This is a genomic window from Schaalia sp. 19OD2882, assembly GCF_018986735.1.
GTDB lineage: Bacteria > Actinomycetota > Actinomycetes > Actinomycetales > Actinomycetaceae > Pauljensenia.
In genome coordinates this window covers 1263313-1320983 of sequence record NZ_CP065521.1, presented here as the reverse complement: position 1 = coordinate 1320983, position 57671 = coordinate 1263313, and the positions used below count along the sequence as shown (strand labels likewise).

The window sequence follows — 57671 nt, the reverse complement described above, 5'->3', positions numbered from 1 at the left end:
GTCGAAGCATGGCGACTGCCCTCACCGGGCGCAGTCGCCGTGCGGGGTGTCGACTTGTTGTCCCAGGCATGGATGTGGCAACGCATCGGAGTGACCGCAGGGGAGGCCCTACTCGGGTGCATCCTCGGCGTCGCCGCCGCACTGCCACTGAGCTGGCTGATCCATCGCTCCCGTGTGGTGGCTGCCGCAGTCGAGCCCTTCCTCGGCGCGACGCAGGCGCTGCCCGCCATCGCCCTGGCCCCACTGCTGGTCCTGTGGATCGGCTACGGGACATGGGCAATCGCCGCCCTGTGCGCCCTCATGGTCTTCTTCCCGATCCTCGTGTCCACGGTCCTCGGACTGCGGCACCTGGATCCTGAGGTCATGGAGGCCGCCGAATTGGACGGCGCCCAGGGATGGACCCTCGTGTGGCGGATGGAGGCACCCCTGGCGGCGCCCTCCATTCTGGCCGGTCTTCGCACAGGTTTCACCCTGTCGGTGACCGGTGCGGTGGTCGGGGAGATGGTGATGGGCGGCGAAGGACTGGGACAGGTCCTGGTCCAGGCCCGGACAAGCGTCGACACCGCGTCCATGTTCGTGACGATCCTGGTCCTGTGTGCGATGGCGACAAGCGTGTTCGTCATGGTCAGGCAGGTCGAACGCCGAGCACGCACCGACCTGCGCCCCAGCAAGAACAGGAGTTGATCGTGTCTCCACGACCTCGCCCCCACGTCCTCGTCCTCCTCGCGTCCACCCTCGCTCTGCTTCTGAGTGCCTGCACCGCTTCGGCCCCCACCGGGCAGCAGTCGGCTTCCCCCTCCGCAGGCGAAGCCGCTCCGAGCGGTGGCGGAGCCCAGGGGTCGGTGACACTTGGCCTGACCTACGTGCCCAATGTGCAATTCGCACCCGTGTACCTCGCGGAGGACAGGGGCCTGTACGCATCGACAGGGACGCAGGTCAGGGTCAGGCACCACGGGGCCGACGAAGGCCTGTTCACCGCCTTGGTCTCCGGCCAGGAGGACCTCGTCCTGGCCTCGGGCGACGAGGTCCTGCAGGCCCGGGACTCCGAGCTTGACCTGGTCTCGGTGGGCGCCTACTACCACTCCCACCCGGCCCGCGTCATCGTCAAGGCGGACTCGGCCATCAAGGAATTGAGCGACCTCAAGGGCAAACGCATCGGCGTACCGGGGGAGTACGGTTCCAACTGGTACTACTTGCTGGCCGTCCTCAAGAGTCTCGACCTTGATTCCAGCGACGTCCAGGTGGTCTCCATCGGGTACACCCAACAGGCGGCCCTCACCCAGGGTCAGGTGGACGCCGTCATCGGCTTCGTCAACAATGACCTCGTCCAACTCGAACGTTCCGGAATGACCGTACGGACTCTCGGTCCCGACCAGAACACCGTGCCTCTGGTCTCCGCATCCCTGGTCACCACTCGCTCCTTCGCCGAGGCTCACCCGGACCTGGTCCGATCGGTCGTGTCGGCCACCCGTGGCGGCGTCGAGGTGGCGCTCGCCGACCCCGAGGCGGTCCTGGCGGCCACGACCACACGTGACCCGTCGCTGACGGGCGCGGCAGCGCAGTCGGCTGCCGCCGTGTGGGAGGCCACGGCGAAGCTCCTCGTCACCGCCGACGGTGCAGTGAGCGCCACCCAGGACCTGGACACGTGGAAGGCCATGGCCGTCTTCTTCGGCACGGTCCCCGACATGCTCCATTCAGGACCGGATCTCAAGGCGTCCGTGACCAACGAGTACGCGACCGAGTGAAGCGCCACGTCCGCGAGACGGGCGAGGGCGGGTGGTGGCCGTGACGCGCGCTAGTGTGAAGCGCGTGAGCAGATTCGAAGAACTCTTCCAGGAACTGTCCGAGAAGGCCGTCACCCGCCCCGAAGGCTCGGGCACGGTGGCCGAACTCGACAAGGGCGTCCACTTCATCGGCAAGAAGATCGTCGAAGAGGCCGCAGAAGTGTGGATGGCCGCCCGCTACGAGAGCGAGGACGACCTGGCGCTGGAGATCTCCCAACTGCTCTACCACGCGCAGGTGATGATGGTGGCCAAGGGCCTCACCCTGGACGACGTCTACCGGAAACTCTGAAGGGGTCGTGATGGAGGACATGCTGCGCCTTGCACTGCCCAACAAGGGCTCTCTGTCGGAACCGGCCATCGACCTTCTGACCGAAGCCGGCTACCGGACCCGACGTCGGGGCCGCGAACTGGTGCTCACCGACCACGAGAACCACGTCGAACTCTTCTTCCTGCGGCCCCGCGACATCGCCGTGTACGTGGGACGTGGGTCGATCCACGCCGGCATCACCGGCCGCGACCTGCTGCTCGACTCCGGTGCGGGGGCCGTCGAGCACAAGGCCCTGGGCTTTGCCCGATCGACCTTCCGTTTCGCGGCGCCCATCGGCACGATCTCGAGCATCGAGCAGATCGCCGGCAAGCGTGTCGCCGCCTCCTACGACCACCTCGTTCGCGAGTACCTCACCTCCCGTGGCATCGAGGCCGAGGTCGTCCACCTGGACGGGGCAGTGGAGTCCTCGGTGCGCCTGGGGGTTGCCGACCTCATTGCCGATGTGGTCGAAACCGGCTCCACCTTGAAGGCGGCCGGCCTGGAGGTGTTCGGCGAAGCGATCCTGAGCTCCGAGGCGGTTCTCATCACGCGTGAGGAACTGCGCGAGGACCCTCGACTGGCGACCTTGGACCGCCGGCTCGAAGGAGTTCGTGTGGCGCGCTCCTATGTGCTCGTCGACTACAACGTGCGTGAGGTCGACCTGGAGGCGACCGTGGCCATCACCCCCGGATTCGATTCCCCGACGATCTCGCCGCTTTTGAACACGGAGTGGATCGCCGTGCGCGCCATGGTCCCGGCCGAGGGCGTCAACGGCGTCATGGATCGGCTCCACGACCAGGGCGCCCGAGGGATCATCGTCACGCATCTTGCCGCCTCAAGACTCTGAACGGCCACAGCGCCGCGTCCGGCCGGGTGTCGCCGGAGCAGCCCGGAGCCCCCTTCGTTAGAGTGGGGCGCGTGGCCAAGGACATTCCGACCAGTACGCGCGTCCTGGAGCTCTTCTTCGAGCTCCTCGCACATCCGCGAGGGTCGACCCGCAACCGCGTGAGGGCACTGCGCGGCTACGCGACCATGTCCGAGGACAACTTCGAGGCCCATTTCGAACGTGACAAGTCGCATTTGCGGGAGGCCGGTGTCCTCGTCGAGGTCCTGACCACCCGCTCCGGCCAGGCGCGCTACCGGATCGCCGAGTCCTCGTTCGCGGCCCCCGTGGAGGCACTGTCGGAGCAGGACGTGCGCTTGGTCAGCTCCGCGATCCACACGTGGAAGGGCTCTGATCGGACCAGCGGCCTCGTGGCCCCCAAGGTGCTGGCCTCCACCGACTCCGACGCCTGGCGATCCTTGGCGACCCCGCGCCTGGAACTGTCGGGGGCGCAGACCGTTGCCGAGCTCGCCGACCACATCCGCCGGCGCAATGTCGTGTGCTTCGACTACCCCTCCAGCCAAGGCGTGTGGGAACGCAGCGTTGAACCGTGGAGGATCGTCCTGCGTGGGGCGGCGCTGTACCTGTGGGGCAAAGACCTGGACCGACAGGCCCCGAGACTGTTCCGCCTGGATCGCATCCGCTCGCGCGTCACCGTCATCGGCCAACCCGGGGATGCCGGGCCCGTGCCCGCCGACCTGCCCGAGCCCTTCGACAACTTCCTCCTGCGCCCGTTGCTGGCCATCCGGCAAGGGGCGGCGGTGCCGCTCGACGTGGTCGACGAGGGTGATGCGCAAGCCGAGTGCGCATGCGCGCTGCCTTCCGGCTGGGTCCTGCGACGCGGGATCGAGGCCGAGGTCGGGGCGTGGATGGAGTGGATCCTCACCCACGGCGAGGACGTCGTCCCCATTGAACCCCTCTTCCTGCGCGAGGGCCTTGTCCACCGTCTTGAGGCGGCATCGGCCAGAGCGGAGGCGCTCAATGCCTGAGTCGACCGCACAGGCCCTTGCGCGCCACCTGTCGATGGTGCCATGGCTGCTCACCCATCCGGGTATTTCACTGGGGGAGGCAGCCGCCCACTTCGGACGCACCCGCAGACAGATGGAACGTGACGTCCTGGCCATTGCCGAGGTCGGCGACTCCCGCACTGGCGAGACGGTCGAATTCGACTGGGACCTGTGGGAGGAGGAACGCCGGATACTCGTGCGTCGAAGTTACGGACTCGATCTGCCTCCCCGCCTCACCGATGCCGAGGCAAGTGCGATCCTCGTCGGCCTCGCTGCCATCGCACCCGGACTGGACGACAGGCTCCGCGCCCGCATACCTCAAGTCGCACTGGCCGTGCGCGCACTGGCAGGTGGCACCCAGGAGGATCCCTTGGTGGTCTCCGGACAGAAGGCGGCCCCCGGCCTCGCCGCCATTGGAGCCGCCCTGGAGGCAGGCGAGTCCGTGTCCTTCGAGTACGTGAACGCCGCGGGCAAGCGCTCCACACGCCATGTCGACCCCGAAGGGGTCCGCCTGACCCCCAGCGGGTGGATGCTGCACGGCTGGTGTCGCGCGGCGGCGGGCCTTCGTCGATTCCGGCTGGATCGTGTCGAGAACCTCCGGCGGGACGGACCTGCCGAGTCCCACGAAGCCCTGCAGGAGACGCAGGGGAGCGGACCGGAGATGCTCCGCCTCACCGTTGACCTCGGCGCACGTTGGCTCGCCGACGTCTTCGATGCGACGCTGGTGGCCGAGGACCACGAGTCGGTGACGGTCGAACTGCCTGTGTGGGACGAGGCCTGGGTCAGCGCTCTCGTCATCGACCTCGTCCCCCACCTTCGTCATTGCGAGGACAGGTGGCATCGGGTCGCCGCACGCAGGGCCGCCGTCATCCGTGACGCGTGGGCGCCCGTCCTGGAGGCAGTGCGATGACCCCTGCACACAAGCGCCGCCGCGCGGCCACCGACGCGCCCCTGGACCCCACGGACATGGGCTCGTTGTCGGCCTCCCAGAGAATGCGGGCTTTCAAGGAGGACCAGCGAATCCAACGCTCCGAGCGTCAACGGTGGGTCGACTCCCTGCCGTGGCTGCCCGACGACTTCCAGATCGAAGCGATGGACGCTCTGGAGGCCGGCACTTCGCTTCTGGTGGCAGCCCCCACGGGAGCCGGCAAGACCGTGGTGGGGGAATTCGCCACCCACCTGGCCCTGTCCCGGGGTGGCCGCGCCTTCTACACCACTCCGATCAAGGCCCTGTCGAATCAGAAGTTCGCCGACCTGCGAAAGCGCTTCGGAGAGAACTCCGTGGGGTTGCTCACCGGTGACACGGCCATCAATGCCGACGCCCCGGTGGTGGTGATGACCACCGAGGTCCTGCGCAACATGATCTACGCGGGCGCTGACCTGACGGCCCTGACCCACGTGGTCCTGGACGAGGTCCACTACCTGGCGGACCGTTTCCGTGGCCCGGTGTGGGAGGAAGTCATCATCCACCTGCCCGCCCACGTGGACGTGGTCGCCCTGTCGGCCACCGTGTCCAATGCCGAGGAGTTCGGGGCGTGGATCGACGAGGTTCGCGGCTCTTGTTCGATCATCGTGTCCGAGAAGCGACCGGTTCCCCTCTACCAGCACATGATGGTGGGGGACAGGCTCTTCGACCTCTACGCACCCTCTCGCACGGATCAGGGGCCCAGTTCCCGCCTGAACCCGCACCTGTTGGCCGCAGTGTCGACAGTGGGCAGGGCAAGAGGGGCGCGCAACGCCGTGCGGGAGACGAGGGCCACGACCTTGCTCACCCTGGATCGGGCCGGCCTGCTTCCGGCCATTGTGTTCATCTTCTCGCGGCAGGGCTGCGAGGACGCCGTCCGGCAGGTGCTCGCCTCGGGAACGGTCCTCACCTCGCGCGCCGAGGGCGCCCGGATCCGCGCCATCGTCGACGAGGTCATCGCTTCCATCGACCCCCATGACCATGCGGCATTGAATCTGTCGACGTGGGCGCGCGCCCTCGAACGCGGCATCGCCGCCCACCACGCGGGGCTGCTGCCGGCGATGAAGGAGGCCGTCGAGCAGCTCTTCACTCGGGGGTTGGTCAAGGTCGTCTTCGCCACCGAGACCTTGGCACTGGGCATCAACATGCCGGCACGCACGGTGGTCATCGAAGCGCTGCGCAAGTGGAACGGAGCCACCCACGCGCCCTTGAGCGCGGGGGAGTACACGCAACTCTCGGGCCGGGCGGGGCGCCGGGGCATTGACGTCGAGGGTCATGCGGTGGTTCTCCACAAGGGAAGCGTCGCCCCCGAAGAGGTGGCGGCCCTCGCCTCCAGACGCACGTATCCGCTGGTCAGTGCATTTCGCCCCACCTACAACATGGTCGTGAACCTGCTTTCGCACTCCTCGCGGGCGGCCACCCGTGAGGTGCTCGAGACCTCCTTCGCCCAGTTCCAGGCCGATGGTGCCGTGGTCCACCTGGCCCGTCAGGCCCGCGAGGCCCAGGCCCGTCTGGCGGATCTCGACTCGCGTCTGGAGTGTGAGGCGGGGGATGCGCGGGAGTACTTCTGGCTGCGTGAAGAGCTTGCCCGTCTCCAGAAGGAGTCCCAACGTCAACGCCGCTTCGCCGGACGCGAAGAGGCGCGCCGCGCTCTGGCTTCGGTGCGTCCGGGTGACGTCGTTCGTTACCGAAGTGGACGGCGCATCAACCACGCCCTCGTCTGCGAGGTCGGCCGCACCGCACAGGACCGGGTGTCCGTACGCATTCTGGGCACGGACGGGCGATGGCACCATCTGGGCGCCGAGGACATCACGGGGTGGATGGGTGTCGTCGGTCGGATCCGCCTTCCCGGAGCGGCCGCAATTCGGCGTTCCCGGGAGCGGGCTGCCCTCGGTGACGAGCTGCGGATGCTCGTACGCTCCGGCACACTTGCGCCTTCCACGTCACCCGAGAGCGGCAGCGATGCGGAGGTTGAACTGCTCGCCACCCGGTTGCGCAACCATCCGGTGCACCGGTGTCCGGAAAGGGAGTCCCACGCGGGTGCGGGTCATGCCTGGGCGCGTCAGAAGCGCGAACTCGAGCACCTGCTCGGGGCCATTGACGGGCGGACGAACTCCGTGGCCAAGGAGTTCGACCGGGTGTGCGCAGTGCTCGATTCGCTGGGTTTCCTCGACGGAGAAGACGTCACCGACGCCGGAGAGATTCTCACCCATGTCTTCGGCGAACGGGACCTGGTCGTCGTCGAGGCACTGCGTGGCGGCGCCTTCGACGGGCTCGAGGCGGCGGACCTGGCGGCTCTGGCCTCCTGCTTCGTCCATGAGTCCCGTGGCGAGGTCGACCAGTCGGCGAGCGCTCCGAAGGGACTGAACCCGGCCCTTCGTCAGGCGTGGAGGCAGGCCCGGGCGGCATGGTCCCGCGTCACTGCTGCAGAGGCCGAAGCTCACTCCCAGCTTTCACCTCCACCGGAACACGGGCTCATGAATGCCACGGCCGCATGGGCCAGGGGTGCCTCCCTGACGACTGCGCTGGACGAGTGTGAGCTCCAAGGCGGCGACTTCGTCCGCTGGATGCGGCAGGTCATGGACCTGTTGGACCAACTTCGTCGCGTCGGGGACCCGGTACTGGCCGCCAGGACGCGCCAGGCGCGTGATCTTCTTGCCCGCGGGGTGGTGTCATGGTCGAAACTGTGAGTGTTCTCGGAAGCAGGGCCGGGGGAGGGGAGGGACCACGGCGAGGGGCGATGTCGCGCTTGCTCGTCGATGTCGTGCTGGTTGTCCTGGCCGGTGTCGGACTGTGGCTGTCGTTCCCCGCGTGGGACCTGTGGTGGCTGCTCGTGCCGTCGATGGCGCTGGTCATTTCCCGGGTGGACTGTTCCTCGCCTTCTCGCGCAGCGTTCCTTGCGATGGTCTTCGGCTGCGCGTTCTGGCTGCCGCACACCGACTGGTCGCTGCCGGCAACTGGGGGCTGGTTGCCGTGGGTGGCGCTTGCCGGAAGCCAAGTGGTGTTCCTGGCGCTGTGGGGAGCCGCGACGGCGTTGACCCGCGTGTGGCAGTGGAGTCGACATCCTCTGGGCGAGGCACTTGCGGTGGCCACCACGTGGGTGGCCGTCGAACAGGTGCGCTCGCACTTCCCGTGGTCGGGATTTCCGTGGGGCAACCTCGCCTACCCGCAGGTGGACGCGCCGATCGGTCGTCTGGCCGTTGTCGGTGGGGAAGTCTTGGTCTCCTTCCTCGTCGTCGTCGTGGCGGTGTTGGCGCGGCGGGCCTTGGCCATGCACGTCGGTTTGGAGCGGCCGGGCTGGTGGTCCCGGCCGTTGTGCCTGGTCGGCGCACTGGCCCTGTTCGTCACCCCGATCCTCATCCCGTTGTCCCAGTCCCAGGAGTCGGGCGCGTTGCGTGTGGGCATCGCCCAGGGCAACATCGAGTTGCCCGCCCTGCAGACCTACTCGGAGGAAGGCCGGGTCACCCGAAATCACGCCGACCAGATGCAGTCCCTCATCGACGAGGGCGCGCCGGTGGACCTGTACGTGTGGGGCGAAGCCTCTTTGGACCGCGACCCCAGGCGCAGCGCCGTCGTCGCGCACACGGTCAGTGACGTGGTGAATCGGGCCCAGGCCCCCACGATCGTCGGCTTCCCGGAGTACGGCGAGGACTTCCGCTACAACTGGATCGGCCTCTGGTATCCGGGCACGGGTCTGGACCCGACCTTCTACGGCAAGCAGATTCCGGTGCCCTTCGGTGAATTCATCCCTTTGCGTGACATCATTTCGCTTCTGGCCACTGAGGCCGCCCAGGTGTCGGTGGATCTTGCCCCGGTGGACAACATTGCGTTCATGCGGGTGCGTCTGGCAGATGGCCGTGATGTGCCTTTGGCCGTCGGCATCTGTTTCGAGGTGGCCTACGAGGACCTTCTGGCCGAGGGGGTCATGGCGGGCGGCCAGATGATCGTGGTGCCCACGAACAACTACCACTTCAGGGATCGCGCCGAGTCCGTCCAGCAGGCCCAGATCCTGCGTTTCAGGGCCATGGAGTTCTCCCGTTCGGCCGTCCAGGCCTCCACGACGGGGGTGTCGATGCTCGTACGCCCGGACGGGTCCGTCCAGGCGGTCAGCGGCACGATGCAGGCCGCGCATCTGGCGGGGGAGTTGCCCCTGCGCACGTCACTGACTCCGGCGGCGGTCCTCGGCCCCTGGCCGTCGTGGCTCGTCATGTGCGCCGGTGCTGTGCTTGTCCTTGCCTCGATGGCCCGTCTGGTCCAGGTGCGCTTCGAGGATCGCGCAGCGCGTGGGAGACGCTTTGCCGGGGCTGCGGGATCTGCGGGGCGTGGCGACAGAGGTTCCTCCCGGCGTTCCTCCGCTTCGACAGGGCGAGGATCGGTGCGCAGCGGGCAGTGAGCGGTGTCGAGGGTCAGTCGAAGAGGAAGGCCCTGCACCCGCACATTATGTCAGAACCCAGTGCCACCTCAGCAGCAGGGGGGGCGCAGAGGGGCGTTTCAGCCGCGACGGTAGGCGCCTTCGGGGCGCAGACGACCTTCGCGCAGCAGGGTGAGCTGCTCGGTGAGAACCTGGTCGAGTTCCTCCAGGGAGCGGCGTTCGCGCAGCATGTCCCAGTGGGTGCGCTGAGGCTTGACCGCCTTGGGTTCTTCCTCTTCAGGCGCATCACCGATGAGTTCGGCAGTCAGACCGCACTGGCATTCCCACGTGGCCGGCGCAACCGCCTCCGTGGACAGGGTGACCTCGAACTCGGTGCCATTCGGGCACAGGTACTTCACGGTGTAGCGCTCGGCAAAGACGACGCCTTCCTCGGACTCCATCGACTTCGCGCCGATCTGCATTCCTCGAAGTGCGCGATCCGCCATGGTTCCTCCTGGTCAGTCCTTCAGTGCAAGGCCCGGACAGTCTAGCTCAGTGTGAGCGCCCGGCGCGCGGCCACTCGCCTGTGAAGACGACGACCATCCAGTGGCGCTGGAACCGGCGTCATTCCGACCTCGACCCTTGTGTCCGATAATGCACATTATGTCATCTCCTGCTCCGGGGCGTGGAGCCGACCCAGACCCGCCATCCCCCCATTAGGGTGGATGCATGAGAATCGGAGTCGACTTCGGAACCACACGCACCACGATCGCCTGCGTCGACAGGGGCAACTATCCCATGGTCTCCTTCGAGGACGAATCCGGCGACCTCCACGACTACATTCCCTCCGTGGCCGCCCTGGACGGCAACCACCTGGTCTTCGGTCACGAGGCCGAACGCCTGGCCTCGGACGGCGCTGCGCACCTGCGTTCCTTCAAGCGTCTTCTCGCCGACGCCGGCGTGACCCCGTCGACCACTGTGCGCCTGGCCCGCAGGGACATCGGACTGGTCGACCTGCTCACCCGATTCCTCGCCCACGTGGCCCAACTTGTCCGCGAATCCTCCTCCGTGGCCACCGTGCCGGCCGACGAGCCCCTCGAAGCCGTTGTCGGTGTTCCGGCACACGCCCACTCCGGCCAGCGTTTCCTGACCATGGAGGCCTTCCGCGCCGCCGGATGGAACGTCTTGTCCATGGTCAACGAACCCTCGGCCGCCGGCTTCGAGTACACCCACCGCCACTCGGGCACGCTGAACTCCAGGCGCACCAAGGTCCTCGTGTACGACCTGGGTGGCGGCACCTTCGACGCCTCTCTTGTCGTGGCTGACGGAGTCGATCACGAGGTCCTGGCCTCACGCGGAAACAACCTGCTCGGCGGAGACGACTTCGACCTGGTCCTGGCTCGCTTGGCGCTCCGATCCGCAGGCCTTTCCCCCGCAGACCTCGGGGACGAGGGGTGGGACACCTTGGTCCACCAGTGCCGCCTGGTCAAGGAGTCCCTCACTCCACAGTCCCGTTTCGCCACCATCGATGTGCAGGGATCCCCTGTGATCCTTCCGGTGCGTGACTACTACGAAGAGGTGCGGCCCCTCGTCGACTCGACCCTGGAGACCATGACTCCCCTGTTGGATCTGGATGCGCAGGGTGCCAGCAAGCTCGCAGCGGATGTGGCCGGCCTGTACGTGGTCGGTGGCGGTGCCGAGCTGCCCGCGGTGGCGCGGATCCTGCGCGATGCGCACGGGCGCCGGGTCCACCGCTCACCTCACCCTGCCGCCTCCACCGCCATTGGCCTTGCCATCGCCGCTGACCCGGCGGCCGCCTACACCTTGCGCGACACGCTCTCGCGGGGAGTCGGTGTCTTCCGAGAGGCCGAATCCGGCGACCTCGTCTCCTTCGACCCCTTGCTCGAACCCGACCTGGTCCTCGCCCGGGGCGAGGACGTGCACGTGGTGCGCCGCTACAGGGCGGCCCACAATGTCGGCTGGTTCCGCTTCGTCGAATACTCGCGCACCGACAGTGACGGCGTGCCGCGCGGGGACGTCATCCCCTGCGGCGAGGTCTTCATGCCCTTCGACCGACAATTGCAGGGCGCGCAGGTCGACCTGTCCCGGGTCGAGGTCGTGCGCACCGAGGACGGACCACTGGTCGAGGAGCGCTACACCGTGGATCGGAATGGAATCGTCACCGTCGAGATCGTCGACGTCGAAACCGGGTGGAGCGTCGGCCGGAACCTCGGGAAACTCTGAGCCGCGAAGGGGTCCTCTCCCCCGCGGCGCGAATCGCCGCACCGAACCGCGGTGCGGCGGGCCGCTGTGTTGTGTCAGGAGGCGTTGCGCTTGCGACGCCGACGCTCGGCCAAGTCGTCCACCACGGGAAGATCCGCCTGTTCGACCGGCAGATCGGCCAAGGAACCTTCGACCTCGCGCCACACGCGTCCCACGGCGATCCCGAAGACTCCCTGCCCGCCCTGGAGCAGGTCGATGACCTCCTCGGTGGAGGTGCACTCGTAGACGGAGGCTCCGTCGCTCATGAGGGTGACGGAGGCCAGGTCCTCCACTCCCCTGTCGAGCAACTGCCCGACAGCTCGGCGGACCTGCTGCAATGAGACTCCCGCGTCCAGAAGCTTCTTCACGAGTTTGAGGACGAGGATGTCCTTGAAGGAGTACAGGCGCTGGGTGCCCGATCCCTTTGCGGGGCGTACGGAGGGCTGCAGCAGACCGGTGCGCGCCCAGTAGTCCAACTGTCGGTAGGTGATGCCCGCCGCAGTGCAGGCGGCAGGTCCGCGGTAGCCGAGGTCGTCCCCCTGGTCGGCCACGGAGTCACCGAAGAGGACGCCCTGACGTGCCGAATCGGCACTGGGCGCAGAACTCGTGTTCACAGCATGTCCTCCACGTTGACTGGGGGTCGCGGGATCTCCTCACCCAAAGCTAGGCGGGCGAACCCACAATTTCAACGACACTCCCGGCGCGTCTCACCCTCAAGCTGAAGGTGAATGTTGCCGCGCCCACTCGACAATCCCGGTCGCCGGGCGATTCGCCACCGCTCAGCGTCGATTTAGGTTGTGCAGGGACACACGGAGCATCTCCCGGTGCAGGTCGGCGAAGAGTTCACCGAGCTCTGCCGAGCGGGCCGCCGCGCGCTCCGCATCACCCGCCCGTCGCCTCGAATGCTGGGAGGTCACCGTCTGGTCGATGATGTCCGCACTGCGCTCGGCGCCCGTGCGCACCGCTCGCAAGGTCCGCACGTCGATTCCGCAGCCCTCCAGCTGGAGCAGCAGTGACACGACTTGGATGCACCTGGAGGGGAAGTAGCCGGCCAGGTCCGGGGTCACCAGCCCCAGGCGCGTGAAGCGTTCCAAGGTCTCCAGATCCGCCCCGGTGAGGTCGCACAGGTCGGAGGCGGGCACTGCCGGACGATTGCCCACATCGACCACCCGACCTTCGGAGGCCACCACGCGGGCGCTGCGCGAGGGAGCGGGTTCGTGCCCGGCGTCCAGAGCCCGCAGCTCGTCACCGATCACACGCAAAGGGGCGAATGTGTCCCGTTGACGCTGGAGGACGAAACGCAGCCTGGCCACATCTGCCGGCGAGTACTTCCGATAGCCGGAGGCCGTCCTCGTCGGGGACACCAACTCCTGGTCCTCCAGGTAACGCACCTTGGAGACGGTGATGGCGGGGAACTCCTTGGCCAAGGTCTCGACGACTTGACCGATGGTCAAGCTGGCCTTGCGGGAGACTCCCCTGGGCCACGGCACGAGCGCAACGTCCTCCTGCGCCCCGGCAAGCTCACGGGCGGCTGCGTCCCTCGTCGTCATGCGTTGCGCGGTGAGGGCTGGTAGGTCAGGCGGTACTTGCCGATCTGGACCTCGTCGCCGGCCTTGAGCACCGCCTGGTCGACGCGTTCACGGTTGACATAGGTGCCGTTGAGGCTTCCGGAGTCGCGGACCATGTGCACCCCGCCCTCGTGAGGAAGGAACTGGCAGTGCTTGCGCGAGACGGTGACGTCATCGAGGAAGATGTCCGAACGCGGCGAGCGGCCGGCATTGGTCACCTCGGCGTCCAGAAGGAAGCGGGCACCGGTGTTCGGTCCACGCTGGACGATGAGCAGCGCCGAACCGGCCGGCAGCGCCTCCACGGCGTCGCGGTCGCGCGGCGAAAGGGCCACAGGTCCCTCCGGCGCCTCGCCAGCCATCGGGAGACCGAAGACCGAGGTGGTCGTCGGGTCGAACTCCTGCTGCTGGTCCACGTCGAACCTCCCTGGTCTCGTCAGCTGAATGTCCCCATCCTAAGCGGACACCCAGCCCTTTCGCTTCTTGAGAACAATGACTCATAGCGCGAGCAACCCTCAGTTGTTGCTCGGCACCGCCCAAGCGGGGGGTTGTGCGGTGGCGACGGAGTCGATCTTGATCCTTTCACTCTCCAGGATGTCGACTTGTGCGCCTTTGGCACGCATCTGCGCAGCTGAGCCGGCTTGGATCTCCAAAGCCGCAGCGATCGTCTTCGCCGGGCCGATGATCTTCCACACATACGGTGACGAGATCCGCTGCCCGTTGACGAGGACGCCGCGTGCGTCCGAACTGAAGTAGGCACGAGACGTCAGGCGCACGCCGTTGAGTTCGACCGCCTCGGCCCCCGCATTGCGCAATTCGCCCAGGGCCATGACGAACTGGGTGGCCCCAAGGGCGTTGTCCTTGTCGATGACCGTGACCTGGACGCCCTGGCCCGTGACAGGAACCGTACCGGCGTTGACGCGTGCCAGTTCCGTCGTCTTGCGCACGGCTTCGTCGGCGGCGCTGCGTTGGTCGGCCGCCCGACGCAATTGGTCGAGCCGGGTCTGCAATTCAGCGCGCTCGGCACGCAGCACCTTTTCGCGTTCGTCCAATTCTCCGAGGAGGATCACCAGGTCCTCCTGTTTGAGGGTCTCCAGCGGGTCGTGACGTTGGGAACGCACCTGTGTGACCAAGGCCGTGCCGAGGAAGAGGCAGATGACGAGCAGCAGGACGTGCATGGCCCGTGGAGCGGCCACCGAGGCGCGGCCGATGCGGGTCCACAAGCGTCGCCTGCGGCCAGGAGCCGGTTCACTCTCCGGCTCGGGCACTTGAGGATCCGTCTCGGGCGCTTGGGGAGTCGGCGGCTCGTGGGTCTCCACCCCATCGGAGTGTTCCTCGGGGGAGGTCGTCATGTCGATCGTGTCTGCCATGTCACGCCTTGAGGAGCAGACGTCGGATGGACGCGGTGTTGGAGAAGATGCGGATGCCCAGGACCACCACCACCGCCGTGGTCATCGCCGAGCCGACCCCCAACTGGGTGCCCAGCCACACGAGCAGGCACGCCACCACGACGTTCCAGAAGAAGGAGGTGACGAAGACCCGGTCGTGGAAGTGTCCTTCCAACCAGGCACGGCCGGCGCCGAAAAGGGCGTCCAGGCCCGCGACGACGGCCACCGGCAGGAATGGCTGCAGCCATACGGGCACCGTCGGGTCGATGAAGAACCCGATGAGGATGCCCAGTGCGAGACCGATGATGGCGATCATGTCACTGTCCTCCTGTGGACTCAGTGGCGTGGCGGAGTGTGCGCACATCCAGCGCGGGCATGGAGATCGAGGTCTGGGCACTGGCGGCCACCGAGATGCCGTTGACGGACTCGACACTGGAAAGGTAGTCCCCTGTGGACCCGCGCACCAGTGCCGTCGACATGGTGTTCGCATCCCCGATGGCTCGGATCTCGTAAGGGGAACTGATGGGGGTCACGTTGACGAGGACGCTTGCTCCGGCGGTCCTGATGAATGTGGCCGGACCCACGCGGATGCCGTTGACTGTCACGGCCTCAGCGCCTGCGGACCACAGGGCGTTGACGACCATGCGGATGTCCTGGTCGCGCACCAGGCCCCCGGAGGGGGTGGAGGTGTCGGCGGAGTTCTTCAGTGTGACCAGCAGCCCGGGGCCTGTGACGTCCTGGGCGGCGACGGCCAGAGCCAGGGCCGGGTCCAGGCGCGCCCCGGCCGCAGTGGAGCCTCCCGCCGCTTCGACCTCCTGGGCCAGGGACTGGACGGAGTCCTCCAGGGCGGCGACGGCCGACTGCTGGGTGAGCGCCCGGTCGAGCAGTTCGTCGTGGATGTCGATCCGCTCCGGCACGCGAAGGGCGCGTACCGCCCACGTGCAGGCCACTCCCAAGGCGACGGCCAGGAGGACGGTCAACATCCGCTCCCACCAGCGGGGCTTGTGGGTTCCGCCGTTCTCCCAGGCGGCGTAGCCGGCATCGAGAGGATTGCGCAGCAGCCCGGTGAGCAGGGACATGGAGGCTGCCGGGTCGGGGCGGGCCTCGGGGTTGTGGTGGGGTTCCGGGTGGCTCATGGGCGACCTCGTTCCCGCACCGAGCGCACCCGTTCCAGGTCGTCGGCCACCTCACTCAGGAGACGCACCAGCTGGTCGGGCAGGGGCTGGTGGTCCTCCAGCCACCGGCGGAGCCTCTCGGGCGGGCAGGTGTCGGGGTCCGAGGGCGCCGCGCCTGCCACGAAACGCAGACTCATGCCGATGGAGTGGCTGCGCCAGAACGGGAGGACCTCGCCGAGGAAGAGATCGACGAGCTCGCTCCCCTTCCAGGTCGAGCGTGACAGACCTTCCAGGGTGGCGCTGAGATGCTCATTCGACAGGTCAGCGCGTGTGACCGCCTCCCAGGCGGCCGCCCGTACATCCGGGTCCGGTCGAGCACTCATCGCACACAGGTGGCGCACGACGTCCTCGCCGGAGGCAGAGGTCCCCAGCCACGCCGCCAGGCGCACTTCGTCGGCAAGGCCGTGCGCGGCCACACCGCTTCGGGCGGACCACGCGGTCACCGCGTCCACCCCTGCGCCGTCGAAGGTGCCTTCGACCAGTTGGGCAGTCACCGGGCAGGCGGCGACGTGGTCGGCGGGCATGTGGGCAATGGTCCGTGCGAAGGCCTCCAACCATGCGCGTCCTGCACCGTCTGCGGCTCCTCCGGCGTGGCGCGCAGCCTTGACGCAGGCCCCCGCGAAGGCCAGCGCCAAGTCCTGGCGCCGCTCCGGCAGGACGTAGGAATCCAGGCATGTGCCCACACAGCGCAAAAGCCGTCGCAGAACCGCTTCCTGGCTCTCTCCCAATCCTTGGGAGGCCACGGCGTGGATGAAGTCCTCGGGCGCCAGCTCGGCGTCACGCACCGCATTCCACAGGGCGGACCAGACCACTGCCCTGGTCAGGTCGTCCGGGCAGGCGGCGATGTGGCTCAGGGCGATTGTCGTCGAGGCGGGGTCCAGGCGGGTGATGGCGTAGGTGAGGTCCTCGTCGTTGACGAGAACCATGTCGAGGTCCCCCACCGCACCGGGCCTTGCCAGCAGGCCTTCCGGGTCGATCCTTGCGCAGGCGCCGTCGATGTCGACCTCGAAGCGGTGGGTGCGCCGCAGGGTGGCGCCCTCGACCCGCCATGTGCTCACCACGAGGTGATGCGGTCTGAGAACCAGCGCCTGCTGGGCCGCGCACTCCTGGTGGAGGAGGAAATCCTGGACGGCGCCATCCTCCTCCACCCTCCAGGAGGCCCGCAGGACGGAAGGACCGGTGGTGTGCAGCCACGCCTGCTCCCAGGCCTCCAGGTCCCTGTCCGAAACCGCCGCCAGGGCGTGCAAGAGGTCGGACAGACGGGTGACTCCGTGGGCGTGGTCGCGGAAGTAGCGGCGCACGGCCGAGAAGAACACGTCCTCGCCCACCCAGGCGACCAGCTGTTTGAGAACGGAGGCCCCCTTGGCGTAGGTGATGCCGTCGAAGTTCGTCGTGGCGGCCTCCACGTCGGGGATGTCCGCGACGATCGGATGGGTGGTCGAGCGCAGGTCCTGCTCGTAGGCCCATCCCTTTCGTGCCAGGGCAAAAGCCGCCCACTCCCCCGTGTAGCGGGTGCCTGTGGCCGCCGCAAGGGTCCCTTGGTGGTCGGCGAAGGATTCCTTGAGCCACAGGTCGTCCCACCAGGCGGGGGCGGCCAGGTCGCCGAACCACATGTGGCTCATCTCGTGGAGGATCGTGTTGGCGCGCGCCTGGCGTTGGGCGTGGGACAGGGGGTCGCGGCCGAGGTGGTGTTCGGTGAAGGTCACGCACCCGGGGTTCTCCATGGCGCCGAGGTTGTACTCGGGCACGAAGACCTGGTCGTAGCCGCCCCACGGGTAGGTGATGCCGTAGCGGGTGTGGAAGAAGTCCAGGCCCGCCCTGGTCACCTCGATGATGTCCTCGACATCCATGTACGGGGCCAGAGCCTGTCGGCACGCCAGACGCAGCGGGATCTCGAGGTGGCCGCCGTCGGCCTCGTCCCCGGTGGCTCCCCCACTCCACGATCCCGCATCGACCACCGCGTAGTGTCCGGCCACGACGGCGGTGATGTAGCTCGACAGAGGCGGGGTCGTCCCGAAATGGTGGCGACGCAGGTCGGGTGCGACCTGCTCGCAGTGGGTCGTCGCCCCGTTGGACAGGACCTCCCACCCAGCGGGGGCCAGGACGTGGAAAGTCCATGTCGGTTTGACGTCGGGCTGGTCCAGGCACGGCCACGCGCGGTGGGCGTCCGCAGGTTCGAATTGCGTGTACAGGTACACGCGTGAGTCCTCCGGGTCGACGTAGCGATGCAACCCCTCCCCCGTTCGCGAGTAGCGACACCGGGCTCGCACGACCACCTCGGTCTCGACCGAGGTGGGCACCGCCCGCACGTGGAGGGTCTGCCCCTCATGGACCCACTCGGCCGCCCGTCCATCCACCAGGACCTCGAGAACCTCCCCGTCGACGTCGACCGTGAGCCCGGGCCGATCGGTGACCAGGGTCAGGCTCGAGGTCACCGGGAAGGTGGCGATCTCGACGTCGGCGCCCTCGGACAGGTCCAGGTCGACGTCCACATGGCGCAGGTCCACATGCGCCCTGCGGTCACGGGCGCTTTCGCGCGAGAGTGAGGTCATGGGCGCAATGGTAGTTCGGGAGCGCACCCCGACCATGGGGACACCCGGCACCATGGCAGACCGGTCTAGAGTTGCCCCCATGAGTTCCGTCCTCGACATCCGTCCCCGCGTCCGGCCCATGTCCCTTCGTGAAGCCCTCTCCCGCGTGCCGGGAGCCGCCCTCGCCGACGGCGACGAGGCCCAGTGGGAGACCCCTGTGAGTGGGGTGAGCGTCTCCTCCGTCGACATCGACCAGGGGTGGATCTTCGTGGCCGTTCCGGGGCTGGTCAAGCACGGGGCTCGTTTCGCGGCCGCCGCCGTGCGCGCCGGCGCGGTGGCAGTCGTCACCGACGCCGAGGGCGCCTCCCAGGTTCGCGAGGCCGGGGTCTGTGTTCCCGTCGTCCTCGTCGACAATCCGCGTTCGGCCGCCGCCCTCGTCGCGGTCGCCGTTCACCGGGACCCCGCCACCCGCCTGCTGACCATCGGCATCACGGGCACGAACGGCAAGACCACGACCTCATACCTCACGCGGGCTGCGCTCAGCGTCGCACATCCGGATCCGGCCATCTGCGGAACCGTGGAGTCGCGGGTGGGGGCCGTGCGCTTCGACTCCGACCAGACCACCGCAGAGGCGCCGGTCATTCAGCGCCTCTTGGACCTGGCGGGACAGTCCGGTCAGGGCGCTGCTGTCGTGGAGACCTCCTCGCACGCACTGAGCCTGAACCGCGTCGACGGCATTGTCTACGACGTCGCCGTCTTCACGAATCTGCAGCACGACCACCTCGACTACTACGGTGACATGGAGTCCTACTTCAGGGCCAAGGCGATGCTCTTCACCCCCGAGCACTGCTCGCGCGGCGTGGTGTGCGTGGACGATGAATGGGGCCGGCGCCTGGCCCGTGAGGCCACCGTTCCCGTCGTCACCGTCGCCGCATTCACGGACACTCCAGCCCACTGGCAGGTGCGAGACATCACCGCCGACAGACAGACCTTCTCCACGGTCTTCACGCTGGTCGACCCGCAGGGGCGGACCCACCGCGTGAGAATGCCGATCCTGGGCCGGGTCAACGTCCAGAACACGGCGGTGGCCTTGGCCGCTGCGGTCAGTGCCGGAATCTCCGTCGAGGACGCGATCACCGGGATCGAGGCGGCCGAGCAGATCCCCGGGCGGATGGAGAAGGTGAATCCTGAGCCCGGGAACCTGCCCCTTGTGATCGTCGACATGGCCCACACCCCTGAGGGCTTCCGGTGGACCATCGAGGCATGCAAGGAGCTGGTCCAACGCAAGTTCGTCATGGTTTTCGGCACCGATGGGGACCGTGACGCCTCCAAGCGTGAGGAGCTGGGTGAGATGGCGGCCCGCGAGGCCGACATCCTGTGGGTGACAGATGAGAACCCCCGCACCGAGGACCCGCAGGCAGTGCGCGACTACCTGTTGCGCGGCATTGCACGGGTGCGCCCGGACATGCACGACGTCACTGAAATCACCACCTGTCGTCGCGACGCGGTGCGCAAGGCGATTCTTGCCGCCCAGGCCGGGGACGTCATCCTCATCCCCGGCAAGGGCGCAGAGTGGTACCAGGACATCGACGGGATCAAGCACCCCTACAACGACGTGCCGGTGGCTCGGGAGGTGCTCACGCAGGATCCTCGCGCGCGCATGTGACCGGCAGGCGCCCTGGCTTCCGTGAGGTCGTCCGTGTTCAGGACGCGCACGGATTTGGTTGCGCACCTGCCGGTGGCCTCAGGCACAATGGTCGTCAGACAGATGTCAATCGATGGTGAGACCGCGCTGCGTGGCGACGCTGCATGCGGGTGCGTCCGCCAGCGCCGTGCCCGATGCACGGGCGCGCCTCGACCCAGTGGAGGTCACCGGTGAACCCTCGTTCCGAGCCCACGTTGGCGGATGTCGCCGCCCTTGCCGGAGTGTCCCTGACCACGGTCTCGCGTGTCCTCAACAGTCGCGGCTACCTGTCCCAGGAGACGAAGGACAAGGTGGCCTCCGCGATCGCGAGCCTGGGTTATCGGCCCAACCAGGTCGCTCGCGCCCTGCACGGAATGCGCACGCAGACGATCGGGTTGATCGTGCCGACCGTGGCCCTTCCCTTCTTCGGGGAACTTGCGGTCGAGGTGGAAAACGCATTGGCCGAACACGGTTACCGGATCCTCATCTGCAATTCCCTGGGCAAGGCGGAACGTGAACGCGAGTACTTGAACCTACTGGTCGGCAACAGGGTTGACGGCATCATCTCAGGGGCCCACAACGAGGACCTCGAGGAGTACCACGACATCCGCATGCCCTTGGTGACCATTGACAGGGCCCTGTCCCCTGCTGTCCCCAATGTGCGCTGCGACAACCATGCTGCGGGGCGTGAGGCCACCGAACGTCTGTTGACCGGTGGCGCCAGGCGCCCGGCCCTGCTCACTTCCAGTTCGGGTCCGCAGAATCTTCGCGAGACGGGCTACCGGGAAGCGTTGTCGGCCAAGAAGATCACCCCGGTGGTGCTCACCGTCCCTTTCCACACCCCGGTCGAGCAGCGCCAGGCGATGGTCGACGAGCGGCTCGACTCGGTGGCGGAGCTCATTGACGCCGTCTTCGCCACCGATGACCTGGCGGCGGCGGAGGTCCTGGAGTGGGCGCGCACACGCGGATTGTCGGTGCCCGAACATCTTCGGGTTATCGGCTTTGACGGGACCTCGGCGATTCGTCGCGCCCTGCCCGGGTTGACCACTGTGCGCCAGCCCATCGAGGCGATTGCGCGTGAGGCCGTGCGGATCCTTCTCGGCCAGATCGAAACCGCCCGGCGCCAGCGGCGCCGCAGTGCCGGCGGTGGCCAGGACGGGGCCTTGGGCAACGAGGTGCGCCCCGTCTACGGTCCCGTGGAGTTCCCGGCGACCATCGTCGAAGGATGGACTGCCTGAGCGCCCCTTTGGAGCCGCCCGGGTCGGGCACTGCGAGTGGCCGTCCGGTGACGAGGGCGGGGCAGCGCTTTCACCGCCGACGGTTCGCACACCGGTCGAGGCATGCAAAGGGGGCGGGTCCGTGTCGGACCCGCCCCCTTCCACCTCATGACGTGCTTCAGACAGTGACATCCTTGGGGGTCAGTTCGAGCAGCGCGTCTCCCCGCTCGACCAAGTGGTCAGCCACAGGGGTGACGTCGGAGAACTTCTTCTTGTTGGAGATCACCACCGGGGTCACTGTGGAGTAGCCGGCGGCTTTGATGCCGTCCCAGTCGACCTCGGCCAGGACGTCTCCGCGGCGCACGACGTCGCCCTTCTTCACACGCGGGGTGAAGCAGCGTCCCTCGAGTTTGACGGTGTCCATGCCGACGTGGATGAGGATCTGTGCGCCGGAGGCGGACTTGAGGGCGTAGGCGTGGCCCGTGTCGAAGGCGACGATGACTTCACCGTCGACCGGAGCGACCACGGGGCCGCCCTCGGGATCGATGGCCACGCCCGGGCCGAGCAGTCCACGGGAGAAGGATTCGTCGGCCACCTGGTCCAGCGGGAGGACGGTTCCCGCCAGGGGTGCGGTCACGGTGAAGTCCTGCGCGGCCTCATCCGGAAGAACCGCGGCGGGCGCGGCGCCACCTGCCGTGGTGGAGTCCGCCGCGGGCTCAGCAAGCTCTGCCGCAGGTGCTGCTGCGCCGGGGGCGAGCATGTCGGCCTTGCCCCGGGTCATTGCGTAGAAGAAGGTGACGCCGAAGGCCAGGGCGAAGACGAGCAGTTCCAGTGCGATGTAGGCGGGGATGGACTGCGGGATGATCGAGACGAATCCGACGAATCCTGCGGCGCCCAGAGCCTGTCCGCGCACGTTGAGCAGGGCCACACCCGCCGAACCGATGGCCGCCGCGCCCATGGCGATGAAGAAGGGCCAGCGCAGACGCAGGTTCACACCGAAGATGGCGGGCTCGGTGATGCCGAAGACGGCGGAGGCACCGCCCGCGCCTGCCAGACCCTTCATCTTGGCGTCTCGGGTCTTGGCGAAGACCGCCAGCGCAGCGGCGCCCTGGGCGACATTGGCCATGGAGGCGATGGGGAAGATGAAGTCGCCGATGCCGCCATTGACCGGGAGCAGGGGGATCTCGACCGCGGGGAAGGACTGGTGCAGGCCGGTGACGACGATCGGACTGTAGACGAAGCCGAAGAGCAGACCGCCGAAGACACCGAGTGTGGTGTACACCCAGTTGATGCCGAAGGTCAGCCCCTCAGCGACGATACGGGTGACGGGGCCGATGGCGATGAACGCGAGGAAGCCGGTGACCAGCAGGGTGACGAGCGGCGTGAGCAGGAAGTCGACGGTGCCCGAGAGGCGCTTGTGCAGCCACTTCTCGATGAGGCACATGACCCAGGTGACCGCCAATGTGGGGATGACCTGCGCCTGGTAGCCGATCTTCGCGACATCCATGCCGAAGAGGTGCCAGTACTCCACCTCGACCTTGCCCGCCAGGGCGTCACCGGTGCTCCACGCGTTGAGCAGATCACCGGAGATCATGGCCGCGCCCAGGGCGGCGCCGAGGTAGACATTGCCTCCGAAACGCTTGGCCGCCGAGAAGCCGACCAACACGGGCAGCGCGGCGAAGGCTGCCGAGGAGATCATGTTGATGAGGTTGGCGTAGTCGGAGATCCACGGCCACATGTCCGTCAGCGCCTTCGGGCCGAAGAGGCCCTCAGCGGTGAGGACGTTGTTGATGGCCATCATCAGACCGCCGGCGACCAGCGCCGGGAGGATCGGCACGAAGATGTCGGCGATCATCTTGATGAAGCGGGAGAAGATGTTTCCGCCCTGGGCCGCCTCTTCCTTGGCTTCGTCCTTGGAGACCTCACGCACTCCGTGATCGGAGACCATGTGCCGGTAGACGATGTCGACGTCTCCGGGGCCGACGATGATCTGGAACATGCCGCCTGCGGCGAAGGTCCCCTTGAGGTCCTCCTGAGCGTCCAGGGCGGCCTGGTCGATCTTCGTCGAGTCGGCGATGACCAATCGGAGTCTGGTCGCGCAGTGGGCGGCTGCGCTGATGTTCGATGCCCCTCCGACGGCTCTGACGACGTCCGCCGCGACCTTCGCGTGATCCATTGCCATCCACGCCCCTTCCTGGGTGCCCGCCCGGTTCCTCGTCCTCGAGAAGTTGTCACGCAGGCCATGTAGCAATCGATTGACATGCTACGGGCCCCCGCCTGTTCGCCGCAAGGGTTTGCCGCGAAATTCTCCCGTCTTTCGCCGGCCCGGCTCAGTCGAGTCGGGCCACCTCCACCCGGTCGACACCCACCGCGCCGAAGGAGCGCAGGTCAATCCCACTTCCAGTCCCTTCCAGGAAGGAGCGTAGGGTGAACACGCGGCGACCGTTGCCCAGGAAGACCTCGGTGATGGAGCGGTCGTGGACGATCTCGACCCACTCGGCCTCACCCGGATCCAGGCTGACCGTACGGACGCCCCCATGCGGATAGCGGGTGCCCGAACGGTCCACCTGCAGCCGATCGGCGCTCAGGCGGATCTCAAGGCCGCTGTCGCCTCCCACACCCATGACCAGCTCGGCGGCCCCCTCGAAGCGACAATGCAGACGCACGCGCCACGCCCTCGCCCCCTCCAGGGCGCGCACCGGCATCGAGGCCCCCTCGCCACCGAGGGCTTCGGGCCCTTCGACGGCCGCACCCTGAAGCGGAAGACCGGGCAGATGCGGGCGCTGATGAAGGACGCCCCCGACCACGTGCAGTTCCCGGGGGGTGGTCAGTGCATGGACCCAACCTCCCGATGCCATCGACGGCTGGTCGTCTTCGCCGGCATTGCCCGCCCATCCGATGAGCAGCGGCGCCGGGGCACCGTCCACGTCCCCCCAAGAGTGAGCGCGGTGGGCGAAGACCTGCGGCGCATAGAACTCGAAGCCGCGGTCCAGCTCCTCGTAGGTCCCGTCGGCGCCGAGGAACCGAGTGCCCTCCAAGTGCCCGACGACGTACACGCAGGGGAAGACGTTCTCGAAGCCTTCCCGCTGCGGCGCAATGCCCTGGGGACAGAAGATGAGGACGTCCACCGTCCGCCCGGTGGCCTCGTCGCGCATGCGAACCAGGTTCGGGCACTCCCACATGTATCCGAAGGAGTCGAATGCTCCCCCGGCGTCAGGGAAGGTGAGTTCCCCCTCCAGGCGCCAGCTCCGGCGGTCTTCGGATCGGTAGAGCAGTGCGGCCCCGGTGAGGTCCTCGCGCTGTGCGCCCAGCAGCATCCTCCACGACGGTGCGTCCACCGGCGAGTCGGGATCGAGCCACACCTGGGGGTCACGGAAGTGGGCCGTGTAGCCCTCGGGTTGTGCGGTGACGACGGGCGTCCTCAGTTTGTCGAAGTGGACGAGGTCGCGGGTGGTGACGACACACTGGGTCGCTTCCCGCTGACCGGTGTCGGGATCCTTGTAGTTGCCCGTGTACCACAGCTCGACGCCGTCCTCGGTGGCCAATGCGGTGCCCGAGTACGCGCCATTTCGGTCCTGGTGGCAGTCCGGCAGGATCGCCGGGTCGTGATGGTTCCAGTGGACCAGGTCGGTGGAGGTGGCGTGCCCCCAGTAGACGAGTTTACGGGGATGTTCGGGCGTGTACTGGTAGAAGACGTGGAAGGTGTCGCCATCGACCAGGAGCCCGTTCGGGTCGTTGAGGCGTCCCACGGGAGGGGCGACGTGGAAGACGGGCCAGTCCGGGTCCGTCGGGGCGGTCGATCGGGCGGCAGCCTCGCGCGCCCGGGACAGGAGATCCTCGTTCATGTGTCGAGGGTAACAGGTGTGACACTCGATTGACAGAGCCTTGTGTCATCGTTGTGCACCAGAAGGCACTCTCAGCCCTGTCCCCCGTCGTCCCTCGCACTGGTCACCCGCGCCTTGAGGGCCGTGACCCGGCGCAGGGACTCGATCTTCGCAAAACGCGCCTCGGCATAGGGCAAGGAGACCTCACGCATGAAGGCCGCGAGCTCCGACAGGCCGACCTGCTCGAAGTGCGCGATGACGCTGCGCACGTCGTCGGGGTGCCGATTCTGGCTCATCTTCGCCTTGCCGACCACCTGGTCGACATGCACCTCCACCGCCACGATCGCACGCGCCATCTTCGCCAGCTTGTCCTCACCCACGGCCTCCAGAACCTCCGGGTCCTCGAAACGGTCGGTCAGTGCGCGGGCCGCCCGAAGAGCCGCCTGCGGACTCGCGTCCACGTGCACCCGACCACGCACCTGCAAGGTGACGTAGTCCCAAGTGGGGACGTTGGGCACCGCGTCATTGGTTGCGTACCAGCGGGGCGACACGTAGGCGTCGCCCCGATCCACCAGCACAAGGCCCTCTCCGACCACGGGTGTGCTGGCCTGCGGGTTGATGCGCTGCAGGTGGGTGACCAGGACCTTGCGTTCCGCCTCGTGGTGGAAGGGGACGGGGGTCGCCTGGAGACCGTCCTCGTGAGGGGTGACCAGGGTGGCGAAGAAGGGGGCGGACAACAAGGCGTCGATGTGGTCCTGAGGCAGGACGAAATGGTCGGGGACGTGCATGCCGCACAGCGTATCGGCACCCGCTCCCCGGCGGCGAGGGCGAGGACAAACGCCGAGCCGCACGCACCGGACTCACGGGAGCCCTCAGCTGAGCGCAGACGCACGCCCCGTACAATCGTCGGGTGAACGACTTCGACGAGACTGCCCAGGACCTGACCCTTGCCCCGGGCGAGGACTTCGCAGACCCGGGTGAGCGCCCCGACCTCGACCCCGCGCCCGGCGACGAGGAGGCCCAGCTGCAGGCACGCGCCATGCGGGCCTCCTTGGACCAGTTCGACCTTGACGAGGACGACCTGGCTCTGCTCTCGGGCGATGTCGAGGACCAGGACGAAGCCGGTCCTGCAGCAGGTCTTCCCGTCCTGGCGATCGTCGGGCGCCCGAATGTCGGCAAGTCGACTCTGGTCAACCGGATCATCGGAAGGCGCGAGGCCGTCGTCCAGGACACTCCGGGGGTCACTCGCGACCGTGTGTCCTACCCGGCGGAGTGGAGCGGTCGGGACTTCACAGTGGTCGACACCGGCGGCTGGGAGGTCGATGTCGCGGGACTGGACAGATCGGTGGCAGAGCAGGCCGAGGTCGCCGTGGACCTGGCAGACGCCGTCGTCCTCGTCCTCGACGCCACTGTCGGCGTGACCGACACCGACGAGCGGGTCGTGCGCATGTTGCGCGCCAAGGGCAAGCCCGTCGTCCTTGCCGCCAACAAGGTGGACTCCCCCCTGCAGGAGGCCGACGCCGCCTACCTGTGGTCGCTCGGCATGGGAGAACCCTGGCCCGTCTCCGCACTGCACGGACGCGGCACGGGCGACCTCTTGGACGCCGTCATGGAAGTGTTGCCCGCCGAGTCGGCCGTCGCCACGGCCCTGCCCGCAGGTGGTCCGCGCCGCGTGGCCCTGGTCGGCCGCCCCAATGTCGGCAAGTCCTCGCTGCTCAATGCGCTTGCGGGGGCCGAGCGGGCCGTCGTCAATGAACTGGCGGGCACCACCCGAGATCCGGTGGACGAGTTGGTCAGCCTCGACGGGCGCGACTGGTGGTTCGTCGACACCGCGGGCATCCGACGCAAGATGCACCGTACGACCGGCGCGGACTACTACGCGTCGATCCGCACCCAGGCGGCCCTGGAGAAGGCCGAGGTCGCCCTGGTGCTCTTCGACGGGTCCGAGCCGCTCACCGAGCAGGATGTCCGGGTCGTCCAGCAGGTGGTGGACGCCGGACGCGCCCTGGTCATCGTCAACAACAAGTGGGACCTGGTCGACGAGGACCGGCAGGCGCAGCTGCGCACCGAACTGGAACGCGAGTTGGTCCAGGTCCAGTGGGCGCCGCGCATCAACTTGTCGGCGAAGACCCGCTGGCACACGAATCGCATCACCCGTGCTCTGGACGCCGCTCTGGAGGGGTGGCAGACGCGGATCCCCACGGGCAGACTCAACGCCTTCCTCGGGCAGCTGGTGGCCGCCCACCCGCACCCGCTGCGTGGCGGCAAGCAGCCGCGCATCCTTTTCGGCACCCAGGTCTCCTCCAAGCCTCCACGTATCGTCCTTTTCACCACCGGCTTCCTGGATCCGGGGTATCGCCGCTTCATCGAGCGGCGCCTGCGTGAGGACTTCGGCTTCGTCGGATCGCCGATCCAGATCGGCGTGCGCGTACGCGAACGCAAGCGTCGCTGACCTGTTTCCCGGTCCCGTCAGGTGGCCGCCGGGACCGTGGTGGCCAGGCGCCCCAAGCGGAACAGGCGGCCGTCCTGGACCACCAGCGCGCCCCAGCGCGAGTGCGAACGGCCGATGCGCAGGTCCTCACGGGCGAACTCGTCGAACCATTCGACACTGTCGACGCCGTCGATGAGAAGCCCTGTGGCCAGGGCGTCGGCCAGTGCCGCATCGGGCCCGACCACGGTGGCCTGGGAGGCTCTCGTCCGCCGGGAGTCGCGCCCACTCACGTGGCCCTCCCGTTGACTCGAACCCGATGTGGCGACGGCGCCGGCAACCCCTTCGATGTCCGCGCTCGGTCCGGAGTCGACGACGGCGCACACGACCCGCGTCCGGCCCGGATGGGTGATGCCCACGTGCCAGGCGCCACCGTCGGGCCCCGCGCCGCGTGTGGCCAGGTCGCCTGCCGCGTCCACGCACACATCCGGAAGACCTGCGGCCACCAGTGTGTCCGCCATGAGGGCCGCGCCCCAGCCCTTGACGTAGCCGGAGGGGTCGAAGCCGCCGGGCGCCTTCCACGGGTTGAAGGCTCCACAAGTGATGCTTTCGGCGCGGCGGCACTCCAGGAGGACTCGAAGCATCCATGCACCGTCCACCCCCAGGGTGTACAGATCCGACTCGCAGACCTCTCCCCTACGCATGGCGCTTGTCAGGGAATCGTCGCGCCAAGGGGAAAAGACCGCATCGATGTGGGCCGCCACCTCACGCACAGTGGGCATCGTGGCGTCCAGGACCTCGACGTTCTTCTGGTCCTCCGGCGCGGAACGGTGGTCGACCACATCGACGGTGATGGTCGTGCCCCAGGCGTCAAAGGTCCGACGCAGGACCGGTAGCCGTCCCATCACTGGGCGCCGCTCGTCGTGGCAAGTACCGCGACACCGGCCCGGTGGATCAGCACCTGGTTGTTGATGTGCTGATCGTGGCGGCCCGGTGCCGCCGCCCGTCGGGCTGCGCCTCCCGGTCGCGCGGGTTGGGACAGATGAACGAGGGGTTGTGTCAGTGTCTGCGTCGTCATGGAGCATGACGCTATGTGGCTCTTCTGGGTCGGTGCCACGGGCCGGCTGTGGAGAGCCTGTGAGAATCGGAGATCCCATGCGGGTGCGCCGCATGGGCCGACCTCTGACATTCTTGCCCCATGGAGTTCCTGGAACGAATCATCCAGACCTTCGCGGGAGCCGCTCCCCCCGAGGGCGGCTGGTGGGCGGTCGTGGCAACGGGCGCCGCCCTGTTGTGTGTCCTGACCCCCATGTGGAAGATCGTCAGAGTCGTCGTGGTCGTCACCCACGAGGTCGCTCATGCACTGGTGGGGCTGGCCTGTGGGCGGCGTTTGACGGGCATCGTCGTGCGCATGGACATGGGTGGCCATGCGGTGACGCAGGGGCGGCCCCGGGGCCTGGGCATCGTGCTGACCACCGCCGCCGGCTACCCGGCACCGGCCCTGGTCGGGGCCCTGCTCGTCTGGGCGTCGTCGCTCGGATGGGCTCCGGCTGTGCTGTTGATCTCCTCGGCGCTCCTCACGGCCCTCCTCGTCAACGCCCGCTCCTTCTACTCGGTGATCGCCTTCGGGGCACTGGCCGTCGGCGCGAGCGCCGCGTGGTGGCTCGCTCCGGCCACGGTGTGTGCCGGAATCGTCATGACCGTCGCCCTGGTCCTGTTGGTGGGTGCGTGGAGGCAGTTCGGAGCCGTCCTCGTCTCCGGCGGCCCCGAGGACGACCCCGCTACCCTGGGGCGTCTGACCCACACCCCCGCATTCCTGTGGCTGGCGTTCTTCGCCCTCGCCATCGGCGGGGCCACATGGGGCGCCTTCGCCGTGGCGCTGCCTCTGCTCACGGCGCCACTGCGTGCTCTGCTGCCCTGAGGCGCCTGTTCCGACTCACGGTTCCAACGCCCCGCCGCTGTGGCGGCGATCGAGCCCGACTCCCGGGAAGCAAGCGACCGACCCGCAAGCCGTTGCTCGGAGCCGCTCGCGGCTCAGAATCTCAACATGAGATTCAACATGAGATCGCGAAAAAAGGAGGAGGCCCGGAACATCAATCGTTGAGATTCCAGGCCTTTCGTCGGGCTGGCGGGATTTGAACCCACGACCCCTTGACCCCCAGTCAAGTGCGCTACCAAACTGCGCCACAGCCCGTTCTTCACTTGTCGCGCCCTCGCGGGCGACTCGGCAATGTTAGCCCACGCCCGAGGTGGTGCGCCAATCGCCACCTGCGAGCGCTGTCACAGTCGGCGCTTCGCCCTCGTCTCCAAGGACTTCCCTCCCCACCCGGCACCACGCGGCGATGATTCAATGGAGCACGCACCGCAGACCCCTGGACCCGGAGGCTCGAGGATGACGACAACTCCCCCCGCACCCTTGCCCCATTCCGATGATCTGTGCACGCCTTGGGGAGCCCTCTTCGACGAGGTGCCGCTGCCGGAGCACCCGGATCCCATGTTCGAACGGCCCAGGTGGCAGAGCCTCAACGGCGTGTGGAACCACGCGATCCGACGCGCCGAGGACCCCAGACCCTCCGAGGACGAATGGGAAGGCACCATCCGGGTCCCCTTTGCCATCGAGTCGGCGGCCTCAGGCGTGCAACGCGAGCTCACGCCCACCGACGTCCTGCACTACCAGCGACGGGTCGAGATTCCCAAGGACTGGCGCGGCCAACGGATCCGCATCGTGTTCCTGGCGGTCGACCACCGCTGCGAGGTGCGCGTCGACGGCCAGGTGCGGGCCCGCCACACCGGCGGATACCTGCCCTTCACCGCCACCGTGGTCGACACGGAGCAGGAGTCCTTCGACTTGCACGTCCGTGTCACCGACCCCACCGACTCCGAAGGGATCCAGCGCGGAAAGCAAGCCCTGCTGCCGCAGACCATCTGGTACACGGCCACCTCCGGCATCTGGGGAAGCGTGTGGATGGAACCGATCCCCGACGCCGCCATCGAATCCGTCGACATCCGCCCGGCTGACACGCTGGACGCCTTCCACGTCCATGTCCGTGGCGAGGACGGCCTTGACGCCGAGGAGTACGAACTCGACATCGAAGCGCCGGACGGATCCCGCTCCACCGTGCGCGGCCACACCGGGCAATGGACCCGTGTTCCCGTCTCGGATGCGCTCACATGGTCCCCGGAACATCCGAACCTCTACCGCTTCACCGTGCGGGCCGGAGACGACCGGGTGAGCACGTGGTCGGCACTGCGCACCGTGTCCATGTCCGACCGTCGGCGCCGAAGACTGCCCCTGCGCCTGCAAACCCGGCGTCAGCACGACAAGCGGACCCCTTACGTGCTGCTCAACGACGAACCCGTCTTCGTCAACGCGCCACTGAGTCAGGGCTACTGGCCCGAATCCGGCATGACTCCGCCCGACGACGAAGCCATCGTGCACGACCTGCGCACCATCAAGGAGATGGGGTTCAATGCGGTGCGCGTCCACATCAAGGTCGAATCCCGGCGTTTCTACCACCACTGCGACCGCCTTGGCCTCATGGTGGTCCAGGACATGGTCTCCGGCGGCAGGCCCGCCCTGGGCATCCAGGCCTCCGGAGTCGTCCAGGCCCTGGACTACACGCTGCCCGACCGCAGCAGGCTCTTCCACGACTGGACCGGACGCACCAGCCACGACAACCGGTCCCAATTCGCCTGCGAACTGGCCGGAATGATCCGGCACCTGCGCTGCCACCCGAGCATCATCATGTGGGTGCCCTTCAACGAAGGCTGGGGCCAATTCGATGCCCGACGCGCCGAGAAGGCCGTGCGGCGCCTGGACCCCACGCGGCTGGTCGATGCGGCCTCAGGGTGGTTCGACCAAGGCGGCGGAGACTTCCGCAGCCGACACCGCTACGTGCTGCGCCTGACCGAACCGCCGTCGGTGGACACCCGCGCCTTCTACCTGTCCGAGTTCGGCGGACTGAACCTGGCGGTCGAAGGCCACACGTGGAAGGAACCGATCCCCTTCGGATACCGTTTCCTGGCCGAGCGCGAGGACCTCGCCCAAGCCATGACCGAGCTGTACCGGGAGCAGCTGATTCCCCTGACCGCACACGGGTTGGCCGCCTGCACCTACACCCAGGTCTCGGACGTCGAACGTGAGAACAACGGCCTGATGACCTACGACCGCAAGGTCACCAAGATCGACCCGCAGCTCATGTCCACCCTCAACAAGGAACTGACCGACGCCTTCGCCCGGGCGATCGCCAAACGCCGCCCCACGAAAGGACGATGACACCGGTGTCCCCCCATCCTCCGATCCGCCCCTCAGCCAGAGGCGCCGCCGTCGACACCTTCCATGCCATGGCCGTGGCCACACGGGCCGGCCAACTGCAGGCCGAGGGCGCCGATGTCATCCGCCTGAGCCTGGGCGAGCCGGACTCGGGAGCGCCTCCACGAGTCCTGGACGCCCTGCGCCAGGTCGCCGACGGCCGCCCCCTGCCCTACACCGATGCCATGGGGTTGCCGGCCCTTCGCGCCGCCATCGCCCAGCGTTACGCCGACGTCCACGGGGTCCATGTCGACCCTCGACGCATCTGCGTGACATCGGGGGCAAGCGCCGCCCTGCTGCTGCTCAGCGCTGCACTGGTCGACCCGGGCGACCACGTGATGCTCGGCGACCCGTCCTACCCGTGCAACCGACAGTTCCTGGCCGCCTTCGGCGCTCAGGTGGACCTGGTGGCAACCTCCGCCGAGACCCGCTACCAGCTGGACCTGAACCTGGTGCAAGACCATTGGCGCCCCGACACCCGCGGCATCCTCATCGCCACGCCCTCCAACCCGACGGGCACCCGCGTCCCGGAGGAGGAATTGCGGCAGATCTGTGGCCATGCGGCCGGCAACGGCGCGTGGCGGGTCATCGACGAGATCTACTTGGCGCTCTCCGACGACGTCGACCGGCGCCTTCCCCGCACTGCCCTCGCCCTGGACCCGGGGGCCGTGGTCCTGTCCTCCTTCTCGAAGTACTTCGGGATGACCGGATGGCGCCTGGGGTGGACCGTGGTGCCCGAGGAGCTGGTCGACGTCATCGAACGCTTGGCACAGAACCTGTTCATCTGCGCCCCCACCCCCGCGCAGATGGCAGCCCTGGAGTGCTTCCACCCGGAGTCCCTGCAGTGGTGCGAGCAGCGCCGGGCCCTGTTCGCGCAGCGGCGCCGGGTGGCCGCTGAGGAGCTTGAACGCATCGGCGTACCGGTGCCCGTCAGGCCCGACGGAGCCTTCTACGTCTACATGGACGTGTCGGGAACGGGCATGGATGCCGACGAGTTCTGCCGGCGCGCCCTGGAGGAGCACCATGTGGCTTTGACCCCGGGCAGGGACTTCGGGCCGCTGACCGCCCGCACCCATGTGCGGCTCTCGTGTGCGGCCAGCACGCAGGACATCATGCGGGGTGTGGCGCGCGTGGGAGAGATGCTCTCCCGTCCCTGAGCCCGGCCGCCGCCGACCGTGTCGAATTGCCACGGCCCGGCTTGCTGGGGCGGTGGGCAGCGTGGTGGGTGACGAGGGCGGGGTGCCTCAGGCGTCCGTTTCGGCCCGCCGCAGCAGGTCCGCGTCGACCAGGTCGATGACGGCCTGGACGACCTCGTCAATGCCCAGTGTGGAACTGTCGATCACGTGCACGCCGGGGGCTGGTTCGAGGAATTCGGAGACCGTGGAGTCCGCCCGGTCGCGTTCCTCGACCTGGGCACGCACCTGCTCGACGTGTTCGGGGGTGTCGTCTCCGAAAAGCTCCAGGGTGCGTCTGCGCAGGCGCGCTTCGGCGTCCGCCACCAGCAGCACCCGCACATCCGCGTCGGGGCAGACCACGGTGGTGATGTCACGGCCTTCAGCGACCATGCCCGAGCCGGTCGCCCTGGCCTCCATCATGCGTCGACGCTGGTCGCGCGCCATCCAGTGACGCACGTCAAGATTCGTTGACACGTGCGGGATCCCCAAGGCGATGCGCGGCTGGCGGATCTCGCCGGTCACCTCGCGCTGGCCCACCCACACGTGCGCGTCGCGCGGGTGGGAGTCCATGCGCAGGGGAAGTTCGTCGGCCAGGGCGGCCACCGCCCTGCGGTCCTCCAGATCCACTCCCCGGTCCAGGGCGAACCACGTGAGACTGCGGTACATGGCGCCCGTGTCCAGGTATCCGATGCCCAGCTGCTCGGCCACGCGCCGCGAGACCGTCGACTTGCCCGAGCCCGCCGGACCATCGATCGCCACCGTCGTGCCCAAGCGGGAAATGAGCTCCGCCCGCCGCGCGGGGTCCAGTCGCCCAGTCACGTCCACCTCACACCTGTCTTCCCTTGTCGATGCTTCCGCTGCCGATTCACTTCGGGGGAGTCACCTGGTCTGGCCCGCGTGGGTGATGAGTCGCCACCCTCGCTTCTCCAAAGCGTCTTCCGCCTCCGCGTGGCGGCCGGGGTCGACCATGATCCGCGCCAGACCCACATGCTGTCCGGCCGAGTGCTCCAGCACAAGGTCTTCGATGTTCACGCAGATCTCTCCAAGATCCGTGAAGAGTCGCCCGAGGGAACCGGGAGTGTCGGGGATCAGAACCTCAAGCTCCGCGTATCGCCTGGGGGCGCCTCCGTGTTTGCCGGGGATGCGTGCCACTCCCCTGTTGCCGGCCTCCATCACACGGTTCACTGCCCCCACCGACCCCCCGCGCAGGGGTCCGAGTTCCGCCGCACGCTCCAGGTGGTCCAGCAGCTCGGCCAGGTCCGCGGACAGCTCCCGGAGCAGCTGCGCCACGGGTCCTGCGTTCCCGGCCAGGATTGAGGTCCACAGACGCGGATCGGAGGCCGCGATGCGGGTCGTGTCCCGCAACCCTTGCCCGGCAAGGCCCAGGGCTTCGCTCGGCGCCTCGGCCAGACGGGCCGCCAGCAGGGAGGCCACGAGCTGCGGCACGTGGGAGACGAGGGCGACGGAGCGGTCGTGGCTGGAGGCGTCGAGTTCTACCGGGAATGCCCCGACGTCCCCGGCAAGGTTGCGCACGGCCAGCACCGCGGAGGCCGACGATCCCGGGTGTGCGACGATCACCCACGGGCGCCCGTAGAACAGGTCGGCGTCGGCGGCACCTGCGCCGGAGCGTTCTCGGCCGGCCATCGGGTGCGAGCCGACGTAGCGTGAGGCGAAGTCGGGGGCCCTCTCGTGCCTGGCGGCGGACAGAACGTCACCCGCCACGGCTTCCTTGACGGAGGCCACATCCGTGACGACCGCCTCGGGCCAGGTGCGCAGGGCCTCCACCACGCATTGTCCGGCGACATCGGGCGGAGTGGCGACCACGACCAGACGCGGGGCCGCACCCGGGCGATCGGCCAAGGGGACACCGGCACCGATGTCCTGCGCCAGACGCAGCGAGGTCGGAGAGGAGTCCTCCAGCAGGACCTCCACCCCGGCGGCCCTCAGACTTAGTCCCAGCGATGCCCCCAGCAGTCCGGACCCGATGACGAGGACGGGGCCGGCGGTGGCAACGGCTCGGGGCGCCGGTGTCACCACGTCACAGCCCCACGCTGGAATACAGGGCCTTGAGGGCGTTGCCCTTGACGCGGCGGGTGGTGCCCGGTTGCAGTCGGTCCAGGCTGATCGGCCCGAAGTGGGTGCGCACCAGTTCCCGGACCGGGTAGCCGACGTGGTCCATGAGGCGGCGTACCAGTCGGTTGCGGCCCTCGTGGACGACAATCTCCACCGTGGTGATCTCGCCGTAGGTCTCCATCGTGCGGAAGGAGTCGACCTTGACGGGTCCGTCCTCCAACTCGATTCCTTGGAGCAGCCGGCGCCGGACTCCGGGTTTGACCTCTCCGTGGACGCGCGCCACGTAGGTCTTCGGCACTTCGTAGGAGGGGTGGGTCAGTCGGTTGGCCAGTTCCCCGTCATTGGTCACCAGCAGCAGACCCGAGGTGTCCACGTCCAGGCGCCCCACGTGGTACAGGCGCTCCGGATGGTCCATGAGCAGGTCCGCCAGACACGGGCGGCCCTCCGGGTCCGACATGGTCGAGACCACGCCGACAGGCTTGTTGATGGCCAGGACCACGTGCTTCGTCTCGTCCAGGAAGACCCTCTCGCCGTCGACGTGGATGACCTGCCGGTCGGGGTCCACGCGCAGTCCTTGGGAGCGCACGACTTGGCCGTCGACCTGGACACGTCCGTCTTCGATCATTTCCTCCGCGGCCCGCCGCGAGGCGATTCCCGCCTGGGAGAGGACCTTCTGCAGGCGCACGCCGCCCTCGACGTAGGGGTCGTTCCTCACAGTGTCTCCTCCAATTCGTCCAGCTCGTCAGCAGCCGGAAGGTAGGGCGCCAAGGGCGCCAGGTCGTCGAGGGAGTCGAAACCCATACGTTCCAGGAACAGGGCGGTGGTCCCGTACAGGCGCGCACCGGAGGGGCCTTCGCCAACCTCTTCGACCAGTCCTCGTGTGACAAGGGTACGCACCACGGCGTCCACGTTCACCCCACGAATGTGCGAGATTCGTGACCTCGACACCGGCTGCCTGTAGGCGATGACGGCAAGGGTCTCCAGCGCGGCTTGGCTCAGGCGCGCCTGGGCCGAACCCACGACGAAGCGCCCGACGACCTCGGCAAAACGTGGTGAGGAGTAGATGCGCCAGCCTCCGGCCACTTCCCGCAGTTCGAAACCGCGTGGCCTCGTGTGCCCCTGGAAGGAGGCCGGCACGCGGTACTCCTGGGCCAGCAGACGCAGGGCCTCCTCCGCCACCCGGTCGCCGACTCCCAGGGCTTCGGCCAGTTCTCCTGCGGGCACCGGGTGGTCGACGACCATGAGGATCGCCTCCAGTGGCGCCAGCAGTTCCGAGGCGAGGACCTCACTTGACTCCCCTTCGAGTGCTGACTCATCCATTGGCTTCCTCCTCTTCCTCGTCGATGTGGACCCGGACGTCCTCGTCGCCCCCGATCCAGGTGACCGTGAGCCGCCCAAGGGCCTGCTCCTGCGTGAACTCGATGGTGCCGCCACGGTAGAGCTCCAACAGCCCCAGGAAACGAGAGACGATGACGGCGCGGGTGGGAGCGTCCTCGACCAGGTCCGCGAAGCTCGCCCGGCCAAGGCGTCGCAGCATCTCCACGAGGATCCGCACCTGCGGCGCCACCGGCACCACCGGGTCGTGCAGGTGGGTGACCTCGACGGTGGGCGGCCGCTGAGAAAGGGCGTCGGCGCAGGCGCGCGCCAGGTCGTGCGCCGAGCACACCCACACCAGTTCGGGCAGCAGCCGAGCCAGGTGTTCCTCCATCGGAGCATCGCGGGGGATCCATCGGCGGGCGTGGTCCAGGCGCTCGCCGATCCACTGTCCCGCCAACTTGAACGCCCGGTACTGCAGGAGGCGTGAGAAGAGCAGGTCGCGGGCCTCCAGGTCCTCGGCAGAGGCGTCGACGGAGCCCTCGTCACGTGGGAGCAGGCGCGCGGCCTTCATGTCGAGCAGGGTGGCCGCCACGACCAGGAACTCCGTGGTGGCCGACAGGTCGGGGAACTCACGCATGTGGGCGATGAACTCATCCGTGACCTCGGCCAACGCCACTTGGGTGATGTCGAGCTTGCGGCGGGCGATCAGCTGGAGGAGCAGGTCGAAGGGGCCTTCGAAGACCTCCAGGTTCACCTGGAACTGGTCGATGCGGGTCTGGACCCCCGGCGGGTCGAACTCCGCTGCGTGCTCAGGCGACGTCCCCACGGGCGATGACCTCCCGCGCGAGGCGACGGTAGGCCTCGGCCCCCGGGTGCGTGGGCGCGTAGGTGGTGATCGGTTCGGTGGCCACAGTGGCGTCCGGGAACTTCACCGTGCGGGAGATTCGCGTGGAGTACACGAGGTCGCCGAAGGCTTCGTTCAGGCGGTCCAGGACCTCACGCGAGTGAAGGGTACGGGTGTCGACCATGGTCGCCACGATCCCGTCCATCTTCAGGCGCGGGTTGATGCGGTCGCGCACCGTCTCGATGGTCTCCACCAGCAGGGCCACGCCTCGCAGGGCGAAGAACTCGGCGGCCACCGGGACGATGACGCCGTGTGCGGCGGTCAGCGCATTGACGGTGAGCAGACCGAGGGAGGGCTGGCAGTCGACGAGGATCGCGTCGTAGTCGTCCAGCAGTGGACGCAGCACCCGCGACAGTGCCGACTCGCGAGCCACCTCGTTGACCAGTTGCACCTCGGCGGCCGACAGGTCGATGTTGGCCGGAAGGACGTCCAGGCCCTCGAGCGCGGTGGGGCAGATCGCCTCGCGCACGTCCAGGCGCGGCTTCATCAGCAGGTTGTAGATCGTCGTGTCCATGTCCAAGGTGTTGATGCCCAGACCCACGGAGGCGGCACCCTGCGGATCGAAGTCGACGACCAGGACCTTGCGGCCGTACTCGGCCAGTGAGGCTCCCAGATTGATGGTGGAGGTGGTCTTGCCGACACCGCCCTTCTGGTTGCACATGGCAATGACTCGGGCAGGGCCGTGGCCCGCAAGGGGTGCTGGGACGGGGAAGTCCTCGACGACTTCGTCGTCCCCGGTCAGTGTGGGCTGGTCCAGTCTGGTCACGTGCCGATCCTATGCCATGGGGGCACTTCGGCAGGGGTCGGCGACGCCGTGGGGCGCGTATGAACCACCGTTGTGCGGCCGATCAGCCCGTGGCGCGCGGGTGCGAGGTCCTGTGCACCTCCCGCAGTGTCAGGGCCGTGACCCGCGTGTAGATCTGTGTGGTCTGCACCGAGGCGTGTCCGAGAAGCTCCTGGACGTCGCGAACACTGGCCCCTCCCTCCAGCAGGTGTGTGGCGAAGGAGTGACGCAGGGTGTGCGGACTGACCCGCCCTTCCAGGCCCGCGGCCTGGGCGACGGCGGCGACCGACGCCCACGCGGATTGGCGCGACAGCGGGGCGCCCCGGGTGTTGAGGAAGAGCGCGTGGGCGCCGCGCCCTCGTGCGGAAAGAGCGGGCCTGGCCCGCACCAGGTAGGCGCCGATCGCCTCGCGCGCGAAGGAACCGACGGGTACCAGACGCTCCTTGCGGCCCTTGCCGAAGAAACGCACGACGGGAAGCTCCGCATCCAGGTCCACGTCATCGACCGACATGCCCACCGCCTCGGAGACCCGCGCACCGGTGGCGTAGAGCACCTCGAGCAGGGCCGCGTCGCGAAGGCCCACCGGCGAGTCCGTGGCGTGTGCGGCGGCGAGCAGGGCGGCGACCTCGTCCACGCTGAGCGCCTTGGGCAGGTGCTCCCCCGTCTTCGGAGTGCGCACCCCGGAGGTGGGGTCGTTGACGCAGACCCCCTCGCGCACGGCGAATCGGTGCATGGAACGGATGGCGGAGGACGCACGGGCCACCGACGCCGGTGCGGCCGTGCGGCCGGTGAGCTCCCCTGTGGCCAAGCGCCTCAGATGGCCCTCCACGTCGTGGCGGGTGACGAGGGCGATGTCGGCGCGCCCTTGGCGCGCCAAGTCCTGCGCATAGCGGGTGATGTCACGACGGTAGTTCGACACGGTGTGCGCCGACGAACCCTTCTCCACGCGCAGGTGGACCAGCCAGTCGGAGGCGACCTGGTCAATGGTGTGCACGCGGCGATTCTCGCACGGACGCACGTCCCATCAGGCCCGGCACCGCACACGGATAGACTGTGCCCCGGAACTCATCCCGCCCCACCGACGGGGCATGACCGGCATGGAGGCCGACGTGACATTCACCTGGACCGAATTGGACGACCGCGCTGTCGCCACTGCAAAGATCCTCGCCGCCGACGCGGTGGAGAAGGTCGGCAGCGGACACCCCGGCACCGCCATCTCCCTGGCTCCGGCGGCCTACGTCCTCTTCCAGCGCCACCTGCGCATCGATCCGAAGGACCCTCGCTGGCTGGGCCGCGACCGCTTCATCCTCTCCGCCGGCCACTCCTCCCTGACCCAGTACTGCCAGATGTACCTTGCCGGCCAGGGCATCGAGAAGTCCGACCTGCAGGCACTGCGCACCCAGTACGCGAAGACCCCCGCCCACCCGGAGTTCGGCCACACCGCGGGTGTCGAGATCACCACCGGCCCCCTGGGCACGGGCATCGCCTCGGCGGTGGGTTTCGCCATGTCGGCGCGCCGCGCGCACGGCCTCTTCGACCCCGAGACCCCGATGGGTGAGTCCGTCTTCGACCACCACGTGTACGTGATCGCCGGCGACGGGTGCCTGCAAGAAGGCGTCTCGGGCGAGGCCTCCTCGCTCGCGGGCACCCAGAAACTCGGCAACCTCATCCTCCTGTGGGACGACAACCACATCTCCATCGAGGACGACACCGACATCGCCTTCACCGAGGACGTCACCGCCCGCTACGAGGCCTACGGATGGCACGTCCAGCGCGTGAACTGGCTGAGCGCCGACGGCTCCTACCGTGAGGACGTCGAGGCCCTGGACGCCGCCATCGAGGCCGCCAAGGCCGTCACCGACAAGCCCTCTCTGATCGCCCTGCGCACCGTCATCGGCTGGCCAACCCCCGGCAAGCAGAACACCGGCGGCATCCACGGCTCCAAGCTGGGAAGCGAAGCCCTGCGCGGCCTCAAGGAAGCCCTGGGCGCGAACCCGGACGCGATGTTCGACGCCGACGAAGAGGCCGTCGCCCACGCGCGCGCCAATGTGGCGGCTCGTGCCACCCAGGCACGCAAGGACTGGGACGCCCGATTCGACGCGTGGAAGGCCGCCCACCCGCAAAACGCCGCGATGCTCGAGCGCATCTCCGCCGGCCGCCTGCCCGAGGGGTGGGAGGCTGCGCTGCCCACCTTCGAGGCAGGCACCTCCGTGGCCACCCGTTCCGCCTCCGGCAAGGTCATCGCCGCCTTGGCCGAGGTCCTTCCGGAACTGTGGGGTGGCTCGGCCGACCTTGCCGGCTCGAACAACACCCTGATGCCCGGCCAGCCCTCCTTCATCCCGGAAGAGCGCGGCACGAAAGCCTTCCAGGGCACGCCCTTCGGCCGAAACCTGCACTTCGGGGTGCGCGAATTCGCCATGGGTTGCATCCTCAACGGCATCGCCGCCGACGGACTGGCCCGCCCCTACGGAGGCACCTTCTTCGTCTTCTCCGACTTCATGCGCGGCGCAGTGCGCCTGGCGGCCCTCATGGACCTGCCAGTGACCTATGTGTGGACCCACGACTCCATCGGCGTGGGCGAGGACGGCCCCACCCACCAGCCGATCGAGCACTTGGCCGCCTACCGCGCCATCCCGAACTTGGCCGTCGTGCGCCCGGCCGACGCCAACGAGACGGTGGCCGCGTGGAAGGCCGTCCTGGAGCAGTCCCACCCTGCGGCCCTGGTCCTGTCGCGCCAGAACCTGCCGGTACCCGCACGCGGCGAGGGCGCCCTGGCCTGCGCTGACGGCCTGGCCAAGGGCGCATACGTCCTGGCCGATGCCGAAGGAACTCCCGATGTCATCCTCATGGGCTCCGGCTCCGAGGTCCAGTACGCGCTGGAGGCCAAGGACCTGCTGGCCGCCGAGGGCGTGAAGGCGCGCGTCGTGTCCGTGCCCTGCATGGAGTGGTTCGACGCCCAGGACGCCGACTACAAGGAGTCCGTCCTGCCGGTTGCCGTAAAGGCGCGCGTCTCGGTCGAAGCAGGCATTGCCCTGTCCTGGCGTTCCCTGGTGGGCGACGCCGGACGCAGCATCTCCCTTGAGCACTACGGCGAGTCGGCTTCGGGCGACAAGCTCTTCGCCGACTACGGTTTCGACGCCGCACACGTGGTGGCCGCCGCCAAGGAGTCCATCGCCGCCGCGAAGTGACATTGGCCTCTGTGCCCGATCGGCTGGGCCCCGTCCTCCCTCCGCGAGGCCGGGGCCCAGCCCTTTTGTCCACCCGCCTCCCGACCGGATCTCAAACTCCACGCAAGCGCGCACGCAGCGGACGCGAGGTGGACTCGCGCGGCGGACCCCTCGACCCCGTCATAGCATTCCTCGGGGGATGTGGCAGCCCCATCGACGCGAAAGGACCCCCGTGACAGACCAAAGGGTGACACTGCACGACCCGGACGACCGCCGACTTCCGCGGATCGCTCCGGCCTGTTCCTTGGTGCTCTTCGGCATCACGGGAGACCTTGCACGCAAGAAACTGGTGCCCGCGATCTACGACCTCGCCAATCGTGGACTGCTCAACCCTGCCTTCTCGCTGGTGGGCTTCGCACGCCGCGACTGGTCGGCACAGGACTTCGACGACTTCGTGCGCTCCAGCGTGGAGAAGTACGCTCGCACAGGATTCAACGAACGCACGTGGAAGCAGCTCTCCGCAGGTCTGCGCTTCGTTTCGGGCACCTTCGACGACCCCGGGGCCTACAAGGCTCTGGCCGCCACCGTCGAGGAGCTGGACCACTCGCGTGGAACCGGCGGCAATCACGCCTTCTATCTGTCGATCCCTCCCTCGTGGTTCCCCGTCGTGTGCGAACGTTTGGCTGAGACGGGCCTCAATCGCCGTCAGGGCGGGGCCTGGCGACGCATCATCATCGAAAAGCCCTTCGGTTCGGACCTGGAGTCGGCCCGCGAACTCTCCGAGGTGGTGGGCCGCGTCTTCGACGAGGAGAACGTCTTCCGCATCGACCACTACCTGGGCAAGGAAACCGTCCAGAACGTCCTGGCAATGCGCTTTGCGAACACGATGTTCGAACCCCTGTGGAATGCGAACTACGTCGACCACGTCCAGATCACCATGTCGGAGTCCATCGGTATCGGTACACGCGCCGGCTACTACGACGGCATCGGCGCCGCCAGGGACGTCATCCAGAACCACCTGCTGCAACTGCTGGCTCTGACCGCCATGGAAGAACCCCTGGACCTGAGCCCCGCTTCCCTACGGGCCGAGAAGGAGAAGGTCCTCAAGGCGCTGCGCCTGCCCGATGACCTGGATGCCACCACCGCCCGCGGACAGTACGAGGGCGGCTGGCAGGGTGGAGAACGGGTACGTGCCTTCCATGACGAGGACGGCATCCCCGCAGATTCCCACACCGAGACCTTCGCGGCCATCACCGTGCACGTGGACACCCGCCGCTGGGCGGGAGTGCCCTTCCACCTGCGCACCGGCAAGCGCCTGGGAAAGCGGGTGACGGAGATAGCCGTGGTCTTCAAACGCGCCGCCCACGTCCCCTTCGAGAACACGGAGTTGGGTGAGACAGGTCAAAACGTGCTGGTCGTGCGTGTCCAGCCCGATGAAGGCATGACCTTGAAGGTGGGGGCCAAGGTTCCGGGCACCGAGATGCAGGTGCGTGACGTGACCATGGACTTCTCCTACGGTCATGCCTTCACCGAGGACTCCCCGGAGGCCTACGAACGTCTGATCCTCGACGCGCTGACCGGTTCCGCTCCCCTGTTCCCCCACCAGCGTGAAGTGGAGTTGTCCTGGGCGATCCTCGACCCTGTGCTGCGCCACTGGGAACGTTCGAGCCCTCCCGAGCCCTATCGCCCGGGTTCGTGGGGGCCCGAGAGCGCCCACCGAATGCTTGCCGCCGAGGGACGCACCTGGAGGATCCCGTGATCATCACCTTGAAGGACACGACCACCATCGAGGTGGCCTCCCGCCTGGACCGCCTGCGTGACGAGGCCGGGTCTGGCGCCCGCGGGCGAGTCCTGACCCTGCTGGTCGTCGTGCGCGAGGCGATCGACGTCGACCGCGCCATTGAGATCTCGGAGGCGGCCTCACGCGAGCACCCGTGCCGTGTCATTGTCGTCGTCGAGGGCGAGGACGCGGGCAGCGCGCGCCTGAACGCCCAGATCAGGGTGGGCGGCTCAGCCGGGCCCTCCGAGGTCGTCGTCCTGGAGCCCCGGGGGGAGGCCGGGCGCGACCTCGACACACTGGTCATGCCTCTGCTCCTGTCGGACACTCCGGTGGTCACCTATTGGCCCAATGAGGCACCCGACAATCCCGGCCAACACCCCCTGGGGCGCTTGGCCGTTCGGCGCATCACCGACTCCCGGGCCACCGACTGCCCGGTGTCCACCCTGCGCGACCTGTCCTTGGTCCACACGCCGGGTGACACCGACCTGGCGTGGTCGGGAGTCACCTTGTGGCGGGCCCTGCTGGCCACGATCGTCTCGGGCCTGCCTTCGCATCCCGTGGGCGTGCACGTCACCGGCAACGCCACGCACCCGTCCTCGTACCTGGTGGCGCTGTGGCTGCGGCGCCAGCTGCAAGTTCCCGTCACCCATGAGGTCGACCCGGAGGCCCTGACCATCACCGGCGTGCACTTCACCCTGGAGGATTCCTCCACCACCTCCCTCACCCGCAGTGCGTCCAGCACCGTCGCCCATCTGGACCGGACCGGCCTGGTCGTCTCCGACGTCAACCTGCCGCGCCGCTCCGTCCAGGACTGTCTCATGGAGGAGCTGCGCCGCCTGGACCCGGATGTCTTCTACGGGCGACTCATCTCCGAAGACCTTGCGGCCTTCGCACCTGTGACCCACCAACTGCGCGAACTCGCATGACACGCCCCGACCTGCGAGTACACGCCGATCCGAGGGCCTTGGCCAGCGCTCTGGCGCAGGAAGCGGTGCAGGTCCTCGCCGCCCTCGTCGATGAACGACGGGACACGCCCCATCCGGTGGAGGTGGCCGTCGCAGGGGGCTTCGTCGCCACCACCGTCCTGCCCCACCTGCTGTCCCACGTCGACCTGGTGGACTGGACGCGCGTGAGGATCTGGTGGGTGGACGAACGTTTCGTGCCCGCCGGGTCCCCGGAGCGCAATGACGAGGAGGCCGGGCGCTGTGCCCTGGACGCCTTGCCCGGACTGGCGACCGCACCGATGCCCACCGATCGCGGGCAGAAGCTCGAGGCCGCGCGCAAGGACTTCCTGGCGCTGTGGCAACGCGAGATGGTGGGACGCCGCCTGGACCTCACCGTCCTCGGCATGGGGCCGGACGGTCATGTCGCGTCATTGTTCCCCGGACATCCATGGACCCGCATGGGCGCCTCCGCCCCCGAGGTCTTGGCGGTCGAGGACTCCCCCAAGCCGCCTCGGCAGCGCCTCACCCTGTCGATGCCCGTTCTTCTGGGCTCACGTCACCTCTGGCTTGCGGCCGCCGGGGCTGCGAAGGCTCCGGTGCTCGCCCGGGCCCTTTCGGGCGCCGCACCGCAAGACCTGCCTGTGGCCGCATTGTGGAGTGACGAGGCACCCTGGCATGCGCTGCGAACCACCCGGTGCACCGTGTGGACGGATGCCGAAGCGCTCGCCTGACACCCTTTTCGAATCCGGCAGACCAATTCGGGATCGTCGTGGCCGCAGCCCACGCCGCCTGCCACAAGGCGACCCGGGCCAGACGCCGGACCCCGCCCTGGTCGATTGACGAAGACGGGGTCGGAGGCGGCCCCATCGGCGGGACCGGCAATGCTCAGGTGCGGCTCAGAATCCGACGAACTTGACCACCAGTCCGAAGCCGATGACCGAGACGACCCACACGACCATGACACCCATGGTGATGCGGTTGAGGTTGCGTTCGGCGACGCCGGAGGAACCGGCTGCCGACGAAATGCCGCCGCCGAACATGTCGGACAGGCCGCCGCCGCGCCCCTTGTGCATGAGGATGGTGAGAACGAGGAGCAGGCTGGAAAGGGCGATGAGCACCATCAGCACGATCTTCAAGATGGCCACTGGGCAGGTCCATTCGACGGAGGGCGGAAACATCTCAAGTATAGGTGCCCCTCGGGGTGAGCGACCAAATGCCGTGCCCGAAGGTGAGCGGCGCCGCTCCTGCGATGTCGCCCCTTCAATCTCTGTCGTGACCTGCGCCACGTGCACAAAGGGGCCCGCTGCCGAAGCAGCGGGCCCCCAGCGTGAATCTTGGGCGCCCCGACGGGCGCACCCCGATCAGGCGTAGAAGCGGCACATGGCGGCGAAGGACTCGGCCTTCAGCGAGGCCCCACCGATCAGGGCGCCGTCGATGTCGGCCTGAGCCATGAGCTCCTTGATGTTGTCCGGCTTGGCGGAGCCGCCGTAGAGCACGCGGGTCGCCTCGGCGGTGTCAGCGCCGAAGTCTTCCGCCAAAGCCGCGCGAATGGCGCCGCAGACTTCCTGTGCGTCAGCCGCCGTCGCCGTCTCGCCGGTTCCGATCGCCCAGATGGGTTCGTAGGCGATGACGATCTTCGCGACGTCCTGGCCGGACCAACCCGCCAGGGCGGCGCGGATCTGACCCAGGACGAAGTCGACGTGGGTGCCGGCCTTGCGGATCTCCAGAGCCTCACCGCAGCACAGGATCGGCGTCATTCCCGCGTCCAGAACCTTGCGGGCCTTGGCTCCCACCAATTCGTCGGACTCGTTGTGGTACTCGCGGCGCTCCGAGTGGCCCATGACCACGTAGCTGCAGCCCAACTTGGACAGCATCGCAGCGGAGATCTCACCGGTGTAGGCACCGTTGTCGTGGATCGACACGTCCTGGGCGCCATACTCGATGGCCAGTTCGTCCGCGTCGACGATGGTCTGCACGGTGCGGATGTCGGTGAAAGGCGGGATCACCAGGACCTCGCACTTGGCGAAGTCGTGGTCGTTGTCCCGCAGTTCCATTGCCAGGCCCTGGACGAGGTGGTTGGCCTCGAGGTGGTCGAGGTTCATCTTCCAGTTGCCGGCCATCAGGGGGGTGCGTGTCATTGTTCAGTCCTCCAGAACTGCGATACCGGGCAGGACCTTGCCCTCGAGGAGCTCGAGGGAGGCACCGCCGCCAGTGGAGATGTGGGAGAAGGTGGCCTCGTCGAAGCCGAGGAGGCGCACTGCGGCCGCCGAGTCGCCGCCGCCGATGACCGAGAACATGCCCCCCTCGGACAGGGCCTTGGCCACAGCCTTCGTACCCTCTGCGAAGGTCGGGAACTCGAAGACGCCCATGGGGCCGTTCCAGGCCACCGTCTTGCAGGCGGCGATCTTCGATGCGAAGAGTTCCCGGGAGGCCGGGCCGATGTCCAGACCCATCTGGTCGTCCGGAATCGCGTCCGCGGACACGACGGTCGCAGGCGCATCGGCCGCGAAGGTGGGGGCCACGACGATGTCGGTGGGCAGCACCAGGTCGACGCCGCGTTCGGCGGCCTCGGCGATGTAGCCCTTGACGGTCTCGATCTGGTCCTGCTCCAGCAGGGAGGTGCCCACGGAGTAGCCCTTGGCGGCCAGGAAGGTGTAGACCATGCCGCCGCCGATGAACAGCATGTCGGCCTTGGTCAGCAGGTTCGCGATGACACCCAGCTTGTCGGAGACCTTCGAGCCGCCCAGGACCACGCCGTAGGGGCGCTCCGGGTTCTCGGTGGCCTTGCGCAGCGACTCGATCTCCTTGAGGACCAGAAGACCTGCGGCGGCCGGCACCAGCTTGGCGATGTCGTAGACGGAAGCCTGCTTGCGGTGGACGACTCCGAAGCCGTCAGAGACGAAGGCGTCACCCAGGGCGGCGAATTCGGCGGCCAAGGCGGCGCGCTCCTCGTCGACCTTGGAGGTTTCGCGTGCGTCGAAGCGGACGTTCTCCAGCAGGGCGATCTCGCCCTCGCCAAGGGCCTCCACGACGGCCTTGGCCGAGGGGCCGGTCACGTCCTCGGCCAGGGTGACGGGGGCCTCGACCAGTTCTCCGAGGCGCTTGGCGACCGGGGCAAGTGAGAAGTCGGGGTTGACCTCACCCTTGGGGCGACCCAAGTGGGCCATGACGACCACCTTGGCGCCCGCGGCGAGCAGGGTCTTGAGGGTGGGAAGTGCGGCGCGGATGCGACCGTCGTCGGTGATCACGCCGTCCTTGAGGGGGACGTTGAAGTCGGAGCGGACCAGGACGCGCTTTCCGCGCAGGTCGCCCAAGGACTCGATGGTCTTCATTTGACAAGCCTTTCGTAGGGCGGGCGGGCCATCGGTGCCCGCACGGTCTTGACGGACGCGAGCGCCCGCACACCCGAAGTGGGGTGCGGGCGCTCGACGTCGATCACCGGAGTCGGTGCGTCCGGTCTCAGGCGAGCTTCGAACCGACCAGGGCGGCCAGCTCGACGAGGCGGTTGGAGTAGCCCCACTCGTTGTCGTACCAGGACAGGACCTTCACGAGATCGCCGATGACCTTGGTCTCGGTGGCATCGAAGATCGAGGAGTGCGGGTCGCCGACGATGTCGGTGGAGACGATCGGATCCTCGGTGTAGAGCAGGATGCCCTTGAGCTCACCCTCGGCAGCGGCCTTGACGGCGGCCTTGACGGACTCGACGTCGACCGGCTTCTCGGCCTGGAAGGTGAGGTCGGTCAGGGAGCCCGTCGGGGTGGGAACACGCACGGCCAGGCCGTCGAACTTGCCCTTGAGCTCCGGCAGGACCAGGGCGACAGCCTGGGCGGCGCCGGTCTTGGTGGGGATCATGTTGAGGGCGGCGGCGCGGGCGCGACGCAGGTCCGAGTGCGGGGCGTCCAGGACGCGCTGGTCACCGGTGTAGGAGTGGATGGTGGTCATGATGCCGCGGACGATGCCGAACTCGGCGTGCAGGACCTTGGCAAGGGGGGCCAGGCAGTTGGTGGTGCACGAGGCGTTCGAGACGATGTGCATGGTCTCGTTGTCGTAGTCGCCCTCGTTCACGCCCATGACGAAGGTGCCGTCGACATTCTTCGCGGGAGCGGAGATGAGGACCTTCTTGGCGCCGGCCTCCAGGTGGGCCTTGGCCTTCTCGCCGTCGGTGAAGAAGCCGGTCGACTCGATGACGACGTCCACGCCGAGCTCGCCCCAAGGCAGGTCGGCGGGGTTGCGCTCGGCCAGGGCGCGGATCTTCTTGCCGTTGACGATGATGTACTCGTCGTCGTAGGAGACCTCACCGGAGAAACGGCCCAGGATCGAGTCGTACTTGAGCAGGTGGGCAAGGGTCTTGTTGTCGGTCAGGTCGTTGACCGCGACGATCTCGATGTCCGCACCCTGCTCGAGGGCGGCGCGGAAGAAGTTGCGTCCGATGCGGCCGAAGCCGTTGATGCCAACGCGAGTGGTCACTGTTGTCCTCCTGCTGGTGCCCGCCCAAGCGGGCACATCGTGTCGTTCACGGGTCCGACGGGTGCCGGTCCGTGCCGCAGCGAACTGCGGTTCCAGCACCCTCAAATCTACACCGCTTTGTGACCTGCGTCAGTGTCCTACGTCCCCACTCATTGCAAGGCCCGTCTGTCGAAGGCACCTCGGAGCTCAGTCGTCCTCGAACATGTCCAGGGTCAGGGCCGCCTCGGTGTCCGGGATTCCCCGCTCATGTGCGGCTTTGTCGGCCATGGCCAGAAGACGTCGAATGCGCCCGGCCACCGCGTCCTTCGTGAGCGGCGGGTCGGTCTTCTTGCCGAGTTCCTCCAAGGACGCCTGCTTGAACTCCAGGCGCAGACGGCCGGCCTCCAGCAGGTGAGCGGGGACCTCCTCCCCGAGGATCTCGAAGGCCCGCTCGACCCGGGCCCCCGCTGCCACCGCCGCACGCGCAGAACGCCGCAGGTTCGCGTCGTCGAAGTTCGCCAGGCGATTCGCACTGCCCCGGGCCTCTCGGCGTTCGCGGCGCTGCTGCCAGGTCTCGTGGGTGGCGGCGGCTCCCATGGCTTCGATGACCAGGGCGATGCCTTCCGCATCGCGCACCGACACCCGGTCAGTGCCACGCACTTCCTTCGATCGGGCCTGTGCGCCGAGTTTGCGGGCGGCGCCCACCATGGCCAACGCCACCTCCGGGCCAGGGCAGGTGATCTCCAGTGACGAGGATCGTCCAGGCTCCATGAGGGAACCGCGCGCCAGGAACGCGCCCCTCCACGTGGCGGCGGCGATTGCGGTGCCACCGGCCACCAGCAGCGGCGGCAGTCCGCGCACAGGAAGTCGTGAGGAGTCGACCAGGCCCGTGAGCCGGGCGATCTCGTCGGCCCTCTTGACGACTCGGACGACGTATCGTTTGCCCCGCCGCAGCGACCCGCCCGAGACGACGACGACCGTCGACTCGGCGTTGTACAGGGCCCCGAGGAATGCACACAGCCGCCTGGCGGCCACGGGCGAATCGAGTTCGGCCTCGATGAGGATCCGTCCGCCCACAAGGTGCAGGCCACCGGCGAAGCGCAGGGTCGCGGAGACCTCGGCAGCCATCACGGCCTGTTGGGTGACGGCCATGCGGGCCAGCTCGTCCTTCATGTCACTGGTGAGGGACACCTGGGGTCCTTTCGGGGTCGGATCGTTGATGGGGTCCGGTCAGCTCAACCACGGCTCACTGCGGCCGACCTCACCGAGGAACCCGTCGAAGGCGTCCCTCAGGGCGGCCGCCAGACGCAGCGGGTCGTGGTGCGGGGCTCCGTCACCGGTGCGCACCTGGCGCAGGAGGATTCGAGCACCCATCTCCTCGCTGGCGGCGAAGAGCTCGTCGATGTCGTCGGTGGCCGTGGGGTCGGCGATGACGACGTCCAATTTGAAGTCAGGGGCGTATTCACGAAGCACCCGCACATGGTCGGCGGTGGTCATCGTGTCCGTCTCTCCGCGCTGGCGTGCCAAGTTGAGGACGAGGGCGCGGTGGGCGTCCGTCGTCACGAGGTCCCGGTGCAGTTCCGGCACCAGCAGGTGCGGTATGACGCTGGTGTACCAGGAGCCCGGCCCGAGGACCACCCAGTCGGCCTCGGAGATCGCCGTGCGCACCTGAGCGGGAACGGGTGGTTCGGTGGGTTGCAGACGCACGTGGGTCACCCTGCCGGGCGCCACCGCGACGCGGGACTGGCCGGACACGGAGTAGGTGTGTCCTGCATCGTCCATGTCCGCCTCGATGTGCAGGGGCACCGACGACATGGGCAGGACCCGGCCGGAGGCCCCGAGAAGGCGCCCCACAAGGTCCAGGCCTTCGATCGGGTCGTCGAGCAACTGCCACAGTCCCGCGATGAGAAGGTTGCCCAAGGCGTGCCCGTCCAGGTGCCCCGTGGTGGACAGCCGCGTCTGCATGACGTCACGCCATGTCAGTCCCCATTCGCTTTCTTCACACAGGGAGGCCAACGCCATGCGCAGATCACCCGGGGGCAAGACCTCCATCTCGTTGCGCAGACGCCCCGAGGAACCGCCGTCGTCGGCCACAGTGACCACTGCGGTCAGGCGGCGGGTGATGTGACGCAGGGCCCGCAAGGTGGCGGACAGCCCGTGACCACCGCCCAGGGCGACGACCGAGGGCCCGGATTCGCCGCGTTGGACCCAGCCCGCAGCATCGAGGTAGACCATCATTCCCTTCCCAGGTCGCGGTGGACGACCCTGACGGCGAAGCCCTTCTCACGCAGACGCGAAGCGACGACCTCGGTGGTGGCCACAGAACGGTGCTTCCCGCCGGTGCAGCCGATGGCGATGGTCGCGAAGGGCTTGAGTTCGGCCAGGTAGCCGGGCAGCATCGTCGCCAGCAGGTCCGCGTAGCCGATCGCCAGGTCTCGGGCGCCGGGCTGCGACAGGACGTACTGGGCCACTGCCTGGTCACGGCCGGTGAGGTGACGCAACTCGTCGACCCAGTACGGGTTCTTCAGGAAGCGGACGTCCAGGACATGATCGGCATCCAGCGGCAGCCCGTACTTGAATCCGAAGGACTCGACGGTGACCCTCAGGGGCCGCTCCTCCGCGCCGGCGACCACGTCACGAATGTGTCGTGTGAGGTCGTGGACACTCATTCCGGAGGTGTCGACGATCTCGTCGGCGACGCGCCTGAGAGGTTCGAGCAGGCGCGCCTCGGCGGCGATGCCGTCCAGGATGGTGCCCTCCCCTTGCAGGGGATGGGGGCGCCGGTTCGACTCGTAGCGGCGGACCAGGGTCTCCGGAGAGGCTTCGAGGAAAACGACCCTGTAGGCGGCACCCATGAGTTTGAGCTGGTCCAGGGTCTCCAGCAGATCCGTGAAGAACGCACGCGAGCGCACGTCGACAACGGCGGCGAGACGGTGCACCCCCTCTCCTCCGGGTGCCATCATGCCGACGAGGGCGGGCAGCATGCGCGGAGGCAGGTTGTCGACCACGTACCAGTCGAGGTCCTCCAGTGCGCGTGCGGCACCGGTGCGTCCGGCCCCGGAGCAGCCGGTGATGATGAGGACTTCGTTGGTCTCACCGACGACAGGCGCGGCCTTCTCGTCGAGAAGGGGAATTCCGTGGGGAACGGTCGGCGGGTCGACCTCTGTTCCGGGATCGCGTGGGCTCATGCGTCCAAGGATGCCACTGCCGGGGCGACAGTGACGAGGTCCGCGGCCCGAAAGGCGCAACTCCGAGCACTCTCGACGTCCTCGCCGTGGGCAAGGGCGACGCCGAGACGCCGGTCGGCCCGGGTCACGGGCTTTCCGAAGATCCGCACACCGGCACCGCTCGCCAAGGCTTGGGCCACGCCAAAGTACCGGGCGTCCTCGACGGCGCCGGTGGACATGATGACGGCAGAGGCGCCCGGGCGCTTCAGTGCAGTGTCCACCGGCATGCCGAGGACCGCGCGCACGTGCAGGTCGAACTCGGACTGGTCCTGGGAGGCCATGGTGACCATGCCGGTGTCGTGGGGGCGCGGCGAGAGCTCGGAGAACCACACCTCGTCCCCGGCCACGAAGAACTCGACCCCGAACAGCCCCAGGCAGGGCCCCTGACCGCGCACGGCCAGCGCATCGGTGACCTCACGGGCCATCCGCCGGGCGCTGGCGAGGGCCGCGTCTGACACGGCGGCCGGTTGCCAGGACTCGACGTAGTCGCCGCCTTCCTGGCGGTGGCCGATGGGCGCGCAGAAGCCGGTGACGACACGCCCCTGGTGGGGATCCCAGGACCTGACTGTGAGCAGGGTGATCTCACAGTCGAAGTTGATCTCTTCTTCGACGATGACGCGTCCGGTGTGGCAGCGCGCCTGGGTGCAAGCACGCTCCCATGCCTCTTCGGCCTGGTCGGCACTGGTGATGCGTGACTGGCCGTGGCCCGACGAGGACATCGTCGGTTTGACGAAGGCCGGCAGACCCGTGTGACGAAGGGCCTCACGCAGCTCCTGCACGTTGGAGGCGAAGCGGAAGGCGGAGGTGCGCACTGCCGAAAGGCTGTCCGCCAGGGCACGGATGCGTTGGCGGTCCATGGTGGCCTGCACCGCGAAGGCATTGGGTACCACTCGGGCTCGGCCGGATCGTTCGACGGCGGCGAGTTCGTCAGTGGCGATGGCTTCGACCTCGGGGACCACCAGGTCCACGTGGACCCGGCCCAACAGCGAGGAGAGTGCCTGGCCGTCAGTCATGTCCAGGACGACGCTTTCGTGTGCCACCTGCATGGCCGGAGCCCCCGGGTAGGAGTCGGCGGCAATGACGTGGCATCCGAGGCGCTGGAAGGCGATGGTGAGTTCCTTGCCCAGTTCGCCGGATCCGAGCAGGAGGATGCGGGCGGGCAGGGCCATCGGCAGTGTGGGGGTCGTTCTCATCGCTCCTCCGTGGTCGGGCCGTCGTCCATTGTGCCTTCTCGAAGACTGTCGAGGACCGTCGCCGCCAGGGTCGGCCCGATTCCCTTGACGCCCGCCACGTCCTCCACGGTGGCCCGCCTCAAGCGTTTGACGGAACCGAAGGCTCTGAGCAGCGCCGCCTGTCGGGTGGGGCCCAGCCCCGGCACCGCATCCAACACGGAGCGGGTCTGCCCCTTCGTCCGACGTTTGCGGTGTTTGGTGATGGCGAAGCGGTGGGACTCGTCCCTCAGGTGCTGAAGCAGGTACAGGCCCGCCGAGGTGCGCGGCAGGACGACGGGGAAATCGTCGCCCGGCACCCAGACCTCCTCCAGGCGTTTGGCCAGTCCCACCACCGGCACGTCCACTCCGGCCTCATCCAGTGCGGCGCGCGCGCAAGCCACTTGGGGTGGGCCGCCGTCGACGACGACCAGGTCCGGCCGGTAGGAGAAGCGTCGGGCGCGTCCGGTGGCGGGGTCGACCGGACCGGAGTCGAACGCGACCCCTTCCTCGTCCTCGCCCTGGACGCCGGACTCCTCGGCCAGCAGACGGCGGAATCGCCGCAGGAGCACCTCGCGCATGGCGGCGGTGTCGTCGCTGGCCCCGCTGCCGTCCTCCCCGCGCACGTTGAAGGTGCGGTAGGCGGACTTCTTCGGGGCACCGTCCTCGAAAACGACCATGGAGGCCACCTGGAACGTGCCGCCCGTGTGGGAGACGTCGTAGCACTCGATGCGCAGTGGGGCGGCGGGAAGGTCGAGGGCCCCGGCCAGTTCTTCGAGTGCGCGAGACCGTTGGGTGAGGTCCCCGGCCCGCCGGGTGCGGTGCAGGGTGAGCGCCTCGACGGCGTTCTTCCTCACGAGGTCCATGAGCCCGGCCTTGGCCCCGCGTGCGGGCACGTGCAGGCGCACCTTCGCCCCGCGCAATGTGGTCAGCCACTGCTCCAGCGTGTCGGCGTCCTCCGGTTGCACCGAGACGAGGACTTCGCGGGGCAGGGCCTGGGTGGGAGTGTGCACGACATCGTCCACCGACGAGGGCGCCGCCCGGCCGGTGGGGCGTCCCCGCAGGGGCGCGGCGGCAGGGGGCAGGTCACCGTAGACCTGTTCGAGAAGACGCGCCATGAGGGCGGCCTCGTCGGCGCCGTCACTGCGGTCGACCACCCATCCTCGGGTGCCGCGCACGCGGCCGCCCCGCACGTGGAAGACGTGGACTGCGGCGTCCAACTCGTCGGTCACCAGGGCGAAGACGTCGGCGTCGGTGCCGTCGTCCAGGACCACCGTGTTGCGTTCGAGGACCTTGCGCAGGGCGGCGAGGTCGTCGCGAAGACGTGCTGCGGCCTCGAAATCCAGGGCTGCGGAGGCCTCACGCATACGTGCTTCGAGATCGCGGATGAAGGGGCCGGTGCGCCCGTCCAGGAACTCGCACAGTTGTTCGGCAAGCTCCCGGTGGGTGTCCTCGTCGATGCGTCCCACGCACGGGGCCGAGCACTTGTCGATGTACCCCAAGAGGCAGGGCCGCCCTTGGGCGCCGGCTCGCTGGAACACTCCGGCGCTGCACGTGCGCACGGGGAAGACACGCAGGAGAAGGTCGATGGTCTCGCGGATCGCCCACACCTGCGCGTAGGGGCCGAAGAATCGTTCACCACGCCTCCTGGCCCGGCGTGTCACCTGGACGCGCGGGAAACGCTCCCCCATGGTCACCGACAGGTACGGGTAGGACTTGTCGTCCTTGTACATGACGTTGAAACGCGGGTCGAACTCCTTGATCCACTGGAACTCCAGGGTGAGGGCCTCGATCTCGGAGTTGACCACCGTCCACTGGACGCCGGAGGCGGTGGTGACCATCTGCTGGGTGCGCGGGTGAAGGTTGGCGAGGTCCTGGAAGTAGTTGGTCAGCCGCGAACGCAGGTTCTTCGCCTTGCCGACGTAGATCACCCTGCCCTGCTCGTCCCTGAATCGGTAGACACCCGGGCTCGTGGGGATGTCACCCGTGCGAGGTCGATACGTCGAGGGGTCTGGCACCCGTCAAGGATACTCGGGCCACGTCACGATACGGACGGGCCCCGAGAGGCGCCCTCCATGGTCCACTACACTTCCCTTTGGCGCACATTGACGAATCTTTGACCCCACGTCATTCGCCGACAGATGGCGCCCGGGTTCCCGCCAGGAAGGACAGGACATGTTCACCAGCCCCAGCGAGGTCATCGAGTACATCGAAAAGGAGGCAGTCGAATACATCGATGTGCGCTTCTGCGACCTGCCCGGCGTCCAGCAGCACTTCACGGTCCCGGCCAGTGAGTTCACAGGCAGCGCCCTCGAGGACGGCCTCATGTTCGACGGGTCGTCGATCCGCGGCTTCACGGCCATCCACGAGTCCGACATGAAGCTCATCCCGGACATCACCTCGTGCTTCGTCGATCCTTTCCGCGCGGCCAAGACCTTGGTCATCATCTTCTCCATCGTCGACCCCTTCACCGACGACCCCTTCTCACGCGACCCCCGTCAGGTCGCCGCCAAGGCGGAGGCGCACCTGCGTTCCACGGGCATCGCCGACCAGTGCTTCATCGGGGCCGAAGCGGAGTTCTTCCTCTTCGACGACGTGCGCTACGAGGTCACCCCGCAGCACAGCTTCTTCTCCGTGGACTCCTGCGCCGCCCACTGGAACACGGGCCGCGCGGAGGAAGGCGGGAACCTCGGCTACAAGACCCGCATCAAAGGCGGCTACTTCCCCGTGACCCCCTCCGACAAGTTCGCTGACGTGCGCGACGTCATGTCGCGTCGTCTGGCCGAGGTCGGTCTGGTCGTCGAACGCGCCCACCACGAGGTCGGCTCGGCCGGCCAACAGGAGATCAACTACCGTTTCGCCACCCTGCAGCGTGCGGCCGACGACATGATGAAGTTCAAGTACGTCATCAAGAACACGGCCATCGAGTTCGGGCACACGGCGACCTTCATGCCCAAGCCCGTCCACGGCGACAACGGTTCGGGCATGCACACCCACCTGTCCCTGTGGAAGGAAGGCGAACCCCTCTTCTACGACGAGAGCGGCTACGGGTCCCTGTCCGACACGGCGCGTTGGTTCATCGGCGGCCTGTTGGACCATGCACCGGCCCTCCTGGCCTTCACGAACCCCTCCGTGAATTCCTTCCGTCGTCTCGTGCCCGGTTTCGAAGCGCCCATCAACCTCGTGTACTCGGCCCGAAATCGCTCGGCCTGCATTCGCATTCCCGTCACCGGCACCTCGCCGAAGGCCAAGCGTGTCGAGTACCGCGTACCCGACCCCTCGGCCAACCCGTACCTGGCCTTCTCCGCATGTCTCATGGCCGGCATCGACGGCATCCGCCGTCGAATCGAGCCGACAGCCCCCATCGACAAGGACCTCTACGAGCTTCCGCCGGCCGAGTACCACGACATCGCCAAGCTCCCCCACTCCTTGGAGGCGGCGTTGGAGGCCCTTCGCCAGGACCACGAGTTCCTCACCGAAGGCGAAGTCTTCACCCAGGACCTGATCGACACGTGGCTGGAGTACAAGGAGGTCAATGAGGTGGCACCCATGCGGGCCTACCCCCACCCCTTCGAGTACGAGCTCTACTACGACCTGTGAGCGGCCGGCCGAGCACGGCCCTTCCTCACCCGGACCCCGCAGGGCGTACCTGCGGGGTCCTTTTCCACCCGCTTGCCCACCTCGATGCACGGGTGCATCCACCCGGCGCTTCTGCTCGCACTAGACTTCTACGGGGCCGATCCTCGGCCTCGGGCACTGACCGACGCCACCCGCGGGAGGGGTAGACATGAGACGACACCGCGACGGTTCCTGGTCCGAAAAGATCAGGTTCACCCTTGACCGACGCGACACGGTTCCCGCTCTGCTCGCACGGCGCGCCCGCAGGCACCCGAAAGACGTCGCCGTCATCCGCACCGACGAGGTCGGCGCCAGCCGGAAGATCACCGCCGACGAATTGCAGGTCGAGGTCCAGACCTTGGCACGCGGCCTCGTGGGACGTGGGATCCGCCCGGGCGAAGCGGTCGCCATCTTGTCTTCCACCTCGTACGAATGGATGCTCCTGGACCTCGCGATCCTCTCCGTCGGAGCGATCACCGTCCCGATCTACGAGTCGGACTCCGCCGAACAGATCGCCCACATCCTCTCCGACGCCTCCGTGGTCGAGGTCGTCACCGCCACCACCCAGCAGGCCGAACTGGTCCAGACCGTCCGCACCCCGTCGGTGCGCAGCGTGGCGGCACTGGACAAGGGCTTCATGCGTGAACTCCAGGGCGCAGCGAAGACCATTCCGCCCAGCGCCGTCGAGCAGCGTCTGTCGCGCCTGGACCTGGATGACGTGGCCACCATCATCTACACCTCGGGGACCACGGGCCGCCCCAAGGGCGTGACCCTGACCCACCGCAACTTCGTGGGGACCGTCGAGTCGGCCCGACAGATCCTGCCGGAGATCGTCGAGAACCCCGAGACCCGCCTGTTGCTCTTCCTGCCGCTGGCCCACGTCCTTGCGCGTTACATCATGCATCTCATCCTCTCCGGGCGTGGGGTCATGGCCTTCTCGCCCGACGTGAAGAACCTTCTCCGCGACATCGCCGCATTCAAACCCAGCGTCCTCCTGGCCGTACCAAGGGTTCTGGAGAAGGTCTACAACGCGGCCGCGGCCAAAGCCGGAGGCGGCCTCAAGGGGCGCATGTTCTCCTGGTCCGCCAAACAGGCCCGCGACTGGTCGGCCGGTTCCGAGCACGCCTTGGGCCCCTCGCCGGCACTTCGCCTGCGTCACCGGATCGCCGACAGACTCGTGCTCGGCAAGATCCGCGACGTCCTGGGCCCGAACATGAAGTTCATCGTCTGCGGCGGAGCGCCCCTGGCCACCGATCTGTTCCGGTTCTTCGTCGGCACGGGACTCACCGTCCTCCAGGGATACGGATTGTCGGAGACCACCGGCCCCATCTCCGTCCAACGGCCCG

General features: G+C 68.0%; 49 protein-coding genes and 1 tRNA gene (2 of these 50 only partly in view). 21 read left to right on the top strand and 29 right to left on the bottom strand.

Annotated elements, in window-relative coordinates; genetic code table 11:
* From I6B53_RS05835 to lnt, 8 genes are all read left to right on the top strand, one after another.
* Nucleotides 1–684 carry the 3' portion of an ABC transporter permease gene (locus tag I6B53_RS05835; protein WP_216763296.1) on the top strand. It extends 105 nt beyond the left edge of the window, so only the last 684 of its 789 coding nucleotides appear in the window; the start codon falls outside the window, past its left edge; it ends in the stop codon at nt 682–684.
* Between the two features lie 2 nt (nt 685–686).
* The gene (locus tag I6B53_RS05830; RefSeq protein WP_216763295.1) at nt 687–1745 is read left to right on the top strand and encodes an ABC transporter substrate-binding protein; all 1059 of its coding nucleotides are present in this window, start codon (nt 687–689) and stop codon (nt 1743–1745) included.
* A 64-nt stretch (nt 1746–1809) separates the two neighbouring features.
* A complete protein-coding gene (locus I6B53_RS05825; protein WP_216763294.1) occupies nt 1810–2073 on the top strand; it encodes a phosphoribosyl-ATP diphosphatase in 264 nt (87 codons plus the stop codon).
* Nucleotides 2074–2092: 19 nt separating this feature from the next.
* A complete protein-coding gene (hisG, locus tag I6B53_RS05820; RefSeq protein ID WP_216765369.1) occupies nt 2093–2938 on the top strand; it encodes an ATP phosphoribosyltransferase in 846 nt (281 codons plus the stop codon).
* A gap of 71 nt (nt 2939–3009) precedes the next feature.
* On the top strand, nt 3010–3963 hold the full coding sequence (locus tag I6B53_RS05815; RefSeq protein ID WP_216763293.1) for a YafY family protein: 954 nt from the start codon (nt 3010–3012) through the stop codon (nt 3961–3963).
* Nucleotides 3956–4891, top strand: coding sequence for a YafY family protein (locus I6B53_RS05810; RefSeq protein WP_216763292.1), 936 nt, complete (start codon nt 3956–3958; stop codon nt 4889–4891). The genes I6B53_RS05815 and I6B53_RS05810 overlap by 8 nt, the downstream gene beginning before the upstream one ends.
* Nucleotides 4888–7635 (top strand): RNA helicase, encoded by a 2748-nt coding sequence (locus I6B53_RS05805; RefSeq protein WP_216763291.1) that lies wholly within the window; start codon nt 4888–4890, stop codon nt 7633–7635. Before I6B53_RS05810 ends, I6B53_RS05805 begins: the two co-directional genes overlap by 4 nt.
* A gap of 50 nt (nt 7636–7685) precedes the next feature.
* Nucleotides 7686–9338 (top strand): apolipoprotein N-acyltransferase, encoded by a 1653-nt coding sequence (gene lnt, locus I6B53_RS05800; protein ID WP_216763290.1) that lies wholly within the window; start codon nt 7686–7688, stop codon nt 9336–9338.
* A gap of 98 nt (nt 9339–9436) precedes the next feature.
* On the opposite strand, the gene I6B53_RS05795 is transcribed toward lnt, so the two are convergent.
* Nucleotides 9437–9802, bottom strand: a complete 366-nt coding sequence (locus tag I6B53_RS05795; RefSeq protein WP_216763289.1) for an RNA polymerase-binding protein RbpA — start codon at nt 9800–9802, stop codon at nt 9437–9439.
* A 223-nt stretch (nt 9803–10025) separates the two neighbouring features.
* Between I6B53_RS05795 and I6B53_RS05790 the strand changes: the two genes are divergently transcribed.
* Nucleotides 10026–11540, top strand: a complete 1515-nt coding sequence (locus tag I6B53_RS05790) for an Hsp70 family protein (protein WP_216763288.1) — start codon at nt 10026–10028, stop codon at nt 11538–11540.
* A gap of 74 nt (nt 11541–11614) precedes the next feature.
* On the opposite strand, the gene I6B53_RS05785 is transcribed toward I6B53_RS05790, so the two are convergent.
* The 7 genes from I6B53_RS05785 to pepN form a co-directional block, all read right to left on the bottom strand.
* Nucleotides 11615–12172 carry a MerR family transcriptional regulator gene (locus tag I6B53_RS05785; protein ID WP_216763287.1) on the bottom strand — a complete coding sequence of 186 codons (558 nt, stop codon included), beginning with the start codon at nt 12170–12172 and terminating at the stop codon, nt 11615–11617.
* A gap of 165 nt (nt 12173–12337) precedes the next feature.
* Nucleotides 12338–13108, bottom strand: a complete 771-nt coding sequence (locus tag I6B53_RS05780; RefSeq protein ID WP_216763286.1) for a MerR family transcriptional regulator — start codon at nt 13106–13108, stop codon at nt 12338–12340.
* Nucleotides 13105–13539, bottom strand: coding sequence for an FHA domain-containing protein (locus tag I6B53_RS05775; protein WP_301554126.1), 435 nt, complete (start codon nt 13537–13539; stop codon nt 13105–13107). Before I6B53_RS05775 ends, I6B53_RS05780 begins: the two co-directional genes overlap by 4 nt.
* Before the next feature lie 99 nt (nt 13540–13638).
* On the bottom strand, nt 13639–14493 hold the full coding sequence (locus I6B53_RS05770; protein WP_253953787.1) for a DUF881 domain-containing protein: 855 nt from the start codon (nt 14491–14493) through the stop codon (nt 13639–13641).
* Nucleotide 14494: 1 nt separating this feature from the next.
* Nucleotides 14495–14827 (bottom strand): small basic family protein, encoded by a 333-nt coding sequence (locus tag I6B53_RS05765; protein WP_216763285.1) that lies wholly within the window; start codon nt 14825–14827, stop codon nt 14495–14497.
* A gap of 1 nt (nt 14828) precedes the next feature.
* Nucleotides 14829–15647: a DUF881 domain-containing protein gene (locus tag I6B53_RS05760; protein ID WP_253953785.1), complete on the bottom strand. Its 819-nt coding sequence runs from the start codon at nt 15645–15647 to the stop codon at nt 14829–14831.
* On the bottom strand, nt 15644–18238 hold the full coding sequence (gene pepN / locus I6B53_RS05755) for an aminopeptidase N (RefSeq protein WP_216763284.1): 2595 nt from the start codon (nt 18236–18238) through the stop codon (nt 15644–15646). The genes I6B53_RS05760 and pepN overlap by 4 nt, the downstream gene beginning before the upstream one ends.
* 79 nt (nt 18239–18317) lie before the next feature.
* Between pepN and I6B53_RS05750 the strand changes: the two genes are divergently transcribed.
* Together I6B53_RS05750 and I6B53_RS05745 are read left to right on the top strand one after the other, a co-directional pair.
* The gene (locus I6B53_RS05750) at nt 18318–19883 is read left to right on the top strand and encodes a UDP-N-acetylmuramoyl-L-alanyl-D-glutamate--2,6-diaminopimelate ligase (RefSeq protein WP_216763283.1); all 1566 of its coding nucleotides are present in this window, start codon (nt 18318–18320) and stop codon (nt 19881–19883) included.
* Between the two features lie 209 nt (nt 19884–20092).
* Nucleotides 20093–21139, top strand: coding sequence for a LacI family DNA-binding transcriptional regulator (locus tag I6B53_RS05745; protein WP_301554125.1), 1047 nt, complete (start codon nt 20093–20095; stop codon nt 21137–21139).
* A 157-nt stretch (nt 21140–21296) separates the two neighbouring features.
* On the opposite strand, the gene I6B53_RS05740 is transcribed toward I6B53_RS05745, so the two are convergent.
* The 3 genes from I6B53_RS05740 to I6B53_RS05730 form a co-directional block, all read right to left on the bottom strand.
* Nucleotides 21297–23300: a sucrose-specific PTS transporter subunit IIBC gene (locus tag I6B53_RS05740; protein WP_253953784.1), complete on the bottom strand. Its 2004-nt coding sequence runs from the start codon at nt 23298–23300 to the stop codon at nt 21297–21299.
* Nucleotides 23301–23448: 148 nt separating this feature from the next.
* Complete coding sequence (locus I6B53_RS05735; protein ID WP_216763281.1) at nt 23449–24963, bottom strand: glycoside hydrolase family 32 protein; 1515 nt, start codon at nt 24961–24963, stop codon at nt 23449–23451.
* Nucleotides 24964–25034: 71 nt separating this feature from the next.
* Nucleotides 25035–25730: an FMN-binding negative transcriptional regulator gene (locus tag I6B53_RS05730; protein WP_216763280.1), complete on the bottom strand. Its 696-nt coding sequence runs from the start codon at nt 25728–25730 to the stop codon at nt 25035–25037.
* A gap of 236 nt (nt 25731–25966) precedes the next feature.
* On the opposite strand from I6B53_RS05730, the gene der reads away from it, so the two are divergent.
* Nucleotides 25967–27394, top strand: coding sequence for a ribosome biogenesis GTPase Der (gene der / locus I6B53_RS05725; RefSeq protein WP_253954010.1), 1428 nt, complete (start codon nt 25967–25969; stop codon nt 27392–27394).
* Between the two features lie 17 nt (nt 27395–27411).
* Here der and I6B53_RS05720 read toward each other — a convergent pair whose 3' ends face one another.
* Nucleotides 27412–28275, bottom strand: coding sequence for an FAD:protein FMN transferase (locus I6B53_RS05720; protein ID WP_216763279.1), 864 nt, complete (start codon nt 28273–28275; stop codon nt 27412–27414).
* A gap of 293 nt (nt 28276–28568) precedes the next feature.
* On the opposite strand from I6B53_RS05720, the gene I6B53_RS05715 reads away from it, so the two are divergent.
* Nucleotides 28569–29291: a M50 family metallopeptidase gene (locus I6B53_RS05715; protein WP_216763278.1), complete on the top strand. Its 723-nt coding sequence runs from the start codon at nt 28569–28571 to the stop codon at nt 29289–29291.
* Nucleotides 29292–29490: 199 nt separating this feature from the next.
* Here I6B53_RS05715 and I6B53_RS05710 read toward each other — a convergent pair.
* Nucleotides 29491–29564, bottom strand: a tRNA-Pro gene (locus I6B53_RS05710).
* A 198-nt stretch (nt 29565–29762) separates the two neighbouring features.
* On the opposite strand from I6B53_RS05710, the gene I6B53_RS05705 reads away from it, so the two are divergent.
* Both I6B53_RS05705 and I6B53_RS05700 read left to right on the top strand, forming a co-directional pair.
* Nucleotides 29763–31646: a glycoside hydrolase family 2 protein gene (locus tag I6B53_RS05705; protein ID WP_216763277.1), complete on the top strand. Its 1884-nt coding sequence runs from the start codon at nt 29763–29765 to the stop codon at nt 31644–31646.
* A gap of 23 nt (nt 31647–31669) precedes the next feature.
* Nucleotides 31670–32839, top strand: coding sequence for an aminotransferase class I/II-fold pyridoxal phosphate-dependent enzyme (locus tag I6B53_RS05700; RefSeq protein ID WP_253954009.1), 1170 nt, complete (start codon nt 31670–31672; stop codon nt 32837–32839).
* An 87-nt stretch (nt 32840–32926) separates the two neighbouring features.
* Here I6B53_RS05700 and cmk read toward each other — a convergent pair whose 3' ends face one another.
* The 7 genes from cmk to I6B53_RS05665 all read right to left on the bottom strand — a co-directional run bounded on the left by cmk (nt 32927) and on the right by I6B53_RS05665 (nt 38929).
* Entirely contained in the window at nt 32927–33664 is a 738-nt protein-coding gene (gene cmk, locus I6B53_RS05695; protein ID WP_216765363.1) for a (d)CMP kinase, read from the bottom strand.
* Nucleotides 33665–33736: 72 nt separating this feature from the next.
* The gene (locus I6B53_RS05690) at nt 33737–34894 is read right to left on the bottom strand and encodes a prephenate dehydrogenase (RefSeq protein ID WP_253953781.1); all 1158 of its coding nucleotides are present in this window, start codon (nt 34892–34894) and stop codon (nt 33737–33739) included.
* Nucleotide 34895: 1 nt separating this feature from the next.
* On the bottom strand, nt 34896–35645 hold the full coding sequence (locus I6B53_RS05685; RefSeq protein ID WP_216763275.1) for a pseudouridine synthase: 750 nt from the start codon (nt 35643–35645) through the stop codon (nt 34896–34898).
* Nucleotides 35642–36250 carry an SMC-Scp complex subunit ScpB gene (gene scpB / locus I6B53_RS05680; RefSeq protein ID WP_216763274.1) on the bottom strand — a complete coding sequence of 203 codons (609 nt, stop codon included), beginning with the start codon at nt 36248–36250 and terminating at the stop codon, nt 35642–35644. Before scpB ends, I6B53_RS05685 begins: the two co-directional genes overlap by 4 nt.
* A complete protein-coding gene (locus tag I6B53_RS05675; protein ID WP_253953780.1) occupies nt 36243–37073 on the bottom strand; it encodes a ScpA family protein in 831 nt (276 codons plus the stop codon). Before I6B53_RS05675 ends, scpB begins: the two co-directional genes overlap by 8 nt.
* Nucleotides 37057–37917: a ParA family protein gene (locus I6B53_RS05670; protein ID WP_216763273.1), complete on the bottom strand. Its 861-nt coding sequence runs from the start codon at nt 37915–37917 to the stop codon at nt 37057–37059. Before I6B53_RS05670 ends, I6B53_RS05675 begins: the two co-directional genes overlap by 17 nt.
* Nucleotides 37918–37999: 82 nt before the next feature.
* Nucleotides 38000–38929: a site-specific tyrosine recombinase XerD gene (locus I6B53_RS05665; protein WP_216763272.1), complete on the bottom strand. Its 930-nt coding sequence runs from the start codon at nt 38927–38929 to the stop codon at nt 38000–38002.
* A gap of 94 nt (nt 38930–39023) precedes the next feature.
* On the opposite strand from I6B53_RS05665, the gene tkt reads away from it, so the two are divergent.
* From tkt to pgl, 4 genes are all read left to right on the top strand, one after another.
* A complete protein-coding gene (gene tkt / locus I6B53_RS05660) occupies nt 39024–41123 on the top strand; it encodes a transketolase (RefSeq protein WP_216765243.1) in 2100 nt (699 codons plus the stop codon).
* Between the two features lie 211 nt (nt 41124–41334).
* A complete protein-coding gene (gene zwf, locus I6B53_RS05655) occupies nt 41335–42861 on the top strand; it encodes a glucose-6-phosphate dehydrogenase (protein WP_367880402.1) in 1527 nt (508 codons plus the stop codon).
* Nucleotides 42858–43808: a glucose-6-phosphate dehydrogenase assembly protein OpcA gene (locus tag I6B53_RS05650; RefSeq protein ID WP_216765241.1), complete on the top strand. Its 951-nt coding sequence runs from the start codon at nt 42858–42860 to the stop codon at nt 43806–43808. The genes zwf and I6B53_RS05650 overlap by 4 nt, the downstream gene beginning before the upstream one ends.
* Complete coding sequence (gene pgl / locus I6B53_RS05645) at nt 43805–44557, top strand: 6-phosphogluconolactonase (RefSeq protein WP_216765240.1); 753 nt, start codon at nt 43805–43807, stop codon at nt 44555–44557. The genes I6B53_RS05650 and pgl overlap by 4 nt, the downstream gene beginning before the upstream one ends.
* A gap of 165 nt (nt 44558–44722) precedes the next feature.
* Here the strand turns inward: pgl and secG are convergent, their stop codons facing one another.
* From secG to uvrC, 9 genes are all read right to left on the bottom strand, one after another.
* Nucleotides 44723–44971, bottom strand: a complete 249-nt coding sequence (secG, locus tag I6B53_RS05640; protein WP_216765239.1) for a preprotein translocase subunit SecG — start codon at nt 44969–44971, stop codon at nt 44723–44725.
* Between the two features lie 216 nt (nt 44972–45187).
* The gene (tpiA, locus tag I6B53_RS05635) at nt 45188–45964 is read right to left on the bottom strand and encodes a triose-phosphate isomerase (RefSeq protein ID WP_216765238.1); all 777 of its coding nucleotides are present in this window, start codon (nt 45962–45964) and stop codon (nt 45188–45190) included.
* 3 nt (nt 45965–45967) lie between these two features.
* Nucleotides 45968–47158, bottom strand: coding sequence for a phosphoglycerate kinase (gene pgk, locus I6B53_RS05630; protein ID WP_216765237.1), 1191 nt, complete (start codon nt 47156–47158; stop codon nt 45968–45970).
* Nucleotides 47159–47285: 127 nt separating this feature from the next.
* On the bottom strand, nt 47286–48293 hold the full coding sequence (gene gap, locus I6B53_RS05625) for a type I glyceraldehyde-3-phosphate dehydrogenase (protein ID WP_216765236.1): 1008 nt from the start codon (nt 48291–48293) through the stop codon (nt 47286–47288).
* A 186-nt stretch (nt 48294–48479) separates the two neighbouring features.
* Nucleotides 48480–49463: a DNA-binding protein WhiA gene (whiA, locus tag I6B53_RS05620; protein ID WP_216765235.1), complete on the bottom strand. Its 984-nt coding sequence runs from the start codon at nt 49461–49463 to the stop codon at nt 48480–48482.
* Between the two features lie 39 nt (nt 49464–49502).
* Nucleotides 49503–50507: a uridine diphosphate-N-acetylglucosamine-binding protein YvcK gene (gene yvcK, locus I6B53_RS05615; protein ID WP_216765360.1), complete on the bottom strand. Its 1005-nt coding sequence runs from the start codon at nt 50505–50507 to the stop codon at nt 49503–49505.
* Nucleotides 50507–51460 carry an RNase adapter RapZ gene (rapZ, locus tag I6B53_RS05610; protein ID WP_216765234.1) on the bottom strand — a complete coding sequence of 318 codons (954 nt, stop codon included), beginning with the start codon at nt 51458–51460 and terminating at the stop codon, nt 50507–50509. The genes yvcK and rapZ overlap by 1 nt, the downstream gene beginning before the upstream one ends.
* Nucleotides 51457–52692, bottom strand: coding sequence for a formate-dependent phosphoribosylglycinamide formyltransferase (gene purT / locus I6B53_RS05605; protein ID WP_216765233.1), 1236 nt, complete (start codon nt 52690–52692; stop codon nt 51457–51459). Before purT ends, rapZ begins: the two co-directional genes overlap by 4 nt.
* Nucleotides 52689–54725, bottom strand: a complete 2037-nt coding sequence (gene uvrC / locus I6B53_RS05600; protein ID WP_216765232.1) for an excinuclease ABC subunit UvrC — start codon at nt 54723–54725, stop codon at nt 52689–52691. The genes purT and uvrC overlap by 4 nt, the downstream gene beginning before the upstream one ends.
* 157 nt (nt 54726–54882) lie before the next feature.
* Between uvrC and glnA the strand changes: the two genes are divergently transcribed.
* Both glnA and I6B53_RS05590 read left to right on the top strand, forming a co-directional pair.
* Nucleotides 54883–56307 carry a type I glutamate--ammonia ligase gene (glnA, locus tag I6B53_RS05595; protein ID WP_216765231.1) on the top strand — a complete coding sequence of 475 codons (1425 nt, stop codon included), beginning with the start codon at nt 54883–54885 and terminating at the stop codon, nt 56305–56307.
* Between the two features lie 187 nt (nt 56308–56494).
* Nucleotides 56495–57671 carry the 5' portion of a long-chain fatty acid--CoA ligase gene (locus I6B53_RS05590; protein WP_216765230.1) on the top strand. It continues 650 nt past the right edge of the window, so 1177 of the gene's 1827 nt are visible here — the first part of the coding sequence; the start codon lies at nt 56495–56497; its stop codon lies off the right edge, out of view.

What these genes read in the sequence shown, in the direction of transcription:
- hisG (WP_216765369.1), top strand. Translation starts at nt 2,093, where the DNA reads ATGCTGCGCCTTGCACTGCCCAACAAGGGCTCTCTGTCGGAACCGGCC.
- I6B53_RS05810 (WP_216763292.1), top strand. Translation starts at nt 3,956, where the DNA reads ATGCCTGAGTCGACCGCACAGGCCCTTGCGCGCCACCTGTCGATGGTG.
- I6B53_RS05805 (WP_216763291.1), top strand. Translation starts at nt 4,888, where the DNA reads ATGACCCCTGCACACAAGCGCCGCCGCGCGGCCACCGACGCGCCCCTG.
- lnt (WP_216763290.1), top strand. Translation starts at nt 7,686, where the DNA reads ATGTCGCGCTTGCTCGTCGATGTCGTGCTGGTTGTCCTGGCCGGTGTC.
- I6B53_RS05795 (WP_216763289.1), bottom strand. Translation starts at nt 9,802, where the DNA reads ATGGCGGATCGCGCACTTCGAGGAATGCAGATCGGCGCGAAGTCGATG.
- I6B53_RS05790 (WP_216763288.1), top strand. Translation starts at nt 10,026, where the DNA reads ATGAGAATCGGAGTCGACTTCGGAACCACACGCACCACGATCGCCTGC.
- I6B53_RS05780 (WP_216763286.1), bottom strand. Translation starts at nt 13,108, where the DNA reads ATGACGACGAGGGACGCAGCCGCCCGTGAGCTTGCCGGGGCGCAGGAG.
- I6B53_RS05770 (WP_253953787.1), bottom strand. Translation starts at nt 14,493, where the DNA reads ATGGCAGACACGATCGACATGACGACCTCCCCCGAGGAACACTCCGAT.
- I6B53_RS05765 (WP_216763285.1), bottom strand. Translation starts at nt 14,827, where the DNA reads ATGATCGCCATCATCGGTCTCGCACTGGGCATCCTCATCGGGTTCTTC.
- I6B53_RS05760 (WP_253953785.1), bottom strand. Translation starts at nt 15,647, where the DNA reads ATGAGCCACCCGGAACCCCACCACAACCCCGAGGCCCGCCCCGACCCG.
- pepN (WP_216763284.1), bottom strand. Translation starts at nt 18,238, where the DNA reads ATGACCTCACTCTCGCGCGAAAGCGCCCGTGACCGCAGGGCGCATGTG.
- I6B53_RS05750 (WP_216763283.1), top strand. Translation starts at nt 18,318, where the DNA reads ATGAGTTCCGTCCTCGACATCCGTCCCCGCGTCCGGCCCATGTCCCTT.
- I6B53_RS05740 (WP_253953784.1), bottom strand. Translation starts at nt 23,300, where the DNA reads ATGGCAATGGATCACGCGAAGGTCGCGGCGGACGTCGTCAGAGCCGTC.
- I6B53_RS05735 (WP_216763281.1), bottom strand. Translation starts at nt 24,963, where the DNA reads ATGAACGAGGATCTCCTGTCCCGGGCGCGCGAGGCTGCCGCCCGATCG.
- I6B53_RS05730 (WP_216763280.1), bottom strand. Translation starts at nt 25,730, where the DNA reads ATGCACGTCCCCGACCATTTCGTCCTGCCTCAGGACCACATCGACGCC.
- I6B53_RS05720 (WP_216763279.1), bottom strand. Translation starts at nt 28,275, where the DNA reads ATGGGACGGCTACCGGTCCTGCGTCGGACCTTTGACGCCTGGGGCACG.
- I6B53_RS05715 (WP_216763278.1), top strand. Translation starts at nt 28,569, where the DNA reads ATGGAGTTCCTGGAACGAATCATCCAGACCTTCGCGGGAGCCGCTCCC.
- I6B53_RS05705 (WP_216763277.1), top strand. Translation starts at nt 29,763, where the DNA reads ATGACGACAACTCCCCCCGCACCCTTGCCCCATTCCGATGATCTGTGC.
- scpB (WP_216763274.1), bottom strand. Translation starts at nt 36,250, where the DNA reads ATGGATGAGTCAGCACTCGAAGGGGAGTCAAGTGAGGTCCTCGCCTCG.
- tkt (WP_216765243.1), top strand. Translation starts at nt 39,024, where the DNA reads ATGACCGGCATGGAGGCCGACGTGACATTCACCTGGACCGAATTGGAC.
- pgl (WP_216765240.1), top strand. Translation starts at nt 43,805, where the DNA reads ATGACACGCCCCGACCTGCGAGTACACGCCGATCCGAGGGCCTTGGCC.
- tpiA (WP_216765238.1), bottom strand. Translation starts at nt 45,964, where the DNA reads ATGACACGCACCCCCCTGATGGCCGGCAACTGGAAGATGAACCTCGAC.
- pgk (WP_216765237.1), bottom strand. Translation starts at nt 47,158, where the DNA reads ATGAAGACCATCGAGTCCTTGGGCGACCTGCGCGGAAAGCGCGTCCTG.
- yvcK (WP_216765360.1), bottom strand. Translation starts at nt 50,507, where the DNA reads ATGGTCTACCTCGATGCTGCGGGCTGGGTCCAACGCGGCGAATCCGGG.
- rapZ (WP_216765234.1), bottom strand. Translation starts at nt 51,460, where the DNA reads ATGAGCCCACGCGATCCCGGAACAGAGGTCGACCCGCCGACCGTTCCC.
- purT (WP_216765233.1), bottom strand. Translation starts at nt 52,692, where the DNA reads ATGAGAACGACCCCCACACTGCCGATGGCCCTGCCCGCCCGCATCCTC.
- glnA (WP_216765231.1), top strand. Translation starts at nt 54,883, where the DNA reads ATGTTCACCAGCCCCAGCGAGGTCATCGAGTACATCGAAAAGGAGGCA.